The 55,149-nt window shown below is 70.4% G+C and carries 54 protein-coding genes, 2 tRNA genes and 1 riboswitch (2 of these 57 cut by a window edge); of the genes, 24 read left to right on the plus strand and 32 right to left on the minus strand.

What is annotated here, in order from left to right; genetic code table 11:
* The 4 genes from FHY02_RS18765 to FHY02_RS18780 all read right to left on the minus strand — a co-directional run.
* A protein-coding gene (locus tag FHY02_RS18765) for a DHA2 family efflux MFS transporter permease subunit (protein WP_183925102.1) crosses the window boundary here: on the minus strand, positions 1-1,159 show its 5' portion. 386 nt of this gene lie to the left of the window's left edge; only the first 1,159 of its 1,545 coding nucleotides appear in the window; the start codon lies at positions 1,157-1,159; its stop codon lies off the left edge, out of view.
* 111 nt (positions 1,160-1,270) lie between these two features.
* Positions 1,271-2,452 (minus strand): efflux RND transporter periplasmic adaptor subunit, encoded by a 1,182-nt coding sequence (locus FHY02_RS18770; RefSeq protein WP_183925104.1) that lies wholly within the window; start codon positions 2,450-2,452, stop codon positions 1,271-1,273.
* Positions 2,449-3,882, minus strand: coding sequence for an efflux transporter outer membrane subunit (locus tag FHY02_RS18775; protein ID WP_183925106.1), 1,434 nt, complete (start codon positions 3,880-3,882; stop codon positions 2,449-2,451). The genes FHY02_RS18770 and FHY02_RS18775 overlap by 4 nt, the downstream gene beginning before the upstream one ends.
* The gene (locus FHY02_RS18780; RefSeq protein ID WP_183925108.1) at positions 3,870-4,307 is read right to left on the minus strand and encodes a MarR family winged helix-turn-helix transcriptional regulator; all 438 of its coding nucleotides are present in this window, start codon (positions 4,305-4,307) and stop codon (positions 3,870-3,872) included. Before FHY02_RS18780 ends, FHY02_RS18775 begins: the two co-directional genes overlap by 13 nt.
* Before the next feature lie 156 nt (positions 4,308-4,463).
* Between FHY02_RS18780 and FHY02_RS18785 the strand changes: the two genes are divergently transcribed.
* On the plus strand, positions 4,464-7,334 hold the full coding sequence (locus tag FHY02_RS18785) for a pitrilysin family protein (protein WP_183925110.1): 2,871 nt from the start codon (positions 4,464-4,466) through the stop codon (positions 7,332-7,334).
* Positions 7,335-7,344: 10 nt separating this feature from the next.
* Complete coding sequence (locus FHY02_RS18790) at positions 7,345-7,644, plus strand: hypothetical protein (protein WP_132910109.1); 300 nt, start codon at positions 7,345-7,347, stop codon at positions 7,642-7,644.
* Positions 7,645-7,827: 183 nt separating this feature from the next.
* Here FHY02_RS18790 and FHY02_RS18795 read toward each other — a convergent pair whose 3' ends face one another.
* Positions 7,828-8,952, minus strand: coding sequence for an AI-2E family transporter (locus tag FHY02_RS18795; RefSeq protein ID WP_183925112.1), 1,125 nt, complete (start codon positions 8,950-8,952; stop codon positions 7,828-7,830).
* A gap of 163 nt (positions 8,953-9,115) precedes the next feature.
* On the opposite strand from FHY02_RS18795, the gene FHY02_RS22725 reads away from it, so the two are divergent.
* Both FHY02_RS22725 and FHY02_RS22730 read left to right on the plus strand, forming a co-directional pair.
* Entirely contained in the window at positions 9,116-9,490 is a 375-nt protein-coding gene (locus FHY02_RS22725; protein ID WP_221198732.1) for a pyridoxamine 5'-phosphate oxidase family protein, read from the plus strand.
* 39 nt (positions 9,491-9,529) lie between these two features.
* On the plus strand, positions 9,530-9,727 hold the full coding sequence (locus FHY02_RS22730; RefSeq protein WP_221190270.1) for a hypothetical protein: 198 nt from the start codon (positions 9,530-9,532) through the stop codon (positions 9,725-9,727).
* Between the two features lie 15 nt (positions 9,728-9,742).
* Here FHY02_RS22730 and FHY02_RS18805 read toward each other — a convergent pair whose 3' ends face one another.
* The 3 genes from FHY02_RS18805 to FHY02_RS18815 all read right to left on the minus strand — a co-directional run bounded on the left by FHY02_RS18805 (position 9,743) and on the right by FHY02_RS18815 (position 12,351).
* Positions 9,743-10,816: a 5-(carboxyamino)imidazole ribonucleotide synthase gene (locus FHY02_RS18805; RefSeq protein ID WP_183925114.1), complete on the minus strand. Its 1,074-nt coding sequence runs from the start codon at positions 10,814-10,816 to the stop codon at positions 9,743-9,745.
* A complete protein-coding gene (purE, locus tag FHY02_RS18810) occupies positions 10,813-11,289 on the minus strand; it encodes a 5-(carboxyamino)imidazole ribonucleotide mutase (RefSeq protein ID WP_183925116.1) in 477 nt (158 codons plus the stop codon). The genes FHY02_RS18805 and purE overlap by 4 nt, the downstream gene beginning before the upstream one ends.
* Positions 11,290-11,352: 63 nt before the next feature.
* Positions 11,353-12,351 (minus strand): LLM class flavin-dependent oxidoreductase, encoded by a 999-nt coding sequence (locus FHY02_RS18815; RefSeq protein ID WP_183925118.1) that lies wholly within the window; start codon positions 12,349-12,351, stop codon positions 11,353-11,355.
* Positions 12,352-12,722: 371 nt separating this feature from the next.
* Here FHY02_RS18815 and FHY02_RS18820 point away from each other — a divergent pair, with 371 nt between their 5' ends.
* Complete coding sequence (locus FHY02_RS18820) at positions 12,723-13,388, plus strand: pyrimidine 5'-nucleotidase (protein WP_183925120.1); 666 nt, start codon at positions 12,723-12,725, stop codon at positions 13,386-13,388.
* Positions 13,385-14,212: a 2,3,4,5-tetrahydropyridine-2,6-dicarboxylate N-succinyltransferase gene (gene dapD / locus FHY02_RS18825; protein ID WP_183925122.1), complete on the plus strand. Its 828-nt coding sequence runs from the start codon at positions 13,385-13,387 to the stop codon at positions 14,210-14,212. Before FHY02_RS18820 ends, dapD begins: the two co-directional genes overlap by 4 nt.
* Before the next feature lie 95 nt (positions 14,213-14,307).
* On the opposite strand, the gene FHY02_RS18830 is transcribed toward dapD, so the two are convergent.
* Positions 14,308-14,913, minus strand: coding sequence for a CC0125/CC1285 family lipoprotein (locus FHY02_RS18830; protein ID WP_183925124.1), 606 nt, complete (start codon positions 14,911-14,913; stop codon positions 14,308-14,310).
* Between the two features lie 286 nt (positions 14,914-15,199).
* On the opposite strand from FHY02_RS18830, the gene FHY02_RS18835 reads away from it, so the two are divergent.
* Positions 15,200-15,835 (plus strand): nicotinamidase, encoded by a 636-nt coding sequence (locus tag FHY02_RS18835; protein WP_183925126.1) that lies wholly within the window; start codon positions 15,200-15,202, stop codon positions 15,833-15,835.
* Positions 15,836-15,842: 7 nt separating this feature from the next.
* On the opposite strand, the gene FHY02_RS18840 is transcribed toward FHY02_RS18835, so the two are convergent.
* From FHY02_RS18840 to moaA, 5 genes are all read right to left on the minus strand, one after another.
* Positions 15,843-17,390, minus strand: coding sequence for a tryptophan halogenase family protein (locus FHY02_RS18840; protein WP_183925128.1), 1,548 nt, complete (start codon positions 17,388-17,390; stop codon positions 15,843-15,845).
* A 49-nt stretch (positions 17,391-17,439) separates the two neighbouring features.
* A complete protein-coding gene (locus FHY02_RS18845; RefSeq protein WP_183925130.1) occupies positions 17,440-20,532 on the minus strand; it encodes a TonB-dependent receptor in 3,093 nt (1,030 codons plus the stop codon).
* Between the two features lie 424 nt (positions 20,533-20,956).
* Positions 20,957-21,031 (minus strand) — tRNA-Asn (locus FHY02_RS18850).
* 66 nt (positions 21,032-21,097) lie between these two features.
* Positions 21,098-21,877 carry an NAD kinase gene (locus tag FHY02_RS18855; protein WP_183925132.1) on the minus strand — a complete coding sequence of 260 codons (780 nt, stop codon included), beginning with the start codon at positions 21,875-21,877 and terminating at the stop codon, positions 21,098-21,100.
* Positions 21,874-22,881: a GTP 3',8-cyclase MoaA gene (gene moaA, locus FHY02_RS18860; RefSeq protein WP_183925134.1), complete on the minus strand. Its 1,008-nt coding sequence runs from the start codon at positions 22,879-22,881 to the stop codon at positions 21,874-21,876. The genes FHY02_RS18855 and moaA overlap by 4 nt, the downstream gene beginning before the upstream one ends.
* Before the next feature lie 51 nt (positions 22,882-22,932).
* Here moaA and FHY02_RS18865 point away from each other — a divergent pair, with 51 nt between their 5' ends.
* Genes FHY02_RS18865 through FHY02_RS18875 form a run of 3 tightly spaced genes read left to right on the plus strand, consistent with a single transcriptional unit; the run spans position 22,933 to position 25,027 of the window.
* Positions 22,933-24,231, plus strand: coding sequence for a GGDEF domain-containing phosphodiesterase (locus tag FHY02_RS18865; protein ID WP_183925136.1), 1,299 nt, complete (start codon positions 22,933-22,935; stop codon positions 24,229-24,231).
* Complete coding sequence (locus FHY02_RS18870) at positions 24,228-24,620, plus strand: hypothetical protein (protein WP_183925138.1); 393 nt, start codon at positions 24,228-24,230, stop codon at positions 24,618-24,620. Before FHY02_RS18865 ends, FHY02_RS18870 begins: the two co-directional genes overlap by 4 nt.
* An 8-nt stretch (positions 24,621-24,628) precedes the next feature.
* A complete protein-coding gene (locus FHY02_RS18875) occupies positions 24,629-25,027 on the plus strand; it encodes an SgcJ/EcaC family oxidoreductase (protein WP_260172999.1) in 399 nt (132 codons plus the stop codon).
* A gap of 346 nt (positions 25,028-25,373) precedes the next feature.
* Here the strand turns inward: FHY02_RS18875 and mfd are convergent, their stop codons facing one another.
* Positions 25,374-28,829, minus strand: coding sequence for a transcription-repair coupling factor (mfd, locus tag FHY02_RS18880; protein ID WP_183925143.1), 3,456 nt, complete (start codon positions 28,827-28,829; stop codon positions 25,374-25,376).
* A 211-nt stretch (positions 28,830-29,040) separates the two neighbouring features.
* Positions 29,041-29,304 (minus strand): succinate dehydrogenase assembly factor 2, encoded by a 264-nt coding sequence (locus FHY02_RS18885; protein ID WP_183925145.1) that lies wholly within the window; start codon positions 29,302-29,304, stop codon positions 29,041-29,043.
* 117 nt (positions 29,305-29,421) lie between these two features.
* Between FHY02_RS18885 and recG the strand changes: the two genes are divergently transcribed.
* Positions 29,422-31,476, plus strand: a complete 2,055-nt coding sequence (recG, locus tag FHY02_RS18890; protein WP_183925146.1) for an ATP-dependent DNA helicase RecG — start codon at positions 29,422-29,424, stop codon at positions 31,474-31,476.
* 208 nt (positions 31,477-31,684) lie between these two features.
* On the opposite strand, the gene FHY02_RS18895 is transcribed toward recG, so the two are convergent.
* Complete coding sequence (locus FHY02_RS18895; protein ID WP_183925148.1) at positions 31,685-33,520, minus strand: autotransporter outer membrane beta-barrel domain-containing protein; 1,836 nt, start codon at positions 33,518-33,520, stop codon at positions 31,685-31,687.
* A 283-nt stretch (positions 33,521-33,803) separates the two neighbouring features.
* Here FHY02_RS18895 and FHY02_RS18900 point away from each other — a divergent pair, with 283 nt between their 5' ends.
* Entirely contained in the window at positions 33,804-34,052 is a 249-nt protein-coding gene (locus FHY02_RS18900; protein WP_183925150.1) for a hypothetical protein, read from the plus strand.
* A 953-nt stretch (positions 34,053-35,005) separates the two neighbouring features.
* Here FHY02_RS18900 and FHY02_RS18905 read toward each other — a convergent pair.
* The 5 genes from FHY02_RS18905 to serS form a co-directional block, all read right to left on the minus strand.
* The gene (locus FHY02_RS18905) at positions 35,006-35,317 is read right to left on the minus strand and encodes a PilZ domain-containing protein (protein WP_183925152.1); all 312 of its coding nucleotides are present in this window, start codon (positions 35,315-35,317) and stop codon (positions 35,006-35,008) included.
* A gap of 80 nt (positions 35,318-35,397) precedes the next feature.
* The gene (gene tyrS, locus FHY02_RS18910; protein ID WP_183925154.1) at positions 35,398-36,624 is read right to left on the minus strand and encodes a tyrosine--tRNA ligase; all 1,227 of its coding nucleotides are present in this window, start codon (positions 36,622-36,624) and stop codon (positions 35,398-35,400) included.
* 24 nt (positions 36,625-36,648) lie between these two features.
* Positions 36,649-37,785: a M23 family metallopeptidase gene (locus FHY02_RS18915; RefSeq protein WP_311731887.1), complete on the minus strand. Its 1,137-nt coding sequence runs from the start codon at positions 37,783-37,785 to the stop codon at positions 36,649-36,651.
* Positions 37,786-37,790: 5 nt separating this feature from the next.
* A complete protein-coding gene (surE, locus tag FHY02_RS18920) occupies positions 37,791-38,555 on the minus strand; it encodes a 5'/3'-nucleotidase SurE (protein ID WP_183925159.1) in 765 nt (254 codons plus the stop codon).
* Between the two features lie 165 nt (positions 38,556-38,720).
* Positions 38,721-40,001 (minus strand): serine--tRNA ligase, encoded by a 1,281-nt coding sequence (serS, locus tag FHY02_RS18925; protein ID WP_183925161.1) that lies wholly within the window; start codon positions 39,999-40,001, stop codon positions 38,721-38,723.
* Between the two features lie 95 nt (positions 40,002-40,096).
* Between serS and FHY02_RS18930 the strand changes: the two genes are divergently transcribed.
* The 4 genes from FHY02_RS18930 to FHY02_RS18945 all read left to right on the plus strand — a co-directional run bounded on the left by FHY02_RS18930 (position 40,097) and on the right by FHY02_RS18945 (position 41,997).
* A complete protein-coding gene (locus tag FHY02_RS18930; protein WP_132909303.1) occupies positions 40,097-40,606 on the plus strand; it encodes a host attachment family protein in 510 nt (169 codons plus the stop codon).
* A 191-nt stretch (positions 40,607-40,797) separates the two neighbouring features.
* On the plus strand, positions 40,798-41,280 hold the full coding sequence (dksA, locus tag FHY02_RS18935) for an RNA polymerase-binding protein DksA (protein WP_183925163.1): 483 nt from the start codon (positions 40,798-40,800) through the stop codon (positions 41,278-41,280).
* Positions 41,281-41,400: 120 nt separating this feature from the next.
* Positions 41,401-41,721, plus strand: coding sequence for a PilZ domain-containing protein (locus FHY02_RS18940; protein WP_183925165.1), 321 nt, complete (start codon positions 41,401-41,403; stop codon positions 41,719-41,721).
* 192 nt (positions 41,722-41,913) lie between these two features.
* Positions 41,914-41,997 (plus strand) — tRNA-Leu (locus FHY02_RS18945).
* Positions 41,998-42,452: 455 nt separating this feature from the next.
* On the opposite strand, the gene FHY02_RS18950 is transcribed toward FHY02_RS18945, so the two are convergent.
* From FHY02_RS18950 to FHY02_RS18970, 5 genes are all read right to left on the minus strand, one after another.
* Positions 42,453-42,671, minus strand: coding sequence for a DUF4170 domain-containing protein (locus FHY02_RS18950; RefSeq protein WP_132907437.1), 219 nt, complete (start codon positions 42,669-42,671; stop codon positions 42,453-42,455).
* A 178-nt stretch (positions 42,672-42,849) separates the two neighbouring features.
* Positions 42,850-43,305 (minus strand): hypothetical protein, encoded by a 456-nt coding sequence (locus tag FHY02_RS18955; RefSeq protein WP_183925167.1) that lies wholly within the window; start codon positions 43,303-43,305, stop codon positions 42,850-42,852.
* Between the two features lie 37 nt (positions 43,306-43,342).
* Positions 43,343-43,618, minus strand: a complete 276-nt coding sequence (locus FHY02_RS18960; protein ID WP_183925169.1) for a DUF3618 domain-containing protein — start codon at positions 43,616-43,618, stop codon at positions 43,343-43,345.
* The gene (locus FHY02_RS18965) at positions 43,615-43,956 is read right to left on the minus strand and encodes a phage holin family protein (RefSeq protein WP_183925171.1); all 342 of its coding nucleotides are present in this window, start codon (positions 43,954-43,956) and stop codon (positions 43,615-43,617) included. Before FHY02_RS18965 ends, FHY02_RS18960 begins: the two co-directional genes overlap by 4 nt.
* 4 nt (positions 43,957-43,960) lie before the next feature.
* Complete coding sequence (locus FHY02_RS18970; protein WP_183925173.1) at positions 43,961-44,506, minus strand: hypothetical protein; 546 nt, start codon at positions 44,504-44,506, stop codon at positions 43,961-43,963.
* A gap of 132 nt (positions 44,507-44,638) precedes the next feature.
* Between FHY02_RS18970 and eno the strand changes: the two genes are divergently transcribed.
* Positions 44,639-45,919 (plus strand): phosphopyruvate hydratase, encoded by a 1,281-nt coding sequence (gene eno / locus FHY02_RS18975; protein ID WP_183925175.1) that lies wholly within the window; start codon positions 44,639-44,641, stop codon positions 45,917-45,919.
* A 44-nt stretch (positions 45,920-45,963) separates the two neighbouring features.
* Positions 45,964-46,281, plus strand: a complete 318-nt coding sequence (locus tag FHY02_RS18980; RefSeq protein WP_258047973.1) for a septum formation initiator family protein — start codon at positions 45,964-45,966, stop codon at positions 46,279-46,281.
* A 198-nt stretch (positions 46,282-46,479) separates the two neighbouring features.
* On the opposite strand, the gene FHY02_RS18985 is transcribed toward FHY02_RS18980, so the two are convergent.
* The 3 genes from FHY02_RS18985 to FHY02_RS18995 are packed head-to-tail and all read right to left on the minus strand — an operon-like array spanning position 46,480 to position 49,081.
* On the minus strand, positions 46,480-47,304 hold the full coding sequence (locus FHY02_RS18985) for an alpha/beta fold hydrolase (RefSeq protein ID WP_183925177.1): 825 nt from the start codon (positions 47,302-47,304) through the stop codon (positions 46,480-46,482).
* Between the two features lie 59 nt (positions 47,305-47,363).
* On the minus strand, positions 47,364-48,533 hold the full coding sequence (gene aroB / locus FHY02_RS18990; protein ID WP_183925179.1) for a 3-dehydroquinate synthase: 1,170 nt from the start codon (positions 48,531-48,533) through the stop codon (positions 47,364-47,366).
* Positions 48,530-49,081, minus strand: a complete 552-nt coding sequence (locus FHY02_RS18995; RefSeq protein ID WP_183925181.1) for a shikimate kinase — start codon at positions 49,079-49,081, stop codon at positions 48,530-48,532. Before FHY02_RS18995 ends, aroB begins: the two co-directional genes overlap by 4 nt.
* A 97-nt stretch (positions 49,082-49,178) precedes the next feature.
* Between FHY02_RS18995 and FHY02_RS19000 the strand changes: the two genes are divergently transcribed.
* The 4 genes from FHY02_RS19000 to FHY02_RS19015 are packed head-to-tail and all read left to right on the plus strand — an operon-like array spanning position 49,179 to position 52,976.
* Positions 49,179-49,316 (plus strand): hypothetical protein, encoded by a 138-nt coding sequence (locus FHY02_RS19000; protein WP_165926994.1) that lies wholly within the window; start codon positions 49,179-49,181, stop codon positions 49,314-49,316.
* Positions 49,297-51,078, plus strand: coding sequence for a hypothetical protein (locus FHY02_RS19005; protein WP_183925183.1), 1,782 nt, complete (start codon positions 49,297-49,299; stop codon positions 51,076-51,078). Before FHY02_RS19000 ends, FHY02_RS19005 begins: the two co-directional genes overlap by 20 nt.
* Complete coding sequence (locus FHY02_RS19010) at positions 51,078-52,016, plus strand: tyrosine recombinase (protein WP_183925185.1); 939 nt, start codon at positions 51,078-51,080, stop codon at positions 52,014-52,016. The genes FHY02_RS19005 and FHY02_RS19010 overlap by 1 nt, the downstream gene beginning before the upstream one ends.
* A 9-nt stretch (positions 52,017-52,025) precedes the next feature.
* Positions 52,026-52,976, plus strand: a complete 951-nt coding sequence (locus tag FHY02_RS19015) for an acetyl-CoA carboxylase carboxyltransferase subunit alpha (RefSeq protein WP_183925187.1) — start codon at positions 52,026-52,028, stop codon at positions 52,974-52,976.
* A 211-nt stretch (positions 52,977-53,187) separates the two neighbouring features.
* On the opposite strand, the gene FHY02_RS19020 is transcribed toward FHY02_RS19015, so the two are convergent.
* On the minus strand, positions 53,188-53,355 hold the full coding sequence (locus FHY02_RS19020) for a Flp family type IVb pilin (RefSeq protein ID WP_183925189.1): 168 nt from the start codon (positions 53,353-53,355) through the stop codon (positions 53,188-53,190).
* Positions 53,356-53,505: 150 nt separating this feature from the next.
* A complete protein-coding gene (locus FHY02_RS19025; RefSeq protein ID WP_183925191.1) occupies positions 53,506-53,697 on the minus strand; it encodes a Flp family type IVb pilin in 192 nt (63 codons plus the stop codon).
* A 45-nt stretch (positions 53,698-53,742) separates the two neighbouring features.
* On the opposite strand from FHY02_RS19025, the gene FHY02_RS19030 reads away from it, so the two are divergent.
* Both FHY02_RS19030 and FHY02_RS19035 read left to right on the plus strand, forming a co-directional pair.
* Entirely contained in the window at positions 53,743-54,156 is a 414-nt protein-coding gene (locus tag FHY02_RS19030; protein ID WP_183925258.1) for a (deoxy)nucleoside triphosphate pyrophosphohydrolase, read from the plus strand.
* Positions 54,155-54,352: riboswitch (cobalamin riboswitch) on the plus strand. (Overlaps the previous gene by 2 nt.)
* Positions 54,353-54,463: 111 nt before the next feature.
* Positions 54,464-55,149, plus strand: partial view of a TonB-dependent receptor domain-containing protein gene (locus FHY02_RS19035; RefSeq protein ID WP_311722065.1) — the start only. The gene runs 1,246 nt beyond the window's last position; the window shows 686 of its 1,932 coding nt (coding positions 1-686); its start codon is at positions 54,464-54,466; its stop codon lies off the right edge, out of view.

The raw sequence follows: 55,149 nt of genomic DNA on the forward strand, positions 1-55,149 counted from the left end.
GCATCGCCAGGAAGAAGGTGCTCATCGACACGCCCTGGACGAGCAGCGGCAGCACGAGATCGCCGAAGGTCGCCTGCGCGGTATAGCCCGATCGCATCCAGTAGCTGATCGCGAAGCCGCCGAACGCGACGGTGGCGATCACGCGCGCGTCGACCTTGCCCGACAGCCGCGCCACCAGCGGCGTCAGCGCCACCGCCACCACCCCGCTCGGTGCCGCCACCAGTCCGGCCCAGGTCGCGGTATAGCCCAGCTGGGTCTGCAGCCACAAAGGCAGGATCAGGATGTTGGCGAAGAACACCGCATAGCCGAGCGAGAAGCAGAGATTGCCGATCCAGAAGTTGCGGCGCGCGAACAAGGTCAGGTCCACCGTCGGGTTGGCGTCGGTCAACTCCCAGATCACCCAGGCGACGAAGGCGATCGCCGCGGTGAGCGTCAGCACCACAATCAGTGGGTCGTTGAACCAGTCGGCGTTCTTGCCGAGGTCGAGCATCACCTGGAGCGAGCCGACCCACAGCACCAGCAGCCCGAGCCCGACCGTGTCGATCGGCAGCTTCATCGTCGGCGTCTCGCGGCTGCGCAGGTTGAACCAGCACACCAGAGCGGTGACGACGCCGAAGGGCACGTTGATCAGGAAGATCCAGGACCAGTGATAATTGTCGGAGATGTAGCCGCCGAGGATCGGCCCCATGATCGGGGCAACCAGCGTGGTCATCGACCAGATGCCGAGCGCGGTGGAGCGCTTGTCGTGCGGGAAGATCGAGATCAGCAGCGCCTGGCTGCCCGGCATCATCGGCCCCGAGACGGCGCCCTGCAGCACGCGGAAGATGATGAGCGAGGGCAGGTCCCACGCCACGCCGCAGAGGAACGAGGCGATGGTGAACAGCACGACCGAGGTGCAGAACACCCGCACCACGCCGAAGCGCCGCATCAGCCAGCCGGTCAGCGGCACCGCGACGCCGTTGGCGACCGCGAAGGCGGTGACGACCCAGGTGCTATTGTCGCTCGACACGCCGAGGTTGCCCGCGATCGTCGGCAGCGAGACGTTGGCGATGGTGCTGTCCAGCACCATCATGAAGGTGCCGAGCGCCAGCGCGAAGGCGGTGACGCCGAGCTGGACGCCGGTGAGCGGCGCCTGCTCCTGCGGCGCGCCGCTAGCCATGACGTGGGCCTCTCAGCCGCGTTCCTGCGCACGCAGGGACCCAGAGCGGCGAGCGCCGGCGTGCGTGGCCCTGGGCATCTGCATGCGCAAGAGCACGGGAGGAGCCGCCGCTCACCGGTTCGCCGCCACGATGCGGCGGATCTCCGCCTCGACCTTGGGGTCGGTGCCGACGTTGGTGTCGCCGCGATAGGGTGCCGCCGCGGCCTGGGCGAGCCGCGCGCCGCGCTGGTCGGCGGTGTCGACGGTGGTCGTCACCGACAGGCCGACGCGGAGCGGGTTGGCGCGCAGCTCGCGGGGGTCGAGCGCGATCCGCACCGGCACGCGCTGGACGATCTTGATCCAGTTGCCGCTGGCGTTCTGCGGCGGCAGCAGCGCGAAGGCGTTGCCGCTGCCCGCGGCGAGCCCGATCACACGGCCGTGATAGACGATGTCGCCGCCATACATGTCGGCGGTGACCTTGACCGGCTGGCCGATGCGCAGGTCCTTGAGCTGGGTCTCGCGGAAATTGGCGTCGACCCACAGCCGGTCGAGCGGCACGATCGCCATCAGGGGCGTGCCCGCGTTGACCTGCTGGCCGACCTGGACGGTGCGCTGCGCCACCACGCCCGCGATCGGCGCGATCACGTGCATGTGCCCGCGCGCCACCGCGGCGCGGCGATAATTGGCGATCGCGGCCAGCACCGCGGGGCTGGTGTTGACGTCGGTGCCCTGGACGGTGCTCTGCGCCTGGCGGCGCTGCTCGCGCGCGAGCCGCAGGTTGGCGGTCGCCACCTTCACCGCGTCGGCGGCATGGCTCAGCTCCTCGCCCGAGATCGCGCCCTGCTGCGCGGCGCCGCGGCGGCGCGCGTAATCGTCGCGCGCGCGGTTGAGCTCGGCCTCGGCCTGGACGATCCCGGCATCAGACTGGCCCACGCGCGTGAAGTCGGCGCGCGTCGACCGCACCGCGCGCGCCAGCTCGGCGCCGGCCGCGGCGACGTTGACGTCGGCGGTGGTGGGGTCGAGATCGATCAGCGGCTGGCCCGCGGTGACCGACTGGGTGTTGTCGGCATAGAGCTGCGTCACCGTGCCGGGATCGCGCGCGGTGATCGCCACCACGTCGCCCGCGACATAGGCGTCGTCGGTCTCCTCCTCCGGCGGCGCGAAGAAGAAGTGCATGATTGCCCAGACGATCAGCACCACCAGCAGCACCGCGCCGAGGATCAGGAAGGCGCGGCGGCGCGTCTTCGGTTTGCCGGCGGGCGTGGGCGTCGGGGCGGGAGCGGGCGACGGCGTGGGAGCGGCGGTGTCGGTCATCGGGAGAGGTCCTGGGCGCCGGTGGCGGGAGAAGGGTTGGCGGGCGTCGGCAGCTCGAAGCCGCCACCGAGCGCGGTGGCGAGCTGCGCGCGCGCCGCGAGCGAGTCGATCGCGAGATTGGCGTCGGCCAGCTCGGCGTCGAGCAGGCGAATGTCGGTGTTGACCAGGTCGAGCCGGCTCGACAGCCCGCTCTGCACGCGGACGCCGTTGAGGCGGTTGGTCTCGGCCAGTCCCGTCACGACCTCGCGCTGGCGCACGCGCGCGGCGTCGGCGGCCTGGACGCGCGCGATTGCGTCGGCGGCGTCACGCGCGGCGGCGACCACCGACTCATTGTACTGAGCGGTGGCGACGTCGACCGCGGCGGTGGCGCCGCGCAGCTCGGCCGACCGCCGCCCGCTGTCGAACAGCGGCAGGTGGATCGCGGCGCCGCCTCCCGCGATCCCCGACGACAGATCGACGAAATTGCCGAAGCCGATCGCCTGCAGCCCGACCAAGGCCGAGAGGTTGATGTTGGGATAGAAGGCACGGCGCGCGACTTGGCGCTGCGCGGCGGCTGCGGCGATTCGCGCCTGTGCGGCAGCGACGTCTGGGCGGCGCGCGAGCAGGTCGGCGGGCAGCGTCGCCGGCACCGGCAGCGCCGCGTCGGCGGCGAGCCGAGTCGGCTGGAGCGCGCGGGCATAGTCGCCGCCGCGCCCCGCCAACGCGGCGAGCGCGTCGGCGGCGATAGCGCGCGCGCCTTGCGCCTGCACCAGCGCGAGCTGCGCCTGCGAGACGAGCGTCTGCGCCGCGGTGATGTCGATCCGGCTGGCGAGCCGGTTACGCTCGCGCACCTGAACGAGCCCAAGCGACTGCTGCCGCGTCGCGATGGTGCGCTGCGCGATCGCCGCCTGGCGCTCGGCGCGCGCGAGCTCGACATAGCTCTGCACGACTGCGCCGGCGAGCATCAGCCGGGCGGCCGCGCGGTCATATTCGGCGGCCTGGAGCTGCGCCGCCGCGCCGGCGATCGCGGCCTTCTGCCGGCCGAACAGGTCGAGGTTCCAGTTGAGCCCGGCCTGGCCGGTGCCGAGCGCGCGCACCGTGCCGGCGAAGGGCGGGGGGATGATATAGTTGCTCGACAGACGCTGGCCCTGAACGTTGACGTCGAGCGCGGCGTCGGGGCGCAGCTCGGCGTCCTGCCGCGCCAGCGCCGCCTCGGCCTGGCGCACGCGGGCCGCCGCGGCGTCGAGCGAGGGATTGCCCGCGAGCGCGTCGGCGACGAGCCGGTCGAGCTGCGGGTCGCCAATCGCGCTCCACCAGTCGGGCGCGAGCGCGACCGATGGGCCGGCGAGCGCGAGGTCGGGCGCGGTCTTGGCGACGGTGACCGGTGGCGAGCCGGGGACCGCGCAGGCGCTGGCGAGCAGCGCGGCGGCGAGCGGGATCAGTCGGCGCATGCGTCGGTCTCCTCCAGCGTCTGGCGCAGCTTGCGCAGCTGAGCGAGGAACTGCTCGACCTCCGCGGTGCTCCAGTCGGCGAGATGGCGGTTCCAGCACTCGATCGCCTTGTCGCGGCAGCGCATCGCGGCGTCCCGCCCGGCGTCGGTCAGCGACAGGTTGACGACGCGGCGGTCGTCCTCGCTGCGCGCGCGCTCGACCAGCCCGCGCGCCTCGAGCACGTCGATCAGCCGGGTCATCGCGCCTTTGTCGTAGGTGAGGTCACGCGCCAGCGAGGCGCAGGTCGCGTCCGAGTCGAGGTGGATGGTGAGCAGCGTCGACCATTGCGACGCGGTCAGCTCCTCCTCGGCGAAGATCCGATCGAGCAGCGCCAGGTTGAGCTGGTTGCACCGCTTGATCAGATAACCCGCAGACCCGTCCGGCATGAAGTTATCACGGTTGTAGAACGACATTCCGTTGCCTTAGCAACCATTGCCAGTGCAGTCAATAATTGTATCTCCCTGTTGCTGGGCGCGACGCTTGCGGGCGGTCGCCGGCCCGCTATGGTCGCCGCCGTCACCATCCCGCGGGAGCATCATCCGTTGACCTATCGTGCGTTCCTGGCGGCCGGCGCGGCGCTGGCGGTCCTCTCTGCTCCCGCTCACGCCCAGGCGCCCGCCGTCCGCTCTGCCGCGCCACTGCCCGCCGCGGCCCCCGTGTCCGAGCTCGTCAAGGCGATCGACATTCCCTACCAGCAGTTCACGCTCAAGAACGGGCTGCGCGTGATCGTCCACACCGATCGCAAGGCGCCGATCGTCGCGGTCAGCGTCTGGTATGACGTCGGCTCGAAGCACGAGCCGCAGGGCAAGACCGGCTTCGCGCATCTGTTCGAGCATCTGATGTTCAACGGCAGCGAGAATGCCCCCGGCGACTTCTTCGAGCCGCTCCAGCAGGTCGGCGCGACCGACTTCAACGGCACCACCTATTTCGACCGCACCAATTACTTCGAGACGGTGCCGACCGCCGCGCTCGACCGCGCGCTGTTCCTCGAGTCGGACCGGATGGGCTATCTCACCGGCGCGATCACCCAAAGCGTGCTCGACGAGCAGCGCGGCGTCGTCCAGAACGAGAAGCGCCAGGGCGACAACCAACCCTATGGCCTGCTACGCTACAAGGCGACCGAGGGGCTGTTCCCGGCGAGCCACCCGTACGGCCACACCACCATCGGCTCGATGGCCGACCTTGACGCCGCCAGCCTCGCCGACGTCAAGGAGTGGTTCCGCAGCCATTACGGCCCGAACAATGCGGTGCTGGTGCTCGCCGGCGACGTCGACCTCGCCACCGCGCGCGCCAAGGTGGAGAAATATTTCGGCGCGATTGCGGCGGGGCCGAAGAGCGTCGCGCCGCCCGCGCCGGTGCCCTCGTCGCTGCCGGGCAAGGCGAGTGAGATCATGAAGGACCGCGTCGCCGCCACGCTGGTGATGAAGGAATGGGCGGTTCCCGGCCTCAACGACCGCGACGCGCCCGCGCTGGAGGTCGCCGCCGGCGTGCTCGGCGGGCTGGCGAGCTCGCGCTTCGACAATGTGCTGGTCAAGGGCGAGAAGCTCGCGGTGCAGGCGTCGGCGGAATATGAGAGCTTCGCGCAGGTCGGCACCTTCCAGCTGATCGCCATGGTCCGGCCCGGCGTCGACGCGGCGCAGGTGCAGGCGCGGATGGACCAGCTCGTCGCCGACTTCATCAAGACCGGCCCCAGCGCGGACGAGGTCGCGCGCTACGTCACCAGCACGGTGTCGTCGCGGATCGGCGGGCTCGAGGCGGTCGGCGGGTTCGGCGGCAAGGCGGTGGCGCTGGCCGAGGGCGCGCTCTATTCGGACGATCCCGGCTTCTACAAGAAGCAGCTCGCCGCGCTCGCCGCGCAGACTCCCGCGAGCGTCCGCGCCGCCGCGGCCAAGTGGCTCACGCGCCCGGCCTATTCGCTCCAGATCGTCAACGGCCAGCGCGACGCTTATGCCGAGAGCAAGGTGCCGCCGCCCGCGCCGGTCAAGGAGGCGCCCGAGCAGCCGCCCAAGGGCACGCGCGGGCCGCTCCCCGACGTCGGCCCGATCGGCGCGCTCAGCTTCCCCAGGGTGGAGCGCGCGCGACTGTCGAACGGTATCGAGCTGGTCTACGCGCAGCGTACCGCGGTGCCGGTCACCCAGGCGGTGCTCAGCTTCGACGCGGGCGTGGCCGCGGACGTCGCCGACAAGCTCGGCACGCAGCAGCTGACGCTGGCGATGATGGACGAGGGCACGCGCGCGCTCGACTCGATCCAGATCGCGGAGGCGCGCGAGCGGCTCGGCGCGTCGATCTCGAGCGGCAGCAGCGCCGACCGCACGTCGCTCGGGCTGCGCGTGCCGAGCGCCAACCTCGACGCGGGCGCCGCGCTGTGGGCGAGCATCGCGCGCGAGCCCTCCTTCGCCGAGGCCGAGCTGGGGCGCGTCAAGACGCAGCAGCTCACCGCGATCGCGCAGGAGCTGACCAGCCCCAACGGACTGGCGCGGCGCGTGCTGCCCAAGCTGGTATCGCCGGGCTCGCCTTATGCCAAGGCGCAGGGCTCGGGCGATCCCGCGGCGGTCGCGTCGCTCACCCGCGCCGACCTGCTCGCCTTTCGCCAGGCCTGGCTGCGTCCCGACAAGGCGAAGATCTTCGTCGTCTCGGATCGCCCGCTCGCCGAGGTGCAGCGCGTGATGGAGGCGCGGTTCGGGGACTGGCGCGCCGACGGCGCCGCGGGCACCAAGACCTTCCCGGCGCGCGTCACCTCGGTCAGCCCGCGCATCGTCGTGATCGATCGCCCAGACAGCCCGCAGTCGCTGATCGCGGGCGGCGTGCAGACCGGGCTCAAGGGCACCGACGAGCTGCTGCCGGTCGAGGTCGGCAACGACGCGCTCGGCGGCAGCTTCCTCGGCCGGCTCAACATGGACCTGCGCGAGAGCAAGCATTGGTCCTACGGCGTCGGCGGCAACTTCAGCCGCAACGCCTTCGCCGCGCCCTATGTCGTCTCGGCGCCGGTGCAGGCCGACCAGACGGGCCCGGCGATCGCGGCGCTGCGCGGCGACATCGCGCACTATCTGACGTCGCAGCCGATGACGCAGGCCGAGTTCGAGCGCGCGATCAACGGCGGCACGCGCTCGCTCTCGGGCGAGTTCGAGACGTCGGACAACGTGCTCGACGCGATGCAGTCGAACGACCTGTATCGCCGGCCCGACGATTATTACGCGACGCTCCCGCAGAAGTACCGTGCGCTGACGCTGCCGCAGGTGACCGCTGCGACCAAGGCCGCGATCGACCCGTCGCGCTTCGTCTGGGTGGTCGTGGGCGAGGCGGCCAAGGTGAAGCCGCAGCTTGACTCCTTGGGGTTGCCGGTGGAGGTCATGGCGGCATCCGCGGTCGCGGGCACGCCGCCCGCGGCAACGCCTGCCGCCGCTACGAAGTGAGGAGAGCGTGATGGCCGGAGTCGACGGAACCTACGATTGCACCGTGAAGTCGCCGCTGGGCGACCAGAAGCTGACGCTGACGGTGACGTCGCAGGGCGACAGCTTCACCGGCCAGGCCTCGGGCGCGATGGGCGCGTCGGACGTGCAGGGTTCGGTCAACGGCGATACGCTGGCGTGGAAGCAGCAGATGACCTCGCCGATGCCGATGACGCTCGACATCTCCGCGACGGTCGACGGCGACACGATCACCGGCAGCGTCGGCGCGGGCGCCTTCGGCAGCTTCCCGCTGTCGGGCACGCGGGTGGGGTGAGGTGAGCCCTTCCGCTAAAGGAAGGCCTTAACAAATCGAACCGTCATCCCGGGCTTTACCCGGGATCCATCGTGTCGCGTGCACGGCGATCGTTGCACCTGCGGCGGCATGGATCCCGGCGCAAGGCCGGGATCACGGTGTTTTCGCCGTAGGGTCCTTAAATGCCGGAGCGGGCATGGCGTTTCACGCGCGCCGGTCTCGGTGAGACGGCGACGCCCCACCCCAACCCTCCCCTGAGGGGGAGGGAGTATCCGGCGCCACGCGCTGCTCGGTGAGCACCTGCCAGCCGGTGATGAACAAGGCGCCGACCAGCGGGCCGACCACGATGCCGCTGAGCCCGACCAGATCGATCCCGCCCAGCGTCGTCACCAGCACGAGCCAGTCGGGGATGCCGGTGTCGCGGCCCACCAGGATCGGACGCAGGATATTGTCGGCGAGGCCGATCACCAGCACGCCCGACAGGATCACCACCACCGCCTGCCAGATCGCGCCGGTGGCGAAGAGGTAGAGCGCGACCGGCGCCCAGATGATCGCCGGCCCCACCGCCGGCAGCAGCGCGGCGATCGCCATCAGGATGCCCCAGAGCAGCGCCGCGGGCAGCCCGACGATCCAGAAGGTCACCGCGCCGAGCGCACCCTGCACGATCGCGACCACGCCGGACCCCTTGATCGTGGCGCGCACCACCGCGACGAACTTGTCCGCGAGCTGGCCCGCCACGGCCGGCTCGAGCGGCAGTGCGCGCACCACCGCTGGGCCGATCCGGTCGCCGTCGCGCAGCAGGAAGAAGGTGACGTAGAGGCCAACGCCGAACGCCAGCAGGAAGGCGGCAGCGTTGGCGCCGATCGACAGCGCGCGGCGCGTCAGCGTGCTCGCGCTGTTGCTCACCGCCGCACTGAGCTGCGCCTGCGCGCGCTCGAAGCTGTTGAAGCCCGAATTGTCGAGCATGCCCTGCAGCCGGCGCGGGAGCGCGTCGTGCACCTGCTGGAAGTAGGTCGCAAAATTGATCTGGCCGCCGCGAATTTGGGTGTAGACGCCCGCCGCCTGGTCGACGACGAGGCTGCCGACGATCAGCGCGGGGATCACCACCGCGACGGTGATGATCAGCAGCGTCACCGCCGCGACCATGTTGCGCCGGTCTGGCCAGCGCCGCAGCAGCCGCTGGTAGAGCGGCTGGAACAGCAGTGCCGCCAGCGCGGCCCAGAGCAGGGCGCCGAGGAAGCTCGACACCACCGCCACCAGTGCGACGCTGATGAGCAGCAGGAACAGGAGCAAGCCGCCGTTCTCGACACGGCGCCGCGGGATCGTCATTCGGTAAACCTCGGGGATCGTTACGCCGGTGCAACCCGCCGCGGGCGGCTTTGCTCCGCGAGGATCGTCGCGGCGGCGGCAGCGCGTACGCCGATATGGGTCATCGCTTGATTGGATCGCGGCGAGCCGCGGGCTAGCGTCCGCTACACAATCGGGAACGTCGATGCCTGATCTCACCGCCGCCGACCTCGACCGTCTCTATCCGCCGCCGGCCGAGTCGATCCAGCGCGCGGTGCTGCCGCGGCTGATCGATTGTCACGAGGCGTATCTCAAACAGGCTAGCTTCCTCTGCCTCGCCAGCGGGCGCGACGAGGGGCTCGACGTGTCGCCGCGCGGCGGCCCACCGGGCTTCGTCCGCGTGCTGGATCCGGCGCATGTCTCCTTCGCCGACTGGCCCGGCAACAATCGCATCGAAACGCTGCGCAATCTTGTCGAGGATGATCGGCTGGCGCTGCTCTTTCTCTTCCCCGGCCTCGACGTCTTTCTGCGCATCAATGGACGCGGTCGCATCAGCGACGACGCCGTCCTGCTCGAGTAACTGAGCGAGAGCGACAAGCGGCCCAAGACCGCCGTGGTGGTGGCGGTCGAGCAGGTGCTGTTCCACTGCGGAAAGGCGATCAACCGGGCGCGGCTCTGGGCACCGGAGGCACGGCTCGCGCGCGACGCCGTCCCATCGATCGGCGCGATGAAGGCGACGCTCAGCGGCGGGTCAGCCGCCGATGCCGCGCGGCTCGACGCCGACTATCAGGAGGCGGTGCGGAAGGATCTCTACTGAGGCGGAAAAGCCGCCTCAGCGCGTCACGCGCGTGACATGCCCCATCTTGCGCCCGGCGCGGCTCTCGCGCTTGCCGTAGAGGTGGAGGTAGGCGCCCGGCTCGGCGACGATCTCGGGCCAGCGCTCCCACTCGTCGCCGATCAGATTTTCCATCGCCACCTGCGCCGCGGTCAGCGCGGTGTCGCCCAGCGGCAGGCCGCAGATCGCACGGACGTGGTTGGCGAACTGCGACGTCGTCGCGCCCTCGATCGTCCAGTGGCCGCTGTTGTGGACGCGCGGCGCCATCTCGTTGAACACGGGGCCCTCGGCGCTCGCGAAATACTCGCAGGTGAGCACGCCGACATGGTCGAGCGCGTCGGCGATGCGCCCGGTCAGCGCCGCCGCCTCGGTCCATTGCCGCGCGATCTCGGGCGGGGCGGGGAGGGTGGAGCGATGGAGGATGCCGTCGCGATGCTCGTTCCACGGTGGCGGGTAGCTCGTCATCGCGCCATCGCGGCCGCGCACCAGCACGATCGAGAATTCGTAGCTGAACTCGACGAAGGCCTCGAGCACCGCCGGCCCGCCGATCGTCTCCCAGGCCGTGTCTGCGTCGGCGGGGGAGGCGAGCCGCGCCTGGCCCTTGCCGTCATAGCCGAAGCGCGTCGTCTTGAGCACCGCGGGGCAGCCGATCACGGTGATCGCGGCGTCGAGCTCCTCGCGCGAGGTCACCGCCTGCCAGCGCGCGGGGCGGCCGCCGACCTGCTCGACGAAGCTCTTCTCCTTCACCCGGTCCTGCGCCACCGCGAGGCTCTTCGGCCCGGGATAGACGGGGACGCGCTCGGCCAGCCATTCGACCGGGCCCGCGGCGACATTCTCGAACTCATAGGTGACGACGTCGACCTGCGCGGCGAAGTCGGCGAGCACGACCTTGTTGTGATAGTCTGCGCGGGTTAGCGACGAGGCGGTCTGCGCCGCGACGCTCTCGCGATCGGGCGCGAGCACGTGGGTGCGATAGCCGAGATCTGCCGCGGCGCTGGCGATCATGCGCCCGAGCTGGCCGCCGCCAAGGATGCCGATCGTGCTGCCGGGCGGTATCGGCCAGACGCTCATGCCGGGTCGACCGCGACCGAGTCGGTCTGCCGCTCGCGCCAGGCCTGAAGGCGACTGGATAGCGCCTCGTCGCCGAGCGCCAGGATCGAGGCGGCGAGCAGGCCGGCGTTGATCGCGCCTGCCTTGCCGATCGCCAGCGTGCCGACCGGTATGCCGCCGGGCATCTGCACGATCGAGAGCAGGCTATCCATGCCCTTGAGCGCCTTGGACTCGACCGGCACGCCGAGCACCGGCAGATGCGTCATCGAGGCCGCCATGCCGGGCAGATGCGCCGCGCCGCCGGCGCCCGCTACGATCACCTGGAGGCCGCGTTCGGCGGCGCCGCTGGCGTAGTCGTAGAGCCGCTGCGGCGTGCGATGCGCCGAGACCACCTTGGTCTCGTGCGCGACGCCGAGCGCGTCGAGCGTCTCGCTCGCGTGGCGCATCGTCTCCCAGTCGGAGGTGGATCCCATGATGATGCCGACGCGCGCCATCGCGTGCGGTTAGCGGCGCGATGATGGCGGGGCAAGGGTGGGAATAGCGGCCGAGCCGGCGAATTACGCCGCGAGCTTGAGCTCCTGCAACGCGTCCGCCGCCAAGGCGATCGAGCGGCGGCGCGCCTGATGGTCGTAGACCGCGCTGGTGATCATCAGCTCGTCCACCCCGGTGCGCGCGACGAAGGCGTGGATGCCGCGCGCAGCCTCGTCGCGCGTGCCGATCGCGCTCGCCGACAGCGCATGATCGAGGATCGCGGCATGCTGAGGCGGCAGCGAGGCGCGGTAGCCCGGCACCGGCGGCTTCATCCGGCCGGGATTGCCGGTGCGCAGCGCGACGAACTGCTGCTGCTGCGAGCTGGCGATCAGCTCGGCCTCCTCGTGCGTGTCGGCGGCGAAGACGTTGAAGCCCGCCATGGCATAGGGACGCTCCAGCGCCGCGGACGGGCGGAAGTCGCGGCGGTAGATCGCCAGCGCCTGGTCGAGCGCGTCGGGCGCGAAATGCGAGGCGAAGGCGTAGGGCAGGCCCAGCATCGCGGCGAGCTGCGCGCCGAACAGGCTGGAACCCAGGATCCACATCTGCGGTTTCGCGCCGGCCCCAGGAGTGGCGGTGATGCCGGTGCGGCCGTCGTCGGCGAAATAGCTCTGCAGCTCGACGACGTCGCGCGGGAACTCGTTGGCGTCGCTGCTGAGGTTACGGCGCAGCGCGTGCGCGACGCGTTGGTCCGAGCCGGGCGCGCGGCCGAGGCCGAGGTCGATGCGCCCGGGGAAGAGCGCGTCGAGCGTGCCGAACTGCTCGGCGATCTGGAGTGGCGCCGAATTGGGCAGCATGATCCCGCCCGCGCCGACGCGGATCGTGCTGGTCGCCTGGCCGACATGCGCAATCACCACCGCGGTCGCCGCGGAGGCGATGCCGGTCATGCCGTGGTGCTCGGCGACCCAATAGCGGTTGTAGCCGAGCGCCTCGGCGTGGCGCGCGAGATCGGCGGCGTTGCGGAGCGACTCCGCGACCGAGCCGGACTCGGTGACGGGGACGAGATCGAGGAGCGAGAAGAGCGTCATGGGTGAGAGGTGGGGAGGCGCGTGGCGCTTCGCCAGACGAATGTGGCTTGGTGCAGGCGAAGCGTGGCTTGGGCGGGGTTGGCGCCCGGGGTTACGGTCGACTCCGTCGCTACAAGTTCGTGAACCACCGTCCTCGCCACGCCTTCATCGCGAGCCGCTACCTCCCCCCTTCCGTCATCCCGGCGAAGGTCGGGATCCACGGTGCCGCGAACTCCAGTCGCGTTGCTCTCGCGAACGAGTGGATCCCGGAACGAGTCCGGGATGACGGCGGAATAAAAGATGGCGCTCGGACTGTCGGAGTGAAAACCCTGCCTCCCCGAGCACCGGGTAAGGGATGACGCGCCGCGGCAAAGCCACTACAGCCCCGCGCCATGCTGCCAGCGCTCGCGCACATCGACACCTGGATCTTCGATCTCGACAACACGCTCTATCCGGCGAGTGCCGACTTGTTCGCGCTGATCGACCGGCGCATGACCGCCTTCGTCGGCGACCTGCTCGGGCTCGATCCGGTCGAGGCGCGGCGGGTGCAGAAGGACTATTTTCTCGGCCACGGCACCACGCTGGCCGGGCTGATGGCGAACCATGAGATCGATCCCGCCGCGTTCCTCTCGTATGTCCACGACATCGAGATGGACGCGCTGGAGGAGAACGCCCCGCTCGCTGCGGCGCTGGCGCGGCTGCCCGGGCGCAAACTGGTCTTCACCAACGGCGACAAGCCTTATGCACTCAAGGTGCTCGACCGGCTCGGGCTCGGCGCCAGCTTCGAGGCGGTGCACGACATCACCGCGATGAACCTCGTGCCCAAGCCAGCGCCAGCCGCCTATCAGGGGCTGTGCGACGCCTTCGGCATCGATCCCGCGCGTGCCCTGTTCGTCGAGGACATGGCGCGAAATCTCAGACCCGCCAAGGCGATCGGCATGGCGACGGTGTGGGTCGACAACGGCTCCGAGCAGGACCACGACACCGACCGCTCCTACGTCGACTATCGCGTCACCGATCTCACCGCCTGGCTCGAGACCCTGTTGGAGGACCAATGACGACCGACCTCGCCGCCACGATCGACGCCGCCTGGGAGCAGCGCGCCGAGCTGGGCCTCACCACGGCGGGCGAGATCCGCGCCGCCGTCGATCGTGCGCTGGCGCTGCTCGACGCCGGTCAGGCGCGCGTCGCCGAGCCCGACGGTGCCGGTGACTGGCGCGTCAACCAATGGCTCAAGAAAGCGGTGCTGCTGAGCTTCCGCCTCAACGACAACGCGCTGATCGACAACGGTCCGGGCGCCGGTCATTGGTACGACAAGGTGCCCAGCAAGTTCTCGGGCTGGAGCGAGGCCGAGTTCCGCGCCGCCGGCTTCCGCGCCGTGCCGGGCAGCGTGGTGCGGCGCGGCGCCTTCGTCGGCAAGGGAGCGATCCTGATGCCCAGCTTCGTCAACATCGGCGCCTATGTCGGCGAAGGGACGATGGTCGACACCTGGGCGACGGTCGGCAGCTGCGCGCAGATCGGGCGCAACGTCCACCTCTCGGGCGGGGCGGGGATCGGCGGCGTGCTCGAGCCGCTCCAGGCCGACCCCGTGATCATCGGCGACGGCGCCTTCATCGGCGCGCGCGCCGAGGTGGCGGAGGGCGTGCGCGTCGGCGAGGGCGCGGTGCTGTCGATGGGCGTGTATCTCGGCGCCTCGACCAAGATCGTCGACCGTGAGACCGGCGAGACCTTCCGCGGCGAAGTCCCGCCCTATGCGGTGGTCGTCCCCGGCTCGATCGGCGGCGGGGACGGCAAGCCGGCGCTCTACTGCGCCGTGATCGTCAAGCGAGTCGACGCGCAGACGCGGAGCAAGACGAGCATCAACGAGCTGCTGCGCGACTGAGGCGGACGCGGCGAGGAGCTCGGCGTACGGTTCCAGACGTGAGAAGGGCCGCGACCTCGCCGGTCGCGGCCCTCTAGTCGTCATCGATTGTCCGATCAGGACGCCTTGGGCAGCCTGATCGACGGCCCGATCGTCTCGACCACCTGGCGCGCGTTGAAGGCGCGGACGTTGCCCGGCTCGGGCGAGCCCTTGAACATCACGATCTCGGCCGAGGCCTCGTAGCGGTCGACGGTGCGAATGTCGGCACCGCCGCCGAAGCCGCCCCAAGGGCCACCCCAGAACGGATCCCAGGCGCGATATCCGAAACCGCGGCCGTAAAAGCCCCAGCGCGGCCCCCACAGTCCGCCGCCGAATGCGCCGAAGCCGGGGCCGAAGCCGCCATAGCCCGGCGTCGAGTAGGTGCGCGCCTGGCGATCGGTGTCGCGATCTGCCATCACAAAGTAATCAAAGCCGTTCTGCAGCGTCAGCTCGGCCGAGCGGAACAGCAGGTAGCGCTCGACCACGTCGCGGTCGGTGACGGTGTTGCCCGCGAAGGTGACGCGGAAGCGGTTCGGCTCGATACGAGTGTCGCTGTAGCCGGTGCGATAGAAGCCCGATCCGGTCGCCGGGCGGTAGGCGGTCTCGGTCGCGCAAGCCGCGACCAACGTGGTGCTGGCCGCCAGCGCCACCACAGCGGCGGTGCGGCCCCATTTCTTCAACATGGCGAGTCACTCCAATCGCACCAGGGCGGCACGACTGGCGTCGTGTAGCCGAGGCGAGTGGAACGTGCGATGAACGGAAACGCTCCGCCCCTCAAGGGGGCGGCGGGACGTGCCGACCGCGTGTGGGGAGTGGACGCGAGCCTGTTTTAGCAGGTGCGGGGGAACGGCTAGAGCGGCCTGGCGTCACGCGAGCTCACCCCTACCCAACCTTCCCCCGGAGGGCAGGGTCCAGTTAGGAAGACGCTCGGTCATCCAGCCTCAGGGCGAAAGCGCGAAGGAGCGGCAAGTGGAAGACACACACGACTACACCGCCGAGGACGCGCTGATCGTGATCGATCCGCAACTCGACTTCTGCCCCGGCGGACGGCTCGCGGTGGCCGACGGCGACTCGGTCATGGCGCCGATCGCCGCTCTGGCCGAGCGCTTCCGCCAGGTCGTCGTCACGCAGGACTGGCATCCGGCGGATCACTCGTCCTTCGCGAGCAGTCATCCCGGCCGGCACGCCTTCGACACCGTGCGCATGCCGTACGGCGAACAGGTGCTATGGCCCGACCATTGCGTCCAGCGCAGTGCGGGTGCCGACTTCCACCCTGACGTCGCCGGCGCGGTCGCGCGTGCCGCGCTGATCCTGCGCAAGGGTGCCAATCCGGCGGTCGACTCCTACTCGGCGTTTTACGAGAACGACAAAGTGACCCCGACCGGCCTCGCCGGCTATCTCCGCGACATGGGCGTGCGGCGCTGCGTGCTCGTCGGCCTCGCCTATGATTTCTGCGTCAGCTGGTCGGCCCTCGACGCTCGACGCGACGGCTTCGACGCGCTCGTTCTCACCCGCTACACGCGCGCGATCGCGATGCCCTCGCCGGGCGGCAGCAGCGTCGAGGTCGCCGAGGCGGCGATGCGCGCGGCGGGCGTGCGCTTCTAGCACCGGCTCAGGCGGCGGCGCTGCCGAAGCCGCGCCGCTGCGCCGCCGCCACCAGGGCCCGGTGCGCCGGCAGGTTGGCGAGCGCGACGCCGATCTGGCGCCGCACCTCGCCGAACGCACGCCGCGCGTCGTCGCGGTAGCGCAGCGCGCCGGCGCGCGTGCTCAGGTCGGTGCGCCAGCCCATGCCGTAGAGGACATATTGCCAGCTGGCCTCGGTGAAGATGTCGACCTGCGGGTCGATGTCGAGCTCGTTGGGCCAGCGATGCCGCCAGCGGTCGAGCAGCTCGAGCAGGCTGGCGGTGTTCGACGAGTCAGCGACGTTGTCGCGCCAGAAGTCGGTGTCGCGCCGCTCGGACAGGCAATAATGCAGCTTGATGAAGTCGAGCGCGCGCTCGTATCGGCGCAGCAGATTGGCGTTGAACTGGCGCGCCGAGGTCTCATGGTCGCCGCTCCACGGGAAGAGGTTGGCAATCATCGCCGCGGACACCTCGGCGAAGGCGATGCCGGTCGCCTCGAGCGGCTCGAAGAAGCCGCTCGACAGCCCGACAGCGACGCAGTTGCGCCGCCAATTGACCTCGCGGAAGCCCGCCTCGAAGCGGAACCGACGCACCTCCGCCTGTTCGCCGCGCGGGCCGAGATAGCGTCGCAGCGCGCGCTCGGCAGCCTCGTCGTCGCCGTGATCGGACGAGTAGACATGGCCGATGCCGCGGCGCCGATCGAGCCCGATGTCCCAGATCCAGCCCGCTTCCTGCGCGGTGGAGATGGTCTGCGAGGCGATCGGCGCATCCGCCGTCTCGTACGGCAGCTGCGCGGCGAGCGCGCGGTCGCAGAACAGCACGTCGCGGCACGAGCGGAACGCCACGCCCATCGCCTTGCCGATCAGCTCGGCGCGGAAGCCGGTGCAGTCGACGTAGAGGTCGGCGGTGAGCGCGCCGTGGCGCTCGGTCTCGACCCGCTCGATCGCGCCGGTGTCGTCGAGCGCGACATGCGTGACGGTGTCGATCAGGTGGGTGACACCGTTCGCTACCGCGCGCTCGCGCAGCAGCCCGGCGAGCGCGACCGCGTCGAAGTGGAAGGCGTAGTTGAGCGGCCCGACATAATCGGGGTGGGTCGGCAGCTTGGGCGCGCGCGCCGCGTCGGCGGCGGCCTTCTGCGGGGTGGAGACCTCGTCCCACTCGGCGTCGCCCGCGGCGCCGCTGAGCCAATAGGGCAGCAGCTCGAGCCCGCCCGGCGCCTCGGCGACCTGGAACGGGTGCATGTAATGATCGCGGCCGGGCGTGCCCGGCGCGCGCTGCCAGTGGACGAAGCGCGCCCCCTGTTTGAAGGTGGCGCCGCAGCGACGCACGAGCTCCGCCTCGTCGACGCCGATCGTGGCGAGCGTGCGCCGGATCGTCGGGAAGGTGCCTTCGCCGACGCCGAGCACGCCGATGTCCTTGGACTCGACCAGGGTGATCGCCACGCCGTCGGCGAGGTCGGCACCGAGCCGCTTGGCGAGATAGCCGGCGGTGAGCCACCCGGCGGTACCCCCGCCGACGATCAGCACGCGCTTCCTCATGGCCGTCCTCCCGCTGCCCCGCCGCGGTTCGGCGGGGCAGCGCCTCCTATCAGAACGAGAGGTTGATGCCCGTGCTGATGCGACGGTCCGACTGGAACCAGCTGCGACCGACGAGACGGCCGCCGGGATAGCCGCCCATCAGCGTCCGCTGGGTCGAGGCGGTGAGGTTGGTGCCCTGCACGCCGAAGGAGAAATTGTCCGTCACCTTGAAGCGGATGCCGGCGTCGAGCGAACCATAGTTGCCGCCGTAGATCGGCAGCGCGATCTGCGTGCTGGTGTTGGCGCCGCCATCCAGATCGGTCAGCACGCCGGGCGCGCTATAGTAATTGTAGGTGCCGTTGGTGCCGTTGCTGTTGGTCGACAACAGGTACCTGGAACGCCACGAGTAAGCGACGCGAAGCGAGAAGGGGTTGCGCTCGTACAGCAGCGTGGCGTTGGCATTGTGCTTCGACAGACCGACGAGCGGCGCGTCGTTGCGGATCGCGCCGCGGATGTCGCGGTACAGGTCGCCCGGATTACTGCTGTCGATGAACGTGTAATTGCCCTCGAAGCCGAAGCCGCTGAGGAAGCCAGGCAGCATGTCGAGGAAGAAGCGCCCGCCGAACTCGACGCCCTTCACCGTCGCGGCCTTGCTGGAGTTGATATAGTCCGACGCGGTCGCGGTGACGGTCTCGTTTGAGCCGTCGGTGAAGATCACGTTCACCTGACGCTCGGTGATCGAGAAGATCGGCAGGTTCTTCAGGCGCTTGTAGAAGGGCGCGATGTGGAAGGACGTGCCGGCGCGCGCATAATATTCCATCGAGATGTCGAAATTGTGCGACAGCGTCGGCTTGAGCAGCGGGTTGCCCGTGTCCGCGGTGAAGTTGGCGAACAGTGGCGTCAGCCCGGCCCCGCCCGGGTTGCTGATCGTCGCGACGCCGACCGATCCCGAGGAGCGCAGCGCGTTGAAGCTCGGCAGGTCGAGCGTCACATTGTAGCTGCCGCGCAGCTTGACCTTGGCGCTGGGCGAGAACTCGAGGTTGATCGAGGGCAGGAAGCGCGTGAACTCGGCCTCGCCGCCGCGCGGTACGAAGGTGTTCGCCAGCGTCTGCGGCACGCCGTCGCGCAGATAGACGGTGCCGCCGTTCTGCTGGACGTAGCCGCTACCCTCGTTGCGGATGTTGACGACGCGCAGGCCGATGTTGCCCGCGATGCCGGGCATATTGTCCTGCGGCCCGAAGCGCAGCAGCGCATAGCCCGCGATGTTGCGGGTGCGGTTGTCGACCTGGTCGCCCGGCAGCACGAAGCCGACCGGGCGAATGCCCGAGGCGCCACCGTAACCGCTGCCGACGGGAAGCGGGCCAGAAGCCGAGCAGTTGAACTCGGTCCCGGGCGGGCAAAAACCCGCCGGCGGTGACTGGACCAGTCCGGTGCGATCGCGGTTGTAGCGCGATGCCAGCGCCTGGGTGGGGAACATCAGGTTGCCCGGCAGCGCCGTGTTACCGCGGAAGAAATCATCGAACGTGTGGACCGCGACGTCGCCGGGCACCGCGTTGGCATAGGTGAGCTGCGGGTCGCCGTTCCAGCCGCGTCCCAGCGCGGTCCAGTTGTAGCCGTTGGCGAAGTCACGCTCCTTGCGCTCGGCCGCGCGCGCGCCGACCTTTACCGACCGGAAGAAGCTGTCGTCGAACGTATATTCGGCGTCGACCTGGGCGCTGTCGAGGCGGCCCTTGTTGTTCTCGTTGTGCGGCATCGATGCCGACCAGAAATAGTTCGACGGATCGGCGAAGGCGGTGCGGGTGTCGGCGCCGACGCTGATCAGCGGCAGGTCGCCGGTCAGGTCGATGCCATAGCTGTTGCCGAAGCCGACCTCGCGGAAGATGTCGATCCGGTCATAGACCTGATGCGAGTCGACTCGTTGGATCGCCCCCTTGATCGAGAGCGGGCCGCCGTCGGGCGCATAGGCGAACGACAGCGAATAGTCGCGCGTCACCGTGTTGCTCTGGACGAAGCCCTTGTTGCCGCTGCTGGTGATCGCCGCGTTGGTGGGCGCGAACGTATCGGTGTTGCGGTTGTAGAGCGCGTCGGTCGACAGCAGCAGGCCGTCGCTGTCGAAGCTGCTGGTCGCCGGATTCACCGTCAGCGTCTGCGAGTCGAGCTGGGTGCCGTAGTCGCTCGACTGGCTCTTGTAGCGCGACTGGAAGAAGGTGCCGGTAAAGGTCAGCGAGTCGCTCGGCGCCCATTGCACCGCGCCGTAGATGCCGTAGCGGCGGTACTGGAACGCCTCGTCGCCATAGGCGAAGCCGCTTGGCACGTACTTCTCGGTGCCGTCGCTCAGCTTGGTCAGGAAGTACGGGCTGGTGCGGAGGAACTGCGACAGCGAGCTGAACTGGCTGAAGGCGAGGTCGGCGAGCACGCCGATGCGGCCGATGCCCGTGTCGAAGCTCTTCGTGACGAGGAACGAGCCGGTCGGGTCGGCCTTGTTGGCCATGTCGCCCAGCGCCAGCTCGCCGGTACCGGCGACGTGGAAGCCGCCGTCGAAGTCGAACGGCAGCTTGGTGCGCAGGTCGATCTGACCGCCGGTGCCGCCCTCGATCAGATCGGCGGTGGACGCCTTGTAGACGTCGACCGCGGCCATCAGCTCGGGGGTGACGTCGCTCCACAGGATGGCACGCCCGTTGTTGGCGCTGAAGATCTCGCGGCCGTTGAGGCGCGAGGCGACGCCGGTCAGGCCGCGCACCTGCACGCCCGAGCCCTGCACCGAATAGTGATCGGGGTCGCCGAGCGCGGCGAAGCGGACGATCGACACGCCCGAGACGCGCTGGAGCACCTCGGTGATCGAATTGTCCGGCAGCTTGCCGGCGTCGTCGGCGACGACCGAGTCGATGATGGTCTCGCTGCGGCGCTTGCGGTCGTCGGCAGCCTGGAGCGCGGCGCGCCGGCCGGTCACCACCACATCGCCCGCGTCACTGGCGCCGGGCTCGCCCTGGTCCTGCCCGGGAACAGCGGCCTGGCTGGCGTCGGGAGCGATCGGCTGCACCTCGGCCTGCGCCCACGCCGAGCCGCTCAGCCCGAGCGCGAGCAGCGCCGCGAGCGAGGCGCCGGCGCGAAGTGAGCGCCGGTGAACGTTAACAGAGCGCGCGAGTTGAAGCCGGTCTTCCATCATCCCCCCTAATCCCGCCGCTGCACGACGAGCCTTAATGGTGCGCTCTGATGAGCGCTACCATCGGGCTTGTAGCTTCACCGCCTTGTCCGATCAATGTGAAACTTCCGACACTTGGGACAACGGCGTCATGTAACCGCTTCCTCGAAGAGGTATCCGGACGACCGCGACGTGGTCAGGGTACGGAAGATGGCCGAGCAAAAGCGACGGAAGCGACCGACGCAACATGGATATTACGGCAGCAACACTGCTACACACCGATATAAGCTTGCGAGTATTCGTACTGCGGTCCGCGGTGCTCTGCCGGCATTTTCATACAGTGGTAGCGTTACCGCGCCCGCACGAACGCTGCGCAGGCTCTGCGCAAAGGCGCGTGCCTGCTCTTAACCCATCATCCGGGCTCTTATATATGGATGTGAGAGAGTGGCTCCCCGAGTTGGATTCGAACCAACGGCCGCTCGATTAACAGTCGAGAGCTCTACCGCTGAGCTATCGGGGAACGCTGTGGAGGGCGTCTATAGCCGCGGATTCGCGCGGCGCAATACCCTTTGTGCCGGATCGGCGATCAGGCGACGAACTGCTCCATCGCGATCCGGTCGTCGAGCGCGTGCTCGGGGTCGAACAGCAGCGTCAGCTCGCGCGCGCGATCCATCGCGATGTCCACCTGCGCCACGTCGCGGACCTCGCGCTGATCGGCCACCGCGGATACCGGGCGCTTGTTCGAGTCGAGCACGCGCAGCGACACGCGCGTCCGGTCGGGCAGGATCGCGCCGCGCCAGCGCCGCGGGCGAAACGCGCTAATCGGCGTCAGCGCCAGCATCTGCGAGCCCAGCGGCAGGATCGGCCCGTGCGCCGAGAGATTGTACGCGGTCGAGCCCGCTGGCGTGGCGACCAGCACCCCGTCGCACGACAGTTCGTCCATGACGATGCGGTCGTTGATCTTGACCTCGATCTTGGCGGTTTGGCGCGTCTCGCGCAGCAGCGACACCTCGTTGATCGCGGGCAACGTGTGGACGCGCCCGTCGACCGCGGTGGCGGTGGCGGTGAGCGGCGTCACCTGAAAGGCGCGCGCGCGCTCGATCCGCCCGTCGAGGTCGTGGCGCCGCCACTCGTTCATCAGGAAGCCGACGGTGCCCAGGTTCATGCCGAACACCGGCACGATCGCGCGACGCCGCTCCAGCAGGTTGTGCAACGTCTGCAGCATGAAGCCGTCGCCGCCGAGCGCGACCACCATGTCGGCCTCGTCGAGCGCACACCAGTCCCAGGTGTCGGCCAGCTCGGCGCGCGCCGCCTGCGCCGGGGCGGTGGGCGAGGCGACCAGCGCCCGCCGCGGGTAGCGGCTCATCCGCCGGTGACGCTCATGTGCCGAGCCACCGCGGGCGCCGCATCGCGCGCGATACGGAAATCGTGGCGGCGCGGTTTGGTCAGCAGCGCGTCCTCGATCGCGGCGTCGAGCGCGCCCACGCCACCGCCGCGCAGCGCCGCGCGCAGGTCGCGCTGATCGTCGTGGCCGAGGCAGGTGTAGAGCCGGCCCTCGGTGGTAAGCCGCACGCGGTTGCAGCCGTCGCAGAAATTGGCGGTGAGCGGCGAGATCAGCCCGAGTCGCGTGCGCCGGCCGTCGACCTGCCAGTAGCGCGCCGGGCCACCCGTTACCGCGGCGTCTCGGGTCAGCGTGAACGCCTGATCGAGCCGGTCCTTCACGACGGTGAGCGGCAGGAAGCGATCGGTACGGTCCTCGTCGATGGCGCCGAGCGGCATCGTCTCGATCAGCGTGAGATCGTGGCCTTCCGCGACGCACCAGCGCAGCATCGGCGCGATATCGTCCTCGTTGAGGCCCTTCAGCGCGACCATGTTGATCTTGACCGCGAGCCCCGCGTCGCGCGCGGCGGCGATCCCGTCGAGCACCTCCGCGACGTCGCCGTGACGGGTGATGTAGCGGAAGCGCTCGGGGTCGAGCGTGTCGAGGCTGACGTTGACGCGGCGCACGCCGGCGGCAACCAGGTCGGCGGCATAGCGGCGCAGCCGCGTGCCGTTGGTCGTCATCGTCAGCTCGTCGAGCGCGTCGCCGACGTGCCGGCCGAGCCGCTCGACCAGCATCATCACGTCGCGGCGCACCAGCGGCTCGCCGCCTGACAGCCGGATCTTGCGCACCCCGCGCGCGACGAAGCGCTCGGCGATGATCGCCAGCTCCTCGAGCGAGGCGATCTGGTCGCGCGGCAGGAAGGTCATGTGCTCCGCCATGCAATAGCGGCAGCGCAAGTCGCATCGATCGGTGACCGAGACGCGGAGATATCGGATGGCGCGGCCGAACGAGTCGACGAGGGGCGCGGGCGCGCGGTCTAGATCCATGCCTGGCACAACGCAGAGAGCTAGGGAGTCGTTCACGACAGAGCAAGATGATTGCCGCGCGCCGCGACCAAGCCTACCAAGCGCGAGATGGAGCGGCGGTCACGGGCGATGCAGCGGGGCGGGCGGCGCCCGGGGGAAAGCGCGGCCAGCGCCGAGCAGCTGCGCCTGGTCGAAGCGCATGCGGCACGCGGCGTCACCGCGATCGTCGCCGCGCCGACCAGCTTCGAGATCGTCAACACCGCTTATGGCCGCGCCGCGGGCGATCAGCTGGTCGAGGCAATGGCGGAGCGGCTGGCGCGGGAGCTCGCCGGCCACGAGATGGCGGCGGTGCGCGGCGGTGCCACCTTCACCATCGTGGTCGCAGGCGACGCTGCGACCGGCGACGCCGCGGTCAGCCGGGTCGAGCGCGCGCTGGAGCGTCCCTTCACGATCGACGGCGAGACGATCCACGTCGGCGCGCGCATCGGCGTCGCGCGGATGACCGAGGACGAGCCCGCCGAGCACCTGTTGCGACGCGCCGCCGAGGCGCTGGCGCGCGCCCGCGCGAGCGACGGCGCGACGACGCGAGTCGCCGCCGAGCACGAGGGCGTGCCGCTCGCCGCGCTTGCCGCCGACCTGCACCGCGCGATCGAGCGCGGCGAGATCGACGTGCGCTTCCAGCCGCAGGTGCGGCTGGTCGACAGCGCGGTCACCGGCGTGGAGGCGCTGGCGCGCTGGCAGCACCCGCGGCTGGGCGTGCTCGGCGCCGAGACGCTGCTCGCCGCGGCGCACCGCGCCGATCTCGGCGTGGCGCTGTCCGACCAGGTGCAGGCGCTGGCGCTCGAGCGCGCCGCGCGCTGGCCGGCGCGGATGGCTGAGCTGCGGATCGCGGTCAACGTCACCGCCGCCGACATGGCGCGCGTGCCCTTCGTCGAGCGCTTCCTCGCGCGGGTGCGTGCCTCGGGTGTGGGGTACGACCGGGTCACCGCCGAGGTGACCGAGACCGGGCTGATCGACGATCTCGACGGTGCCGCGACATCGCTCACCGCGCTGCGCGCCGCGGGCTGCCGCGTCGCGCTCGACGATTTCGGCACGGGTTATTCCAGCCTGTCCTATCTCACGCGGCTGCCGCTCGACTATCTCAAGATCGATCGCAGCCTGGTGCAGACGATCACCGGCGACGCGCGCGACCGCGTCGTGGTGGAAGGCGTGATCGCGATCGCCGCCGGGCTCGGGCTGGAGACGGTGGCAGAGGGGGTGGAGAGCGAGCGTGAGCGCGCGCTGCTGGCACAGCGCGGCTGCACCTTCTACCAGGGCTTCCTCTGGGCCGGGCCGCTCGACGACGCGGCGTTGCAGGCGCGGCTGGCGTGAGCGACCCGCGCGACCTCGGCGGCACCTGGTACGGGCGCTACGAGGGCGGGAGCAGCCGGTCGAACAGCTTCATCGCGCGCCTGACCGAGCGCGGCGGCCAGCTCAGCGGCACGATCAGCGAGCCCGACGACCTCGGGCTGGAGCCGGTGCGGCGCGCGCTGGTGAGCGGCCGGCGCGACGGCGCGGCGGTGACCTTCGTGAAGCAACACGACGGCGAAGTGCTGGTGCATGCGGTCGACTATCGCGGCACCGTCGACGCGCGCGGGACGATGGTGCGCGGCGACTGGTCGTTCGCGAGCTATGCCGGCAGCTTCGCGATGACGCGCGAGCGATTCGACGCGGACGAACTGGCCGAGGCGGTCGGCGACGAGGCAGAGGTGGCACGATGAGCGCGGCAATGTTGATCTGGGCAGCGGCGGCGGCGGCGGGGACGCCGCAGGCGCAGGTCGAGGCGGTGTTGGCGGACAGCGCGGCCGGCTGGAACGCTGGCGATCTCGCGCGCTTCACCGCGATCTACGCGCCCGACGCGGTCTATGTCGCGGGCGGTGAGGTGGCGCGCGGCAAAGAGGCGATCGCCGCACGCTACGCCAAGAGCTTCGTCGGCGGCGGCAACGCGAGGGGACGGCTGAGCTTCACGCCGGTGATGTGGCGGCCGCTCAGCGCGGTCCACCTGCTCCATATCGCGCGCTGGACGCTGACGCCGACGGGAGGCGCGGCGTCGCAGACCGGGCTGACGAGCCTGTTGTTCGAGCGGCGCAAGGAAGGATGGCGGATCATCTCGGATCACAGCAGCTGAGGGGGAGCGGTGAGCGGCAGCAATGGTGAGATGTCGCGTCGCTCACTCATACTGTTCCCCGGCGAAGGCCGGGGTCCAGTTGAGCGACGGCGGTGAGTCTCACCAGCGCCTTCCCAGCTGGGCCCCGGCCTTCGCCGGGGAACGAAGTCAGTTAGGGCGCGCAGCTCATACGCGCTACTCGTAAGTCGAACGCCGCCACACCTACACCGTCCCGCCGCGGCGGACGCCGGGGTCCAGTTGAGTGACGGTCGACAGACTCACCACGACCTTCCCACCTGGACCCCGGCGTCCGCCGCGGTGGCAAGGAAAGGCGTGGAATAAGTCGTCGCGAGCGGTGCTCCGCCCCTCACGCCGCCGCCTTCGCCAGCCCCTTCGACAATTGCAGCGCACCGTGCAGCCGCGCCTTGGGATCGCCCCAGGCGCGCGACAGTGCCAGTTTGCTGTCGGGGCGCAGCTTGGCCACGCCGCCCAGCCGGTCGACATAAGCGAGCAGCCCCGGCACGTTGGGCGGCTTGTCGTCGTGGAAGGTGACCAGCGCGCCCTTCGGCCCGACATCCAGCTTGGCCACACACGCGGTGCGCGCGTTGAGCTTGATCTCCATGACCTTGACCAGATTGTCGGTCGCCTCGGGCAGCGCGCCGAAGCGGTCGATCATCTCGGCGGCAAAGCTCTCCAGCCCGCCGACCTCGTCGATCTCGTTGAGCCGGCGGTACAGGCCCATGCGCAGGTCGAGGTCGGGGACATACTCCTCCGGGATCAGGATCGGCGCGTCGACGCTGATCTGCGGCGAGAAGTCGCGCTGGCGCTCGCGGACGCCGCCCGCCTTGGCCTCCATGATCGCCTCCTCCAGCATCGACTGGTAGAGCTCGTAGCCGACCTCCTTGATATGCCCCGATTGCTCGTCGCCGAGCAGGTTGCCCGCGCCGCGGATGTCGAGGTCGTGGCTCGCCAGCTGGAAGCCTGCGCCGAGCGAGTCGAGGTCGCTCAGTACCTTGAGGCGCTTCTCCGCAGCGTCGGTCATCTGCCGCTCGGGAGGCGCGACCATATAGGCATAGGCGCGCGTTTTGGAGCGGCCGACGCGCCCGCGCAGCTGGTACAGCTGCGCCAGCCCGAAGCGGTCGGCACGGTTGACGATGATCGTGTTGGCGGACGGGATGTCGATCCCGCTCTCGATGATCGTGGTCGAGACGAGCACCTCGAACTTCTTGTCGTAGAAGGCGCTCATTCGCTCCTCTACCTCACTCGGCGCCATCTGGCCGTGCGCGACGACGTAGCGGATCTCGGGCACCTCGCGGCGCAGATAGTCCTCGATGTCGGGGAGGTCGGCGACGCGCGGGGTGACGAGGAAGCTCTGTCCGCCACGATAATGTTCGCGCAGCAGCGCCTCGCGCAGCACCACCGGGTCCCACGGCATGACATAGGTGCGCACCGCGAGCCGGTCGACCGGCGGGGTCTGGATCACCGACAGCTCGCGCAGCCCGCTCATCGCCATCTGCAGCGTGCGCGGGATCGGGGTCGCGGTGAGCGTCAGCATGTGGACATCGGCGCGCAGCGTCTTGAGCCGCTCCTTGTGCGTCACGCCGAAGCGCTGCTCCTCGTCGACGATCACGAGGCCGAGCCGCTTGAAGTCGATCGTCTTGGCCAGCAGCGCGTGGGTGCCGACGACGACATCGATCCCGCCGCTCGCCAACCCGTCCTTGACGCGCTTCGCCTCGGCGGCGGGGACGAGACGGGAGAGCCGGCCGATGTTGATCGGGAAGCCCTCGAAGCGCGAGGTAAAGTTGTTGTAGTGCTGGCGCGCCAGCAGCGTCGTCGGACAGACCACCGCGACCTGCATCCCCGCCATCGCGGCCACGAAGGCGGCGCGCAGCGCGATCTCGGTCTTGCCGAACCCGACGTCTCCGACGATCAGCCGGTCCATCGGCTTGCCCGCGGAGAGATCGGCCAGCACCTCCTCGATCGCGCGGTCCTGGTCGTCGGTCTCAGTATAGGGGAAGCGATCGACGAAGGCGGGATAGCCAGCGCTGTCGGGCTCGGCGACCTCGCCCGGACGCAGCGCGCGCTCGGCCGCGACCGCGATCAGCTCGCCCGCGATCTCGCGAATCCGCTCCTTCATCCGCGACTTGCGCCGCTGCCACGCCTCGCCGCCGAGCCGGTCGAGTGCCGCGCCCTCCTCGGACGAGCCGTAGCGCGACAGCACCTCTAGGTTCTCGACCGGAATGTAGAGCTTGTCGCCCCCCGCATATTCGAGCGCGACGCAGTCGTGCGGCGCGCGCGCGACCGGCACCTGCGTCAGTCCGACATAGCGGCCGATGCCGTGATCGGTGTGGACGACGAGGTCGCCCGGCGACAGCGTCGCCAGCTCCGCCAGGAAGGCGTCGGCCGACTTGCGGCGCTTGGCGCGGCGCACCAGCCGGTCGCCCAGCATGTCCTGCTCGGTGAGCACCGCGACATCGGGCGCGGTGAAGCCGTGGTCGAGCCCGATCACCGCCATTGCCACGCCGCGGTCGGCCGCGCCGAGCGACTCCTGCCACGTCTCGGTCAGCCGCGCGCCGGTGAGGCCATGGTCCTCGAGCAGCGAGCGCAGCCGCTCGCGCGCGCCGACCGAGTAGCTGGCGAGCACCGGCTTGCGCCCGTCGCGGCGGAGCTTGGCGACATGCGCCACCACCGCCTCGTAGACGTTCGCCTGCGCCGCGCGTTCGGGCGCGAAGTCGCGCGGACCGTCGACCTGGAAGTCGAGCACGGTGGCGGACTCGGGCTCATGGAAGGCGGTGGCGAGATGCGCCGGCATCGCCGCCACCTCGCGCGCCCATTCGGCGGCGTCGAGGTAGAGCGTCTTGGCCGGGAGCGCGCGATAGCTGCCGGGCTCGGCCGCCTCGGCGCGCTTGCGGTTCTCATAATAATCCGCGATCGCGTCGAGCCGGCCCTCCGCGGCAGCGGGGGTGCCGCTGTCGCGCACCACAACCGCGTCGGCGCCGAGATGGTCCCAGACCGTCGCCAACTTCTCCTCGAACATCGGCAACCAATGCTCCATGCCGGCGAGGCGACGCCCCTCGCTCACCGCCTGGTAGAGCGGGTCGCCGGTCGCGGTGGCGCCGAAGGTCTCGCGGTAGCGCGTGCGGAAGCGCTTGACGCTGTCGTCGTCGAGCAGCGCCTCGGAGGCGGGCAGCAGCACGAAGCCGTCGAGCCGCCCCGTGGTGCGCTGGTCGGCGGGATCGAAGCTGCGCACGCTCTCGATCTCGTCGCCGAAGAAGTCGAGCCGCAGCGCCTGCTCCTCGCCGCTGGGAAAGAGGTCGACGATTCCTCCGCGCACCGCATATTCGCCCTGGTCGTGAACGGTGTCGGTGCGGACGTAGCCGTTGGCCTGGAGCAAAGCGGCGAGCCGGTCACGGTCGATCCGCGCGCCCGGCTTGAGCTCGGCGACGAGCTGGCGGAGGCGGAACGGGGTGAGCGTGCGCTGCGTCAGCGCGTTGACTGTGGTGAGCACCAGCTGCGGCGCGCGCGGCTTTTGCTGCAGGCGGTAGAGCGCGCCGATCCGCTCCGCCATGACGCGCAGCGTCGGCGAGGCGCGGTCGTAGGGCAGGCAGTCCCAGGCGGGGAGCTGGACGACCTCGAGCTCGGGCGCGAAGAAGGGCGCGGTGGCGGCGAGCCCGCGCATCTGCGCCTCGTCCGCCGCGACGAACACCGCGCGCAGCGGCGCCGCCCGGGCCAAATCCGCGAGCAGCGCGGGCAGGAAGCCGGCGGGCACGCCCGCGAGCGTCAGCGGGGTGGTGGCGCGGAGGATCTTGCTGAGGTCGGGCATTCGGGTCCTTGGTTGAAAAGTTCGCGGATGCGCATGGCGGTCACAGTAGCGACGACCAGTTTCGCCCCCACCACCACGCCGTCACCCCGGACTTGTTCCGGGGCCTACCCTTCCGCATCCCTGGTGGTTGCGGCGCCTGCGGCCCGGTGGATCCCGGAACAACTCCGATATGACGGATGGGGAGGGCGGCGAGGAGTCACCAGCGCTCCCCTCACGGGATCGTCACGAAATCCACGCGTCGCATCACCGCCATCATCTCGCCCTCCCACTCGGGCGGGCAAGGCAAGGAGCCGATCGCCCAGCCCATGATGTCGACGTCCTGCTCCTCCAGCAGCCGCTCGAACCAGTCGAGCTGATCCGGCGTCCAGCTGGCGGCGTGCGTGTCGAAGAAGCCGCCGATCATCAGATCGGCCTCGCGCGTGCCGCGGTGCCAGGCGCGGAAACGCAGGCGCTTGAGCCGGATGTCCTGGTCCACGTGATCTCCCGTCGGCCGCGCGGCCCGTCCATGCCATAGCAGAGCGCTGCCACGACGCCGCCGCAAGCTTTCGCTGGCGCGGCGGCAGGAGGCAGAATAGTCGGGCGCTACATAGTCATGCGACCCGAGATCCTCAATCCGCTGTTCGCCGAGGTGGCCGCGCTCAAGGGCGTCGGCCCGGCGCTCGCCAAGCCGCTCGACCGACTCGGTATCGCGCGCGTGGTCGACCTGCTGTTCCATCTGCCCTCGGGATGGGTCGACCGGGTCGCGCGCGACGAACTCGACGAAGCCGACGTCGGCCGCACGATCGCGATCACGCTCACCCCGCGCGAGTATCGCAGCGGCTCGAGCCCGCGCGCGCCGACCCGCGTGCAGGCGACCGATGCGGCGGGTAATCACGCGAGCCTGGTGTTCTTCGGCGGCGGCTCGGGCTGGGCGCGCAAGCAGCTGCCGCTCGGCGAGCCCAAGCGAGTCTCGGGCCGGCTCGACCGCTACGGCGACGCCCTCCAGATCGTCCATCCCGAGATCGGCGGCGAGGAGGAGGGCTTCCGCGCGCGCGAGTCGATCTACCCGCTGAGCGAGGGCCTGACCTCGCGCCGCCTCGCCGCTCTGGTCGAGCAGGCGCTCGCACGCGCGCCGGTGCTTGACGAGTGGATCGAGCCCAGCCTCAAGGCGCGACATGACTGGCCCGACTGGCGCGATGCGGTCGAGCGTATCCACACCGACCCAGCGGACGCGGCGGCGCGGGCACGGCTCGCCTATGACGAGCTCTTCGCCAACCAGCTCGCGCTCTCGCTGGTGCGCGCCGACACGCGCAAGCGCCGCGGGCGATCGTTGCAAGGCGACGGGCGCCTGCGCGACCTGCTGCGGCTGCCCTATCAGCTCACCGGCGCGCAAGCGCGCAGCGTGCGCGAGATCGAGGGCGACCTGGCGCAGAGCGCGCCGATGCTGCGGCTGCTTCAGGGCGATGTCGGCGCGGGCAAGACCTTGGTGGCGGCGATGGCGCTGCTGATCGCGATCGAGGCGGGCGCGCAGGGCGCCTTGCTCGCCCCGACCGAGATCCTCGCGCGCCAGCATTACGACACGCTGCGGCGGCTGCTCGCCGGCCTGCCGGTCGAGATCGCGGTGTTGACCGGGCGCGACAAGGGCCGCGCGCGCGAGGCGACGCTGATGGGGCTGGCGAACGGCTCGATCCAGCTGCTGATCGGCACGCACGCGATCTTCCAGGAGGCGGTGCGCTACCGCGACCTCGGGCTGGTGGTGGTGGACGAGCAGCATCGCTTCGGCGTGGCGGAGCGGATGCTGCTCCAGGCCAAGGGCCAGACGCCGCCGCACGTGCTGGCGATGACCGCCACCCCGATCCCTCGCACGCTCACGCTCGCGCTCCACGGCGAGATGGACCAGAGCCGGCTCGACGAGATGCCGCCTGGGCGTGAGCCGATCGAGACCCGCGTCGTCTCGGAGGAGCGCATCGACGAGGTGGTCAACGCGCTCGGCCGCCACCTCGCCGAGGGAAAGCAGGCCTATTGGGTCTGCCCTTTGGTGGAGGAAAGCGCCACCAGCGACCTCCAGGCGGCGGAGGCGCGCGCTGCCTCGCTGCAGGCGCGTTTCGGCGACCGCGTCGCGTTGGTCCATGGCCGCATGCGTGGGGCGGAGAAGGACGCGGTGATGGCGCGCTTCTCCGCCAACGAGGCGGGCGTGCTGGTGGCGACGACGGTGATCGAGGTCGGCGTCGACGTGCCCAACGCGACGCTGATCGTGATCGAGCACGCCGATCGCTTCGGGCTCGCCCAGCTCCACCAGCTGCGCGGTCGCGTCGGGCGCGGTGGCGGGCGCTCGGTATGCCTGCTGCTACGCGGGGGGGCGCTCAGCGAGACGTCGCGGGCGCGGCTGGCGCTGATGCGCGAGAGCAACGACGGCTTCCGCATCGCCGAGGAGGACCTGCGGCTGCGCGGCGCGGGCGAGCTGCTCGGCACGCGCCAGTCGGGCGAGGCGATGTTCCGCCTCGCCACGCCCGAGCTGCTCGGCGAGCTGCTCCCCGCCGCGACCGACGACGCGCGGCTGCTGATCGACCGCGACGGCGGGCTCGAAGGAGCGAGGGGGCAGGCGGCGCGGGTGGCGCTCTATCTGTTCGAGCGCGAGGCGGGGGTGGCGCTGCTCCGATCGGGGTGAGCGGGCGGTGCGTAGTCTCATGCGATCGCGGCCGATTGATCGCCTCCGCGAGGCAAGGATCTTTTCGCCCGAGGGTCGAGGCGCTGTCGGTGGTCCTTCATGGAGAGGCGCGGCCTAACACCGCATCTCTCCAAGAAGTAAGGTGTACGGACCGAAGGCGGAAAGGGCGGGCGCCCGCGCTTTCCCGCGTGCCCGCCCCCGCGACGGCTCAGAAGCGAGCCCGAACCCCCGCGGTGATCGACTCCTGATGATCGTCGCGGCCGGTCTGCGCCGAGGCACCGGCGAAGATCTCGATCGCGTCGCTCGGACGATAGCCGACGCCGGCGCTTGCGGTGCCGACCAGCTCGGCGCGGCTGGCGCCGACGCCGATCAGATCGAGATCCCCGTCGCTCAGCGCGCCGACGGCCCGCACGCGCTGCCCCTGCACCTGATAGCGCGCGCCCAGGGTCACATAGGGACGCCACGCCTCGTTCGAACGCTCGCGCCGCGCGAAGCTGAGAGCGCCGTCCGCGAAGCCGGCGACGTGGCGCTCGCGCGCGACGTCGAGAGCGAAGAGGCTGTAACCGTCCTCGTTCAGCACACCGCGCGTGGTGCGGACATAGGTCAGACCCACGCGCGGCGTGAGCGTCCAATCATGCCCCACGTCGGCGGCGTAGAAGGCGGAGAGGTCGCTGGTCATGCTGTTGAGCTTGTACCGGCTCCACACTTGTCGATCGTCGGGCAGCCAACGGTGGGTGCGCGCACGACCGCCATCGAACACCAGCGCGGCAGAGAAGCCGAAGCCCTGCTTGCTGGCATAACGACCGTGGATGCCGGTGATCAGGCTCTCGACGCGCGTCTGCGCGCCGCGGTCGACGACGTGCTGGCGGTTGGTCAGATTGCCCCCAAAGGCGCCGACCACCCAGCCATGATCGGCGAAGCCGAGGCCGCCGATCGTGCCATAGGTCTGGCCCACCGCGTTGGCGCTGCCCGCCGGCGCGTAGCCGCGCAGCGTGTGCCACTGCCCGAGCGCCTGCCCGAACGTGAACAGGCCCGCGTCATCGCCGTACGGCGCGAACGCCGCGCCACGCGCCGCCTGTGTCAGCAACAGCGCGTCGTCGGTGCCGATCTGCGTCGCCTGGGCGTATGGCTCCGGGGTGAGCCGCGCGAGCGCGGCCGCATCCGCCTCGCCCGATGCGGTCAGCAGCGTCGAAATACCGTTGAGCAGAGCCTCGCTTGCCCCATCCGCCAGCAGGTCGTTCAAGTAACCCACCGTGCCGCCCACCGTACGGCTCGCGCCCTTGGGTGCCTGGAACAGCGTCACCAGCTCGACCCCCTGCAATCCGAGGACCAGCGCGCCAGGGACGTCGGCTGCCTTGTCGATCGTAGTGAAGCGGCCGGTGGTGCCGCCCGACGCGTTGATCAGCTCGAGGGTGCGGCCGGGGCGCACCGGCCCGACCGCCACCAGCTTCAGCGTCGCCCCGGGCACGATCGACAATTTGCCGTTGACCAGGAGCTTGTCCGAGACCGGGCCGAGCTCGAACAGCGAGACCGAACCCTTGCCGAGCGCGACGTCGCCGTTCACGACCATCGTGCCGGGCGAGGCGCCCGGGCTCAGCGTGCCGGCGACGGTGATGTTGGCGTTGACCACGCCGGCCGAGCCGAACGTCGCGTCCTTGCCGACGAGGATCTCGCTGGCGGTGATCGTCGACCCCGACAGCCCGACGAGGCGGCCGCCGGTGACTTCGATCCGCCCCACGTCCGCGCGCCGCGCGATCGTCGCGAAGCCCTGGCTCACCACGAACGACTGGAAGTTCTGGACGGCGGTGAGCGCGGCGGGCGCGTCCGCGGTGCCGCCGCTGACGAGGAACCGGTTGGTCCCGACGCCGCCGTCGATCAGCCCGGTGACACGGCCCGGGCCGGTCGCGGTGAAGGTGTCGTCGCCTTTGCCGAACGTGACGTCGCCGTCGATCAGGCCGGCATTGTCGATGCGGTTGTCACCGTCGCGCAGGTCGATCGCGCCGATGATGCTGCCGGTGTTGACGATCTGGTCGTCACCATCCAAGCCGAGGATGGCACCGGGTAGATCGATATAGTCAGCACCGAGCGAACGGCGTCCTTCCTCGTCCAGCCAGATGCGCCCTCCCGCACCGCCGCGGATTGTTCCTTCGTTCGATAGGCGTAAGGCCGCGCCTGACACGATGGCGGTTGATCGATCGCCGGTAGCCTCGATCACGCCGGAAGGCGAGTTAAGGATTACGGCGGTGTAGTCTCTGCCCGAGTTGGTCCTAATCGCCGACGAGATTTTGTCGTCATCGCCATTCTCGTCGATGTGATCGGCGCCGAAGTTGCTGCTGATCCGACCGCTGTTGCTGATGTTGATGAAGCGGCTTTCATCCGGAACCGAATCGCTTTCCTCGAATGGAAATACGATGTGCAAAGCCGTCGCGTTGGCGGCGGAGGCGGTGATGGATCCGCTGTTCGTGACATTGAGGACCGCCGGCGCACCCGTGCGATCGCCGACCGATACGTCGACGATCTCGTCCGACGAACTGGAGATCGAACCGACATTCTCAAACGTCACGCCGATCGGATGAGTGGCCGCGTCGCCCTCGCCAGTATAAGATTGAAAGCCAACCTCGCCGGTGACGCTGCCGGCGTTTCGCGCTGTGATCTGCCCGGCCGTGGTGCCAAGCACGATCGCTTCGCCGTGATCTACCGTGATGTCCTTATCGTTCGAGAAGGTGATGTCGCCACGATTATCGAGGGAGTCCACGGCGGGCACCGCGGCCGGGGTATCGGGCTCCTGTGCCTGGACCTGTGTCGTGCCTGCAAGCGCCACCATCAATGCGAGAGCGCTGCCGCGGCTCGTGAGTGTCCGCAGGCGGCTCCGCCGGTAAATGGCGTCACACATTTTGTTCTCCCTTGCAATTTACCAGTAATCTCCGCTCCAATATAGATGTTTGTATGTTGAAAGGGCGCGATTTGCGTTATAGCAATCGATGTTCTGCAAAATCAGGTAAGGTGCTGACGCTACTTGAAAATACTTAATGCATTTGCTTCCGGCATGCGGGTACATAAATGATTTTCCACGTCAATGCTGCATTTGGCGGCTCGCCGCTTTGGGTAGCGACTTCTGATTGGAGGCGATGTCGGATCCCGTTCCTGCTCATCATCCTCGCTGAAGTTGAGGTGTCGACGCCGCCAGGCAACAACGCTGTGCTTATGTCTTTTCGCCCTTTTCGAGGGGATTACACTGCCGGTTGGGTAGCCGCAGACCGCACACCTTCTCACGGCCTGATGCGGCGGATCGTGTTGGCCGTGGCTCGGCGGTGGCTGCGGCGCGGCGTTGGCCGCGGCGCTGGCATTGGCTACGCTCCGGTCCGCTACGCTCACGATCGCGGGCGCGGATCAGCTCGTCACAGTGCTGGTAGCCGATCGTTCCGGGCGGTCCGCCCTAGTCAGCAGCCGCTGTCAACCGCGGGGTCCGGGGCTGACGCGGTGGTGCTCGCCGTCCATCGCGGATGCGGCGGCACTGAGCCGCCTCGCCTCAGCGCATCGCCGCGAGGGCGCAGGGGTAAAGCGCGGCGGGCAGCTCCTGCGCGAACTTGGCGCCGACGCGCCCGCCCAGCGACCAGCGGATCTCGGCGGTGCGATCGCCCACGACGGGCAGCGTAAGCACGACGCGCTCGCCGCTCGCGAGCGGCGCGTCGCTGCGCGCCATGAAACCGTTGAGCGAGAGGTTCACCACCGTCACCGCATGGCGCGCGCCGGCGGCGTCGAACAGCCAGGTGCGGCACAACGTCTCGTCGCGCGGTTCGACGCGATCCTCATAGGCCATCATCGCTGAACGCGCGACCATCCGGCTTCTCCCGCTCTACCAGCGTCGCGGTTTACCGGCGGGCGGTTAATGCCGAATGAGCGGGGCGCGAAGGAAGGTGGTTAGCCCGGGTTCACCATTCCGTGATTCTTCTTGCCCGCCGAGACCCGTACCGGCGCGCCCGCGAGCGCGATCACGGCGGCCTCGTCGCTGACCTTCTCGCCATCGACGCGCGCGCCGCCGCCCTTGATCAGCCGCCGCGCGTCGCCCTTCGATGACGCGAATCCCAACGCCACCAGCGCGTCAACCAGCGGCAGCGCGCCGCTCGCGCTGATCGACGGCAGCGCCGCGCCGCTCGTGCCCTCCTCAAAGGTGCGGCGCGCGGTCTCGGCCGCCTCCTCCGCGGCGGCGCGGCCGCGACACATCGCGGTGGCCTCGTTGGCGAGCACCTTCTTGGCCTCGTTGATCTCGGCGCCCTCCAGCGCCTCCAGCCGCGCGATCTCGTCGAGCGGCAGGTCGGTGAACAGCCGCAGGAAGCGCCCGACGTCGCGATCGTCGGTGTTGCGCCAGAACTGCCAATAATCGAAATGCGGCAGCTGGTCCTCGTGGAGCCACACCGCGCCCGCCACGGTCTTGCCCATCTTCTGCCCGTCGGCGGTGGTGAGCAGCGGCGTGGTGACGCCGTACACCTCAGTGCCGTCCATCCGCCGCGCCAGCTCGACGCCGTTGACGATGTTACCCCACTGGTCGCTGCCGCCCATCTGCAGCCGCACGCCCTGCCGCCGCGCCAGCTCGCGGAAGTCATAGCCCTGCAGGATCATGTAGTTGAATTCGAGAAAGCTGAGCGACTGCTCGCGATCCAGCCGCAGCTTGACCGAGTCGAAGCTGAGCATGCGGTTGACGCTGAAATGCTGCCCCACCTCGCGCAGGAAGGGGATGTACTCGAGCGTGTCGAGCCACTCGGCGTTGTTGACCATCACCGCGTCGCTGGGGCCATCGCCGAAGGTCAGGAAGCGCGCAAAGATGCGCTGGATGCCCGCGATATTGGCGGCGATCACGTCCTCGCCGGCGAGCTTGCGCGCCTCGTCCTTGAAGCTGGGGTCGCCGATCTTGCCCGTGCCGCCGCCCATCAGCACCACGGGCTTGTGGCCGGTCTGCTGAAGCCGGCGAAGCAGCATAATCTGCACCAGGCTGCCAACGTGGAGCGAGGGGGCGGTCGGGTCGAAGCCGATATAGCCCGGCACCACCCCACGCCGCGCCAGCGCGTCCAGCGCGGCGGCGTCGGTGAGCTGGTGGAGATAGCCGCGCGCGGAGAGCAGCCGGAGCAGGTCGGACTGATAGTCGGTCATGGTGCCGCGGGCGTTACACGCGCGTCAGCGGTGCGGCAATTGCGTCGTCGGGTCGACCGGGGTGCGGCCGCGGCGCAGCTCGAAGTGGAGCTCGGGGCGGTCGGCATAGCCGCTCTCGCCGCTGCGTGCGATCACCTGTCCCTTTCTCACCGCCTGGCCGCGCTGCACCAGCAAGGTGCCGGCATGGCCGTAGACCGAGGTCCAGCCGCCGCCGTGGCGCACGATCACCAGCCCGCCGAGCGCGGGCACCTCCGAGCCGACATAGGCCACGGTGCCGTCGGCGATCGCGCGCACCGGCGTGTCGAGCGGGATCGCGATCTTGATGCCGTCGTTGCGCTCGCCGGTCGCACCGGGGCCGAAGCGGCGCACGATCGTGCCATCGACGGGCCAGACGAAGCGGCCGGGCAGGGCCGCGGGCGCCACCGTCGCGGCGCTCGGCGCGAGCACGCGGCGCGCGCTCGCCACCGGTGTGGCGGGCGCCTGGCCTTCCACCACCGCGGGCTCGCCGCCGGTGAGGATCGTGTCGACGTCGAGCGTGAAGGCGGCGGCGCGCTCGGCCGCGCTGACCGGAGCGCCCGGCGCGCGCGGGATCAGCACGCGCTGACCGGCGCGGAGCAGATACGGCTCGTCCAGCGCGTTGGCGGCGATGACCTCGCTCCAGGGCACGCCATAGGCGCGCGCGATCGCGATGCCGGTCTGACCGGCGCGGACCAGGTGGTAGCGGCCACCGGGAATGGCGAGCGTCTGGCCGGCGCGGACAGGGTAGGGCGGGCTTAGCGCGTTGGCGCGCGCGATCGCGTCGACCCCCGCGCCGGTGCGCGCCGCGATCGCGCCGAGCGTGTCGCCGACGCGAACGGTGTAGCGCTGCGCCGTCACCGCGCGCGCGTCGGGCGCGACCGGGCGTGCCTCCCAGGCGGGACGCGGTGCGGGGAGCTGGGCGACGTCGCGGCGGTCACCGCGACCGCGGGCGGGGGCGGGGGCGGTGGCGGGCGCCACCTGCTCCTCCGTCGTCGTCACTTCCTCGTCCCCGCCGGTCTGGCCAGCGGTCTCTGCGGCCTGTGCGTCGATCGGCGGCGCGGGCGCGGTGCGTTCGGCGGCGGGGATGCACCCCGTCAGCAGCAGCGCCAGCGCCGCCGCGCGTGTCACGTCCGCCTCACGCACCCGATTCAGCCATAAGCACGCGCGAGCGGCTCCAGCGAGGCGTGGCGGGTAAGGTCGAGCTGGAGCGGCGTGACCGTGATCCATCCTTCCGCCACCGACGCGAGATCGCTCTCGCCGGGCGCCGCGGCGGCGACCTTGCCGAGCGCGAGCCAGTGATAGTCGAGGCCGCGCGGGTCGGTGCGCGTCTCGAAGCGCGCGCGGCCGTAGTCGCGCAGTCCCTGCGGCACGATGCGGATGCCGCGCACCTGGCCGACGTCCGGCGCGGGGAAGTTGACGTTGACCATGGAGCGCGGCGCCCACTCGGCGTCGAGCAGCGGGCGCAGCACGCGCTCGCCCCATTCCTCCGCGGCGGCGAAGGAGACGTCCTCGCCCGGCGCCCGCACGCCATATTTCTGGCTCAGCGCGATCGAGCGGATCCCGGCCAGCGCTCCCTCCATCGCGGCCGCGACCGTGCCCGAGTACATCACGTCCTCGGCGAGATTGCCGCCCCGGTTCACGCCGGAGAGGATGAGGTCGGGCGGCGTCTCGCGCATCACCTCGGCCAGCGCGAACATCACCGCGTCGGTCGGCGTACCACCTACGGCGTAACGGCGTGCGTCGAAGCGCCGCACGCGCAGCGGCTTGGTGAGCGAGAGCGAGCGGCCGGTGCCGGACTGTTCGTCGGCGGGAGCGCACACCCAGACGTCATCCGAGAGCCGCGCGGCGATGCGCTCGAGCACGGCGAGACCGGGGGCGTGATAGCCGTCGTCGTTGCTGAGGAGAATGCGCATCTCAGTCAATCCTCCCCGGCACGGGGAGGGGAACCGCCCGGCGTAGCCGGGTGGTGGAGGGGGGCTTCCGCAAGCGCTGCGCTGCGTGGCGAGCCCCCCTCCACCACCACGCTGACGCGCGGCGGTCCCCCTCCCCGCGAGCGGGGAGGATCAAAGGTACGCCGCTCACGCCATCGGCTCCAGCAGCGTCAGCCCGCCGAGATACGGCCGCAGCGCCTCGGGAACCGCCACCGCGCCGCTCTCCTGCTGGTAATTCTCCAGCACGGCCACCAGCGTCCGCCCGACCGCCAGCCCCGAGCCGTTGAGCGTGTGGACGAAGCGCGTCGCCTTCTCACCTTCCGGCCGATAGCGCGCGTTCATTCGTCGCGCCTGGAAGTCGGTGCAGGTCGAGCAGCTCGAGATCTCGCGGTAGCGCGCCTGGCCCGGCAGCCACACTTCCAGGTCATAGGTACGCGCCGCGGTGAAGCCCATGTCGCCCGCGCATAATTTCATCCGCCGATAGGCCAGGCCGAGCGCATCGAGCACGCCCTCCGCGCAGGCGGTCATCCGCTCATGCTCGACCTCGCTCGCCTCGGGCGCGACGATCGACACCATCTCGACCTTGTCGAACTGGTGCTGGCGGATGTAGCCGCGCGTGTCACGCCCCGCCGCGCCCGCCTCGGAGCGGAAGCACGGCGTCAGCGCGGCGAAGCGCAGCGGCAGCGCCTGCTCGCTCAGGATCTGCTCGCGCACGATATTGGTCAGCGACACCTCGGCGGTGGGGATCAGCCAGCGCCCGTCGGTGGTGCGGAACAGATCCTCGGCGAACTTGGGCAGCTGGCCCGTGCCGAACACCGCCTCGTCGCGTACCAGCAGCGGCGGCGCGACCTCCTCATAGCCGTGCTCGCGCGTCAGCCGGTCGAGCATGAACTGGCCGAGCGCGCGCTGGAGCCGCGCCGCCGGGCCGCGCACCAGCGTGAAGCGCGAGCCCGCGATCGCCGCGCCGGTCTCGAAGTCGAGCCCGAGCGCCGGGCCGATCACGTCATGCTCGCGTGCCGCGAAACCGAGGTCGGGAGGGGTGCCACGCTCGTGGACCAGCTGATTGTCCTCCTCGTCGGCGCCGTCGGGCACGTCCGCGTAGGGCAGGTTGGGCAGCGCCGCGAGCACGGTGTCGAGCTCGGTGCCGAGCCGCGCCTCCTCGGCCTCCAGTTCGGGCAGCCGCTGCTTGAGCGTCGCCACCTCGGCCATCAGCGCCTGCGCAGCCGCCTCGTCGCGGCTCGCCTTGGCGGCGCCGATCGCCTTCGACGCCTCGTTGCGCCGCGCCTGCGCGCCTTGCGCCTCGGTGATCAGCTCGCGCCGGCGTCGGTCGAGCGCGACGATCGTCGCGGCCGAGGGAGCGGCACCGCGCCGCGCCAGCGCGGCGTCGAAGGCGTCGGGATCGTCGCGGATCAGGCGGATGTCGTGCATGCGCCGCGCTATGGCCGGGGTGCCGCGGCGAGGCAACCCGGTGGACGTCCGCCGCGTTCACGCCCCACACCCGCACGGACAGAGGAGAATGAGCGATGCAGGTACCCCATGACTCGGTGGTGCTGGTGGCGGACGGGCGCAAGCTGCTGTTCCTGCGCAACGAAGGCGACGACGTTCACCCCAATCTGACGGTCGAGCACGCCGAGGAGCGCGCCAATCCCGCCAACCGTGACCAGAAGACCGACGCGGCCGGCGGCAGCTCGTCCACGCAAAGCGGCGCCGGCGCGCCGCGCGTCGCGCAGGGCGGGTCGGGTCACGCGCAAGGCGGTGGCGCGCAGTTCGCGCCGTCGCGCGGCAGCATGGAGGAGACCGACTTCCACCAGCTCGAGGAGGATCGTTTCGCCGCGGACGCCGCCGACCTGCTCAAGCGCCGCGCGCTGGCGAACGATTTCGAGTCGCTGATCGTGGTCGCGCCGCCCAAGACGCTGGGCGAGCTGCGCAAACATTATCACAAGGAGGTCAGCCAGCGGCTCACCGGCGAGCTGAGCAAGGACCTGACCGGACACACGATCCCCGACATCGAGCAGGCGCTGCTCTCGGCCTGATCGCACCGGCGTCGGAGGCGGCGCCGTCCCATCCTCGCACATATGCCGCGCCGCTCTGTTCATGACGAGGACAGGGCGGCGCGGCTAGGCGCGCGTGTTCGCTTGTGGTGACCGGCCCGCGCGACTATAGGCGCCCCGGAGGGGGCGCACAGCGGTGCTAACGACATCCTGGGCGCAGCGGGAGTAAGTCGATGGCGACGGCGATCAATCGTTTCGGTGAAGGGCCCGGCAAACTGGCGGCGGCGAATGACGAGGTTGAGGTCGGAGGGGCGAGCGACGGTTATCGCCCGAGCCCCGACGAACCGTTCATGAACCCGCGGCAGCAGGCGTATTTCCGCCGCAAGCTGCTCGACTGGAAGGACGCGATCCTGCGGGAATCGCTGGGTACCTTGTCACAGCTCCAGCTCGACTCACTGCGCGAGGCCGATCTCACCGACCGCGCCGCGAGCGAGACCGACTGGTCACTCGAACTGCGCACGCGCGACCGTCAGCGCAAGCTGATCTCCAAGATCGAGGCCGCGCTGCGTCGCATCGACGAGGGCGAATACGGCTATTGCGAGGTCACCGGCGAGCCGATCAGCCTCGGTCGGCTGGAGGCGCGCCCGATCGCGACGATGACGGTCGAGGCGCAGGAGCGCCACGAGCGCAACGAGAAGGTCTCGCGCGACGATTGAGCCGCGCAGCTCGGCCCGGCGCGCTAACACCTGCTTAACTATTTGCCGGCTAGGCTCGGCGGGGTTCAGCAGGCGGTGGGCAGGATGGAGCATTTCGGGCGACTGGCGACGGTGGGTGGTATGAGCGGGCGAGACGACGACATTCGGGCGCTGGGCAGCCAGCCCGACAAACGCCGTGACCTGCGCGGCCGTGACGAGGTCACGATGTTCGCGCGGCTGCGGCTCGCCGGGCAGGCGGACGGGTTCGACGTCAGCGTGCGCAATGTCTCGGGCGGAGGGCTGATGGCCGAGTTGCCGCACCCGCTCGCGCCCGACAGCGCGGTGGAGATCGAGCTAGCGGGGCTGGGCTGGGTCGCGGGCCGGATCGCGTGGCAGATCGACCGTCGCGCTGGCATCGCGTTCGACGAGCTGATCGACCCCGCCGCGATCATCCATCACTGACGTAGCGTACGAGCGAGGAGCGGGTGAGCGCGCCCACTCGGCGTGCCACGTGCTCCCGCGCCAGCCAGGAAGTCAGTATCACCGGCTTGTCCCCAGATCGCTGAGCTCCGGCCCGCGTAGGAGCACGAGGCAGCTCCGGTCGATCACACTCTAGACGAGGGGGCATCGGTCGTGCCAAGGCGCGCCGGTCACGCGGGCGTGGCGGAATGGTAGACGCAGCGGACTCAAAATCCGCCGGAGCAATCCTTGTCGGTTCGAGTCCGACCGCCCGTACCAGAGATCTGCATTGACGTTTTCTCTCGTTCCCCGGCGAGGCCAGGGCCCGGGTGGGAAACGCAGTAGCAACTACGATCGTCAGCCGATCGAGCCGTTGCCGTCGTGTCAGCCACTTGCTTCGCTACATCGTCACCGCCGGGAAGGTGGTGGGTTCACAGCGCTTTCAGCTTCGCATTGGCGGTGGCTCGGCTGATCCGATCTCACAATGTTTATTGTCGCGTAAGCGGCTAGCCCCACTCGTCATCCCGGGCCGGGCCCGTGATCCATGGTGCCACGAGGGCCGCGGTCGTCGCTCTCGCGGAAGGTTGAATCCCGGCTCAGGGCCGGGATGACAAGGAGGGAGGAGGAGGAGCGGTTCTCCTCCTCGCAGCGTAGCGCCCGCTTGAGGGACCGGCGACAGAGCAGACCACCGGAGGTGCGCGCCGCCTTCCTTGGCTCGACGCCCCTCCTCCCGCTCACGCCGTGAGGTCAGGCTCCAGCAGCCGATGCAGGTGCACCACCACATATTTCATCTCGGCGTCGTCGACGGTGCGCTGCGCGGCGGCGCGCCACGCCTTCTCGGCGCTGGCATAGTCGGGGAAGACGCCGACGATGTCGATCGAGGAGAGGTCGGCGAAGTCGAGCGTGCGCGGGTCGGTTACGCGTCCACCGAAGACGAGGTGCAGCTTGCTCATGGGGCGGCTCCTGAGAGGGTGAGCGGCGATCGGCCGCCGCCGCGTGACCCGAACAGGCGAGAGCAGCCGACGCGGCGCGCCCGACTGCTCTCCTGATTCCCGTGCGCTGTCGGTGCCGCGGTGCCGATCACCTGTTGTGAGACGGGCCTTAGCGCCACCTGCCGCGCGATAGAAGGGGTCAGCTGGCGGCCTTGACCTGCTCCTTGCCCGCCTTGGCGGCCGCGGTACCCGCGCTGGCCGCCGCCTTGACGACGCCCTGGAATAACGACTTGGCCTGGCCACGCGCGGCGTCCGGGGTGAGGCCGAGCTGCTCGATCTCGCTGCGTCCCGCCTCCTTGGCGGCGGCGAAGGCGGCCGTCGCGGCGGCGCTGACCTTCTTGCCCACCGGCGCGAGCAATTCGCGCTCGCGCTGGCCGCGCGGGATCACTGCCGCGACGAGCGCGCCGAGCGCGAGCCCGCCGACGACGAGCCCGAGCGGGTTTGCCTCGAGTGTCTCGGCAGTGGCATGTGCCGCGTCGCTGGCGCGGTGGCGCGCGCTCTCATAGGCGTGTGACGCGGCGTCGCGCGCCTGGTCCACGCCGTCGCGCAGACGGCCGTGGGTGTCGTCATGGTCATGCTGATGGTGGTCGGTCATGGTCTCTATCCTCTCGGCCTGGCGGACGATATTGATGTCACGATTTCTTCCTGCTCAGCACGCGCGCGATCCGCTTCCGGTTGAGGAACGCGAGCAGCAGCGCGCCGGCGCCGGCGACAGTCGCGGGATTGCGTCGAGCCGCCTCGAGACCGGCGCGCGCGGCGCGATTGCCGCCGTCGAGGACCTCTGCCTTGGCGACGGTGACGAGCCGGCGCGGCTCCAGCTCGGCTTGCAGCGCCTCGACCGTGCCGTTGAGCCGCGCCCGCGCCTCGGCCGCGCGCGCCTCGGCGGCGGTGAGATCGGCGCCGCTCATGCGCCCGGCCTCGCGGCGAGGCGTGAGCGGCCCGCGAGCGCGAGCACGAGCGCGACGATCAGCACGGCGCCGACCACCGCAGCGGTGGCGAGGCCGGGCCCGATCAGGGTCGCCAGCGACAGCACCAGGCCGACCAGCAGGGTAATCAGCGCGGCGAGCGCGAGCACGCCCGCCACCGCGAACAGCACCGCTGCCTTCTTGTAGCGGGTCGCCGCTGTGCCCGCCTTGGCCTTGGCCAGCGCGATCTCAGCACGCGCCACGTCGCGCGCATCGTGCGTGAGCCGCGCGACGAGATGGGGGATGCTGGGTTCCCCGATCACCGGTTCACGAAGGTCCATCGGGTCAGGCGTCGCGTTGATCGAGGCCCGCGCTCAGGAGCCGCGCGACGACGAAGCCCACGCCCGCAGCGACGCCCACCGCCGCTGCCGGGCTCTTGCGCACCAGCTCGCGCGCGTCGGCGAGCAGGTCGTCGACGCTCTTCCCGTCGATCGCGCTGGTGATGCCTTGCACGCGATCGGCGGCGCCGCGCGCATATTGGCCGTATTGCTCACCCAACTTGTCGTCGACCTGCTGCGCCGCGTCGCGCAGCAGCTGCGACAGCTGGCCGAGCGCGTCGCTCGCCTTGGCCTTGCCATCCTCGGCGAAGAGGCGCGCCTTGTCGGCCGCCTGCTCGCGACCCTTGGCGACATTGTCGAGAAGTGCCTGCTTGGCGCCGGCGACGGAGGTGCCCGCCTCGTCTTTATCCTCGTTCACGCCGCTCTCGGGCGAGAAATCCACGCCGGCGTCCTTGAGCGGCGCGGCTGGAGTGAAGTTCGCGTTCGCGGGCGGCGGCGTGATATCGCCGTCGCTGATCGGTTGCGCGGTATCGCGGTCCTGCTGGTCGGCCATGATCGATCCTTCCCTGGTCGAAGTCGAACAACCGGCGCGGGTGGCCGGGGTTCCCTCGCGTTGCAGCCTAACGCGGTGATCGCTACACGCGGCGGCGTCGCCGTTGGGGCAGCAAGCTAAGAGGATCGTTACGTGACCGCAATCATCGACCTGCACGGACGCCAGATCATCGACAGCCGCGGCAACCCGACCGTCGAGGTCGACGTCCTGCTCGACGACGGCAGCTTCGGCCGCGCCGCGGTGCCCTCGGGCGCCTCGACCGGCGCGCACGAGGCGGTGGAGAGGCGCGACGGTGACAAGGCGCGCTGGTCGGGCAAGGGCGTGGAGCGCGCGATCGAGGCGATCAACGGCGAGATCGCCGAGGCGATCGTCGGGCTCGACGCCGAGGACCAGCTCGAGGTCGATCACGCCATGATCGAGCTGGACGGCAGCGAGAACAAGGGCCGGCTCGGCGCCAACGCGATCCTCGGCGTCAGCCTCGCGGTCGCCAAGGCGGCCGCGGACGCGCGCGGGCTGCCGCTCTACCGCTACGTCGGGGGCGTGGCCGCGCACGTGCTGCCGGTGCCGATGATGAACATCATCAACGGCGGCGAGCATGCCGACAACCCGATCGACTTCCAGGAGTTCATGGTCGTGCCGGTCGGCGCGGAGTCGCTCGCCGAGGCGGTCCGCTGCGGCTCGGAGATCTTCCACACGCTCAAGAAGGGGCTGAGCGAGAAGGGCCTCGCCACCGCGGTCGGCGACGAGGGCGGCTTCGCGCCCAATCTCGCCAGCACCACCGACGCGCTCGACTTCATCATGACCTCGATCGAGCGCGCCGGCTACACGCCGGGCGACGACGTCATGCTCGCGCTCGACTGCGCCGCGACCGAGTTCTTCAAGGACGGCAAGTACGTCATCTCGGGCGAGAACCTCACGCTCGAGCCGGGCGCGATGGCGGACTATCTGGCCGATCTCGCGGCGCGCTACCCGATCTTCTCGATCGAGGACGGCATGGCCGAGGACGATTTCGAGGGCTGGAAGGCACTGACCGACGCGATCGGCAAGAAGGTGCAGCTGGTCGGCGACGATCTGTTCGTCACCAACCCGAAGCGGCTGCGCGACGGTATCCGCCAGGGCCTCGCCAACTCGCTGCTGGTGAAGGTCAACCAGATCGGCACGCTGAGCGAGACGCTGGAGGCGATCCGGGTGGCCGAGCGCGCCGGCTACACCGCCGTTATGTCGCACCGCTCGGGCGAGACCGAGGATTCGACCATCGCCGATCTCGCGGTCGCCACCAACTGCGGCCAGATCAAGACCGGCAGCCTCGCGCGGTCGGACCGGCTCGCCAAGTACAACCAGCTGATCCGCATCGAGGAGGAGCTAGGCGACGTGGCGCGCTACGCCGGACGCGACGTGCTCCGCTCGCGCTGAGGGGGCTTGCCAAGGACGTGGCGGCGCGCGAGAATCGCGCCGCCATGCCCGCCCGCAAACCCGATCGTCTCCGGACCACGCTCCGCTCCGCCGCGCTGCCCGCGCTGGCGGTGACGATCATGCTGTTCTTCGGCGCCTATGCGATCCTGGGTCCGAACGGCGTGCTCGCGCTGGGCGATTACAAGCGCCAGCTGGCCGCGCGCGAGCGGCAGTTCTCCGCGCTCGACGCGCGACGCGAGATGCTGCGCAATCGCGTCGCGCTGCTCGACCCGCGCCACGCCAATCCTGACATGGTCGATGAGCTCGTGCGCAAGGAACTCAACGTGGCGCATCCCGATGAGGTGATCGTCCCGCTGAAGTAAGGGGCGCGCAAGGCGTACGCGTGTCGTTCTGCCTCTCCCACCTATCGCGTCGCCCCGGCGAAGGCCCAGGCCCAGGTGGGAAGGCCGTTTTGGTACTCGCTCCCGCACCCAACTGGACCCCGGCTTTCGCCGGGGTGACGGCAGTTGGTGAGGGTAGGTGGCACTGCACCAGAAGCGACGATTGGTTTCCCTGTCCTCTCACCGCCCCAGGAAGGTCAGCAGGTCGCGCGTGAGGCGCTCGCCCTCCGTCGCGAACAGGCCGTGCGGGGCGCCGTCATATTCCACCAGCTGCGCGTGCTGGATGCCGCGCGCCGCCTGGCGCCCGCTCGTGTCGATCGGCACCGTCTTGTCGCTGGTGCCGTGCAGGACGAGCGTCGGCACGCGGAAGGCGGGTAGGTCGCTACGGAAGTCGGTGTGGCCGAAGCTTTCCGCGCATTTCAGCGTCGGCTGCAACCCCGCCTGCATCGCGAGCCGCCACGCCCAGTCGAGCGTCGCCTCGCTGACCGGGCTAGTGACATAGCCGACGCCGAAGAAGTCCTTGAAGAACGAGCGGAAGAAGTTCGGCCGGTCCTTCGCGATGCCGTCGGCGATGCCCTGCAGCGTGTCCTCGGGCACACCGTCGGGATTGTCGTCAGTCTGGAGCATGTAGGGCACGACCGAGCTGATCAGCGCGGCCGAGATCACGCCCTTGCCCTCGTAGCGCGACTGGTAGCGCGCCACCTCGCCGCCCCCCATCGAGAAGCCGACGAGCGTGACGTCCTGAGTCGCGCCAGCCGCCTCGAGCACGTCGTTGAGATCGTCGGTGAGCGTGTCATAGTCGTAGCCCGACCACGGCTGGCCTGAGCGGCCGAAGCCGCGGCGGTCGTAGGCGATCGCGCGGAAGCCGTTGTCGGCAAGCGCCTTCATCTGCGGGTCCCAGCTGTCCGACGAGAGCGGCCAGCCGTGCAGCAGCACAACGGGACGACCCTCGCCCCAGTCCTTGACGTAGAGGTCGGTGCCGTCGCGCGTCTTGACGTAGGGCATGTGGCTCGCTCCTTGAGAAACTAAGCCACGTTAACTTCCGCCCCGCGCCGCCGTTCCGCTCAGCCGGTCGCGTCGGCGGGGATGCTGGCCGCGGCGCGCGGCTGGGCGGCGAGGAAGGTCGTCACGTCGCCGAGCGCCACGTCGCGGTCGAGATAGGTCTGGCCGATGCCGCGCGCGAGCAGGAAGGGCAGGGTGCCCGCCTCCATCTTCTTGTCGTGTCGCATATGCTCGACCAGTCGCTCGGCCGGCGCGTCGATGCCCGCCGCGGCGAGCCCGTCGGGTAGGCCGCTGGTGCGCCAGTGCGCCGCCACGCGCTCGGCATCGCTCGTGGAGCAACGCCCGGTCGCGGCCGAGAAGGCGAAGGCGAGCGCGCAACCCGCGGCGACCGCCTCGCCGTGAAGCAGCCGGTCGGAGAAACCCGCCTCCGCCTCCAACGCGTGGCCGAAGGTGTGACCGAGGTTGAGCAAGGCGCGGCGGCCGTTGGTCTCGTGCTCGTCCGCGGCGACGATCCGCGCCTTGGCGGCGACCGCGTGCGCGATGGCGTGGGTGCGCGCCGCCGGGTCGCCCGCGAGCAGCGCGGCGCCGTGGCGCTCGCACCAGGCGAAGAAATCGGCGTCGTCGATCAGCCCGTACTTCACCACCTCGGCGTAGCCGGCGCGGACCTGTCGTGCGGGCAAGGTGTCGAGCACGTCGGGGTCGATCAGCACGAGGCGGGGCTGGTGGAAGGCGCCGATCAGGTTCTTGCCCGCGCGCGCGTTGATCCCGGTCTTGCCGCCGACCGACGAATCGACCTGTGCCAGCAAGGTGGTCGGGATCTGGACGAAGCGGCAGCCGCGCTTGAGGATCGCGCTGGCGAACCCGACCAGGTCGCCGATCACCCCGCCGCCCAGCGCCACGACATGGTCGCCGCGCTCGACTCCGAGCGCGAGCAGCTGGTCGGTCAGTTTCTCGAGTGTGGCCCAGCTCTTCGACGCCTCGCCGGCGGGGAGCACGATCGAGCGATGCCCGACCCCGACCGAGTCGAGCGCGCCCCCCAGCGCGGCGAGATGGTCGGCGACGTTGACGTCGGCGACGATCACGAGCGGACGCCGACCCGCCAGCGGCGCGAGCCACTCGCCGGCGCGGGTCAGCAGGCCGGGCTCGATCACCACGTCATAGCTGCGCTCGCCGAGCCGCACCGGGACGGTGGCGCCCCGGCCAGACTGCTTGCCGGTCTGCTCTATACTCATCTGCCCAGGGCCTCCAGGATCGCGCGCACGGTCGTCTCGTGCGGGGCGTTGGCGCTGGCGACGCGAAGATGCGCCAGCGCGTAGAGCGGGTTGCGGACGGCGGCGAGGTCGCGCAGTACCGCGGCCGGGTCGCGCCCGCGCAGCAGCGGGCGGGTGTCGCGGCGACGCACGCGCTCGGCCAGCACCTCCACCGGCGCGTCGAGCCAGATCGCCAGCGCCTCGGCCAGGATCAGCGCGCGCGTCTCGTCGTTGACGAAGGCGCCGCCCCCGGTCGCGATCACCTTCGGACGACCGTCGATCAGGCGCTGGATCACGCGGCGCTCGCCGTCGCGGAAATAGGCCTCGCCGAACTGCGCGAAGATGTCGCTGATCGACATGCCCGCGGCGATCTCGATCTCGGTGTCGGCGTCGACGAAGGGCAGGCCGAGCCGCGTCGCCAGTCGGCGCCCGACGGTGGACTTGCCCGCGCCCATCAGTCCGACCAGCACGATCGGCTGACCGATCCAGGCGGCTCCTCGTTCGCGCGGGGCAGGCGGGCTTTGCAACATCGTCGGCAGGGCTATACAGCGCCTTCATGCCCCGGCAACAGCGTGCGCGCCGCGCGCTTCTCCCGGGGCGGTTGGGCGCGTGCGCGATGGGGTATCCATGTCTCGGTTGATCGTCTCGGTGGTGGTGTTGCTGGTGATCGTGCTCGGCGCCCTGTTCTTCCTCGCCGGGCGCGCGACCGAGCAGCCGACGACGCGGGTCGAGAAGGCGGTCGAGCTTGGCAACCTCGCGAACTAGGCGCGCGCTCGTCGCGGGCGCCGCGGCGCTCGCGATCGGTGCCGCCGCTGCGGCGCAGCAGAGCCCCGAATCGCTGCTGCCGCCCGGTTTCGGCGACAACGCGTCGACGCCCACGCCATCTCCGGCGCCCTCGGCGGCCGCAGCCGCGTCGGCCGCGCCGGGCGCGGTACCCGCGACCGCGCCGCGCGTCACGGCGACCACCCCGGCAGGCCCGCTGCCGCCGCTCCCGCCGCTGTCGATGCCGACGCCGGGTGCGACGCCCACGCCGGCTGCACCGCGCTACGAAATGCCCGCCTTCGCGCGGCGGTCGCTCGGGCAGCTTGGCCCCAGCGACAGTTTCGCCGCCGACGCCTTCGCCGGGGCCGATGGCCGCTATCTCGAGCGACTGATGCGGCGGCTGTCGGCGCCGCTGCCGTCGCGCTGGCTCCAGATCGCGCTGCGGCGGCTGCTCGCCGCCGAGTTGGTCACGCCCGCGCACGTCAACGGCGCCGACTTCGCCGCCGAGCGCGCCTGGCTGCTGCTGCGCATGGGCGAGTCGGTCACCGCGCGCGCCGTGGCGCAGTCGGTCGATCTCGACCGAGTCACCCCCAAGCTGCGCCAAGTGTGGATGCAGGCCGCGCTCGCTTCCGCCGACCCCGCCGCGCTGTGCGCGCTGGCGCCGGGCGCGGGCGACAGCGAGCGCGGCTGGATCGTCGCGCGCGCGATGTGTGCCGGCCTGACCGGCACCGGCAAGACCCAGCCGCTGCTCGCCGACATCCGCCGCCGCCGCGTCGCCACCGGCATCGACCTGCAACTCGCGCAGAAGGTGATGGGGGCGGGGCTAGACAGCCGGCAGGCGATCACGATCGAGTGGGCGCCGGTGACTCAGCTCACCGCGTGGCGCTTCGGCCTCGCCACCGCCACCGGCGTGGCGGTGCCGGCCGATCTCTACGACACGGTGGGCCCACAGGTGACCGCATGGCGCGCGCTCGCGCCGGCGATCCCGCTCGCCGAGCGTGCCGCGGTCGCCGACCGGGCGGCGGCGATGGGCGCGCTGTCGTCCGCAGCGCTGGTCGACCTCTACTCGGCGCTGGCCGACGGCGACGACGTGCCCGCCCCGCTGGCGCGTACCGCCAACGACCTGCGCGATGCCTATGTCGGCGACAGCCTCGACACGCGGCTGGGCGCGATGGCGCGGCTGTGGGACGCGGCCGAGACGTCGGCGGCGCGCTATGGTCGGCTGATCCTCACCGCGCGCGCCGCGGCGCGGCTGCTGCCGGCGGGCGAGGTGGAGCAGGCCGACCGGCTGGTCGCATCCATGCTGAGTGCGGGGCTGGACCGCACCGCGCAACGCTGGCGCGGCCACGTCCGCGCCGGCAGCGACGCCTGGGCGATGCTGCTGCTGGCTGACCCCGACGGCGGCGCGCGCGGTGCCAACCCGCGCGACTATGCCCCGAGTGGAGCGAATGCCGAGCGCAAGAAGCAGCTGTTCTTCGCCGCGCTCGCCGGCCTTGGCGAGGTGCCTGCCGCCGACCTGGCAGACGAGGGCGAGCGCTTCGGCGTGCCGGTCACGCGCGCCGACAGCTGGACGCGCGCGCTCGACCGGGCGGTGGCGGCGCGCCAGCAGGGCACCGTGTTGTTGCTCGCCGCGGTCGGTCTGCAGGCGCGCGGCTGGGAGACGGTGCCCGCGGCATCGCTCTACCGCGTCGTCGCGGCGCTGCGCGCGGTCGGGCTCGACGGCGAGGCGCGGATGATCGCGGCCGAGGCGATCGCGCGGCTCTGATGGCCGGGCGCGGGCTCACGACCGGGGCGGGCGCCTCGGGCGAGGACCGGCAGGCGATCGAGCGCTTTCTCGAGATGCTCGCGGCGCAAGCCGGGGCAGCGGCGAACACGCTCGCCGCCTATCGCCGGGACCTCGCGCTGGCGTCCGGGGCGCTCGACGGCGGCCTGGCGCGCGCCGATGCCGCCGCGCTGGGCCGGCTCGCCGACGGCTGGACCGCGCTCGCCAGCGCGAGTGTCGCGCGCAAAGCCTCTGCCCTCCGGCGGTTCTTCGCCTTTCTCGCGGAAGAGGGCGCGCGCCCCGACGATCCCTCGCCGGCGCTGCCGCGTCCGGCGACGCGTCGCGCGCTGCCGCGCACGTTGAGCCACGCCGACGTCGACCGGCTGTTCGCCGCGATCGCCGAGCGACTCGCGCGCGATCCCGTGATCCCGACCGACTTGCGGCTGGCCGCGCTGATCGAGCTGCTCTACGGTTCGGGGCTGCGCGCGAGCGAGCTGGTGTCGCTGCCGCGCAACGCGATCCATCCCGACCGGCCGTTCCTGATCCTGCGCGGTAAGGGCGGCAAGGAGCGGCTGGTGCCCTTGTCCGATCGCGCGCGCGCCGCGGTGGCAGCGTGGCGCGCGCATGTCGCGAGCGACCGCGCCTTCCTGTTCCCCTCGGGGGCGACTCATCACCTCTCGCGCGTGCGGCTGTTCCAGCTGGTGCGCGCGCTCGCCGCGGAAGCGGGGATCCCGCCCGATCGGATCAGCCCGCACGTGCTGCGCCACGCCTTCGCGACTCACCTGCTGGAGGGCGGCGCCGACCTGCGTGCGCTCCAGACGATGCTGGGCCATGCCGACATCGCCACCACCGAGATCTACACGCATGTCGACAGCAGCCGGCTGGTCGAGCTGGTCAACGAGCGGCACCCGCTCGTTGACGCGTTGCGTCACCGCGACTAGCTGCGGCCGATGCCTAGTTTCCTCGACTTCGAAAAGCCCATCGCCGAGCTGCAGGCGCGCATCGACGAGCTGCGCGACACCGGTGACGCGGGCGCGATCGACATCTCCGCGGAGATCGCCAAGCTCCAGGCCAAGTCCGACAAGCAGCTCAAGGATACCTTCGCCAAGCTGACGCCGTGGCAGAAGACCCAGGTGGCGCGGCATCCCGAGCGCCCGCACTTCCGCCACTATGTCGCCGGGCTGTTTGACGAGTTCCTGCCACTCGCCGGAGACCGCGCGTTCGGCGACGACCAGGCGATCCTCGGCGGTTTCGCGACCTTTCGCGGCCAGCGCGTCATGGTGCTCGGCCATGAGAAGGGCGACGATACCGCCAGTCGGCTCAAGCACAATTTCGGCATGGGCAAGCCCGAGGGCTATCGCAAGGCGATCCGGCTGATGGAACTGGCAGATCGGTTCGGGCTGCCGGTGGTGACGCTGGTTGACACCTCGGGTGCCTTCCCTGGCATCCAGGCGGAGGAGCGCGGCCAGGCCGAGGCGATTGCGCGCTCGACCGAGGCGTGTCTCGCGCTCGGCGTGCCGCTGGTCGCGTCGATCGTCGGCGAGGGCGGCTCGGGCGGCGCGATCGCGCTCGCCAGCGGCAACCGCGTGCTGATGTTCGAGCATGCGGTCTACTCGGTGATCTCGCCGGAAGGGTGCGCCTCGATCCTGTGGCGCACCGCCGATCGCGCCCCCGATGCCGCCGAGGCGATGAAGGTCACCGCGCAAGATCTGAAGGGATTGGGCGTGATCGACTCGATCGTCCCCGAGCCGCTCGGCGGCGCGCACCGCGACCCCGCGGGCGCGATCCGCGCGCTGGGTGATTCGATCGAGCGCGCGCTCGCCGAGCTGACGCCGCTGACGCCGGGGGCGCTGCGCCAGGATCGGCGCGACAAATTCCTGCGTATGGGCCGGCTGAGCTGAGGCTTGGCGCCCGATCAGGGAGAAAAAAGGCTTCGCCTGCAACCTGCTCCGTCATCCTGAAACGACGTCAGGGTGACTCCGGTGTGAGGCTGTGCGCGTCACTGACTCGAGGGTAGTCGCAGCAGCAGGATCACGGCGCCCGCGGATCGAACAAGAAAAAGGCGACGGGACCGAGGTCCCGCCGCCCTTCATACAATGATGGACCAGCGGATTACGCGTTGGCCATCTTGCTCGTCGTGGTGCTGAAGGTGTTGTTCAGCTGGTTGCCCAGGCCCTTCATCGCACTGATGGCGGCGACGGCGACCAGCGCGGCGATCAGGCCGTACTCGATCGCGGTGGCGGCCTTGTTGTTCTTCAGGAAAGCGCGAATCTTCTGCATGTCGATCTCCGAGACAAATTGGCTTCAGTTACCCGGCCGATGAGCCTCTGAGGCTCCAGCGATGTCCGGTGTAGCTGCGGCACGGTTGATAAACACTTAAGCCTGTTCCTATGATTTCAGAATTTCCGGCAGGTTAGTTGAGGTCTTGTCTCAGCGGCCGACGAGAAGGTTGGTCGACACGGTGGTGAGGACGTCACTCAGCGCGGTGGAGACGCGGCCGAGCCCCGCGGCGATCGTCAGCGCGACGGCGGCGAGGATGAGGGCATATTCCACCGCCGTCGCGCCGCGGTCGTCGCGGCCGAGTCGCGAGAAGAGCGGGCGTCGGGTGCGAGGGCGTGCCATGGCGCGATCGTAGCGCATGGATGGTTAAGGATCGGTTCGATGACGATGCTGGTGGTCGCCGCGGCGCTGATCGACCCGGCAGGACGCTGCCTGATGCAGCAGCGTCCGGTCGACAAGCGGCACGGCGGCTTGTGGGAGTTTCCGGGCGGCAAGGTCGAGCCGGGCGAGGCGCCCGTGGACGCGCTGGTGCGCGAGCTCGCCGAGGAGCTCGCCATCGCGGTGTCGCCCACGGCGCTCGCGCCGCTGTCCTTCGCCGCCGATGCCGCGCCCGGCGCGCGTCCGCTGGTGATGCTGCTCTACGTCGCGCGCGCCTGGTCGGGTGAGCCGTGCCCGCTCGCCGCGGCGGCGCTGCGCTGGGACGTGCCCGCCGCGCTCGCCGCGCTGTCGATGCCCCCGGTCGACGTGCCGCTGCTCGCCGCGCTGCGCGAGTCGCTTGCCCGCGGCGACGCGCTGGCCTAGGGGCGCCGACGCGACAGGTTCCCCGCGAGGGGAAGTAAGAGGGAAGCCGGTAGCTTGGCTGCGATCCGGCGCTGCCCCCGCAACTGTGACCGGCGAGCCCTCTCCCGCGCGTGCCACTGGACCGATGGTCCGGGAAGGCCGGAGCCGGGGCACTGACCCGGGAGCCAGGAGACCTGCCCGTCGCGGTTGTCCTTCGCGCGGACGGGGTGTGCCGGGCGATCGAGGTCTTGTCCTCGCGTGACGACGATCGGGCGGCAGTGCCGCGGCACGGGGCCGCGCGTCCGCCCGCGACCGTGTGGGGGAAGACGTGACCATAGCCTATCGCCGCATCGCGACCGCGTTGCCACTGTTGCTGCTCGCGCCAGCAGCGCACGCGCAGAGCGCGCAATCGACCGAGGCGCTCGAGCAGGCGACCCGCGCGGGCGACGACGTGATCGTCACCGCCGCGCGCGCCGCGACGCCGGCCGACACCGTGGCGCAGGCGGTGACCGTGCTCGACACCGCGACGATCGAGCGGCGCCAGACGGTGGTGCTCGCCGATCTGCTGCGACAGACCCCCGGGATCGCGGTGGCGCGCACCGGCGGCGTCGGCGGCGTCACCTCGGTGTTCATCCGCGGCGCCGAGAGCGACCAGACGGCGGCACTGATCGACGGCGTGAAGATCAACGACCCGTCCGCACCCGGGGGCGGCTTCAATTTCGGCGAGCTGCTGGTTGGCAATATAGCGCGGGTCGAGGTGCTGCGCGGCGCCTCCTCGGTGCTGTGGGGCAGCCAGGCGATCGGCGGCGTGGTCAACATGATCACTCGCCAGCCGACCGACCGGCTGAGCGTCAACGCGCGGGCCGAGGGCGGTTCGATGGGCACTGGCCAGGCCTTCGCCAATGTCTCGGGTCGTGCCGGCGCGATCGCAGCGAGCCTGGGTGGCGGCTATTACACCACCGACGGCATCTCGTCCTACGCGCGCGGCAGCGAGCGCGACGGCTTTCGACACTA

Source organism: Sphingomonas sp. BK069 (assembly GCF_014193405.1).
Classification (GTDB): domain Bacteria; phylum Pseudomonadota; class Alphaproteobacteria; order Sphingomonadales; family Sphingomonadaceae; genus Sphingomonas.

Excerpts from the sequence above, each read along its gene's own strand:
- FHY02_RS18790 (WP_132910109.1), top strand. The coding sequence starts at position 7,345 with ATGGCCGGAGTCGACGGAACCTACGATTGCACCGTGAAGTCGCCGCTG.
- purE (WP_183925116.1), bottom strand. The coding sequence starts at position 11,289 with ATGGCGCGCGTCGGCATCATCATGGGATCCACCTCCGACTGGGAGACG.
- FHY02_RS18795 (WP_183925112.1), bottom strand. The coding sequence starts at position 8,952 with ATGACGATCCCGCGGCGCCGTGTCGAGAACGGCGGCTTGCTCCTGTTC.
- FHY02_RS18805 (WP_183925114.1), bottom strand. The coding sequence starts at position 10,816 with ATGAGCGTCTGGCCGATACCGCCCGGCAGCACGATCGGCATCCTTGGC.
- surE (WP_183925159.1), bottom strand. The coding sequence starts at position 38,555 with ATGCGCATTCTCCTCAGCAACGACGACGGCTATCACGCCCCCGGTCTC.
- FHY02_RS18815 (WP_183925118.1), bottom strand. The coding sequence starts at position 12,351 with ATGACGCTCTTCTCGCTCCTCGATCTCGTCCCCGTCACCGAGTCCGGC.
- dksA (WP_183925163.1), top strand. The coding sequence starts at position 40,798 with ATGGCGACGGCGATCAATCGTTTCGGTGAAGGGCCCGGCAAACTGGCG.
- moaA (WP_183925134.1), bottom strand. The coding sequence starts at position 22,881 with ATGGATCTAGACCGCGCGCCCGCGCCCCTCGTCGACTCGTTCGGCCGC.
- dapD (WP_183925122.1), top strand. The coding sequence starts at position 13,385 with ATGACGACCGACCTCGCCGCCACGATCGACGCCGCCTGGGAGCAGCGC.
- recG (WP_183925146.1), top strand. The coding sequence starts at position 29,422 with ATGCGACCCGAGATCCTCAATCCGCTGTTCGCCGAGGTGGCCGCGCTC.
- FHY02_RS18970 (WP_183925173.1), bottom strand. The coding sequence starts at position 44,506 with ATGGCCGACCAGCAGGACCGCGATACCGCGCAACCGATCAGCGACGGC.
- FHY02_RS18780 (WP_183925108.1), bottom strand. The coding sequence starts at position 4,307 with ATGCCGGACGGGTCTGCGGGTTATCTGATCAAGCGGTGCAACCAGCTC.
- FHY02_RS19010 (WP_183925185.1), top strand. The coding sequence starts at position 51,078 with ATGGCCGGGCGCGGGCTCACGACCGGGGCGGGCGCCTCGGGCGAGGAC.
- FHY02_RS18830 (WP_183925124.1), bottom strand. The coding sequence starts at position 14,913 with ATGTTGAAGAAATGGGGCCGCACCGCCGCTGTGGTGGCGCTGGCGGCC.
- FHY02_RS18855 (WP_183925132.1), bottom strand. The coding sequence starts at position 21,877 with ATGAGCCGCTACCCGCGGCGGGCGCTGGTCGCCTCGCCCACCGCCCCG.
- FHY02_RS18775 (WP_183925106.1), bottom strand. The coding sequence starts at position 3,882 with ATGCGCCGACTGATCCCGCTCGCCGCCGCGCTGCTCGCCAGCGCCTGC.
- aroB (WP_183925179.1), bottom strand. The coding sequence starts at position 48,533 with ATGAGTATAGAGCAGACCGGCAAGCAGTCTGGCCGGGGCGCCACCGTC.
- FHY02_RS18950 (WP_132907437.1), bottom strand. The coding sequence starts at position 42,671 with ATGAGCAAGCTGCACCTCGTCTTCGGTGGACGCGTAACCGACCCGCGC.
- FHY02_RS18845 (WP_183925130.1), bottom strand. The coding sequence starts at position 20,532 with ATGGAAGACCGGCTTCAACTCGCGCGCTCTGTTAACGTTCACCGGCGC.
- FHY02_RS18840 (WP_183925128.1), bottom strand. The coding sequence starts at position 17,390 with ATGAGGAAGCGCGTGCTGATCGTCGGCGGGGGTACCGCCGGGTGGCTC.
- FHY02_RS19030 (WP_183925258.1), top strand. The coding sequence starts at position 53,743 with ATGCTGGTGGTCGCCGCGGCGCTGATCGACCCGGCAGGACGCTGCCTG.
- FHY02_RS18875 (WP_260172999.1), top strand. The coding sequence starts at position 24,629 with ATGTTGATCTGGGCAGCGGCGGCGGCGGCGGGGACGCCGCAGGCGCAG.
- FHY02_RS18980 (WP_258047973.1), top strand. The coding sequence starts at position 45,964 with ATGCCCGCCCGCAAACCCGATCGTCTCCGGACCACGCTCCGCTCCGCC.
- serS (WP_183925161.1), bottom strand. The coding sequence starts at position 40,001 with ATGCACGACATCCGCCTGATCCGCGACGATCCCGACGCCTTCGACGCC.
- FHY02_RS22725 (WP_221198732.1), top strand. The coding sequence starts at position 9,116 with ATGCCTGATCTCACCGCCGCCGACCTCGACCGTCTCTATCCGCCGCCG.
- FHY02_RS18955 (WP_183925167.1), bottom strand. The coding sequence starts at position 43,305 with ATGACCGACCACCATCAGCATGACCATGACGACACCCACGGCCGTCTG.
- FHY02_RS18960 (WP_183925169.1), bottom strand. The coding sequence starts at position 43,618 with ATGAGCGGCGCCGATCTCACCGCCGCCGAGGCGCGCGCGGCCGAGGCG.
- FHY02_RS18985 (WP_183925177.1), bottom strand. The coding sequence starts at position 47,304 with ATGCCCTACGTCAAGACGCGCGACGGCACCGACCTCTACGTCAAGGAC.
- FHY02_RS19020 (WP_183925189.1), bottom strand. The coding sequence starts at position 53,355 with ATGCAGAAGATTCGCGCTTTCCTGAAGAACAACAAGGCCGCCACCGCG.
- FHY02_RS18905 (WP_183925152.1), bottom strand. The coding sequence starts at position 35,317 with ATGGTCGCGCGTTCAGCGATGATGGCCTATGAGGATCGCGTCGAACCG.
- mfd (WP_183925143.1), bottom strand. The coding sequence starts at position 28,829 with ATGCCCGACCTCAGCAAGATCCTCCGCGCCACCACCCCGCTGACGCTC.
- FHY02_RS19025 (WP_183925191.1), bottom strand. The coding sequence starts at position 53,697 with ATGGCACGCCCTCGCACCCGACGCCCGCTCTTCTCGCGACTCGGCCGC.
- FHY02_RS18965 (WP_183925171.1), bottom strand. The coding sequence starts at position 43,956 with ATGGACCTTCGTGAACCGGTGATCGGGGAACCCAGCATCCCCCATCTC.
- FHY02_RS18930 (WP_132909303.1), top strand. The coding sequence starts at position 40,097 with ATGCAGGTACCCCATGACTCGGTGGTGCTGGTGGCGGACGGGCGCAAG.
- FHY02_RS19000 (WP_165926994.1), top strand. The coding sequence starts at position 49,179 with ATGTCTCGGTTGATCGTCTCGGTGGTGGTGTTGCTGGTGATCGTGCTC.
- tyrS (WP_183925154.1), bottom strand. The coding sequence starts at position 36,624 with ATGACCGACTATCAGTCCGACCTGCTCCGGCTGCTCTCCGCGCGCGGC.
- FHY02_RS19015 (WP_183925187.1), top strand. The coding sequence starts at position 52,026 with ATGCCTAGTTTCCTCGACTTCGAAAAGCCCATCGCCGAGCTGCAGGCG.
- FHY02_RS18820 (WP_183925120.1), top strand. The coding sequence starts at position 12,723 with ATGCTGCCAGCGCTCGCGCACATCGACACCTGGATCTTCGATCTCGAC.
- FHY02_RS18940 (WP_183925165.1), top strand. The coding sequence starts at position 41,401 with ATGAGCGGGCGAGACGACGACATTCGGGCGCTGGGCAGCCAGCCCGAC.
- FHY02_RS18770 (WP_183925104.1), bottom strand. The coding sequence starts at position 2,452 with ATGACCGACACCGCCGCTCCCACGCCGTCGCCCGCTCCCGCCCCGACG.
- FHY02_RS18995 (WP_183925181.1), bottom strand. The coding sequence starts at position 49,081 with ATGTTGCAAAGCCCGCCTGCCCCGCGCGAACGAGGAGCCGCCTGGATC.